At 43.9% G+C, this 57671-nt stretch carries 49 protein-coding genes and 4 tRNA genes (2 of these 53 cut by a window edge); 34 read left to right on the top strand and 19 right to left on the bottom strand.

The genetic code is table 11. The annotated features are described in order from the left end of the window. The 3 genes in view from JZY04_RS15660 to JZY04_RS15670 are tightly spaced (at most 35 nt apart) and all read left to right on the top strand, a layout consistent with a single transcriptional unit that may run on beyond the window. A protein-coding gene (locus JZY04_RS15660; protein WP_181996452.1) for a BACON domain-containing protein crosses the window boundary here: on the top strand, positions 1–1201 show its 3' end. Its footprint begins 1451 nt before the window's first position; only the last 1201 of its 2652 coding nucleotides appear in the window; its start codon lies beyond the left edge, outside the window; its stop codon occupies positions 1199–1201. Between the two features lie 35 nt (positions 1202–1236). Continuing rightward, positions 1237–2895, top strand: coding sequence for a FimB/Mfa2 family fimbrial subunit (locus JZY04_RS15665; RefSeq protein ID WP_122143005.1), 1659 nt, complete (start codon positions 1237–1239; stop codon positions 2893–2895). Positions 2896–2909: 14 nt separating this feature from the next. Next, positions 2910–3293 carry a hypothetical protein gene (locus tag JZY04_RS15670; protein ID WP_005782415.1) on the top strand — a complete coding sequence of 128 codons (384 nt, stop codon included), beginning with the start codon at positions 2910–2912 and terminating at the stop codon, positions 3291–3293. Positions 3294–3487: 194 nt separating this feature from the next. On the opposite strand, the gene JZY04_RS15675 is transcribed toward JZY04_RS15670, so the two are convergent. Next, positions 3488–5707 carry a beta-N-acetylglucosaminidase gene (locus JZY04_RS15675; protein ID WP_122142980.1) on the bottom strand — a complete coding sequence of 740 codons (2220 nt, stop codon included), beginning with the start codon at positions 5705–5707 and terminating at the stop codon, positions 3488–3490. Between the two features lie 121 nt (positions 5708–5828). Here JZY04_RS15675 and yaaA point away from each other — a divergent pair, with 121 nt between their 5' ends. The 11 genes from yaaA to JZY04_RS15730 all read left to right on the top strand — a co-directional run bounded on the left by yaaA (position 5829) and on the right by JZY04_RS15730 (position 14956). Beyond that, entirely contained in the window at positions 5829–6602 is a 774-nt protein-coding gene (gene yaaA, locus JZY04_RS15680; RefSeq protein WP_005782419.1) for a peroxide stress protein YaaA, read from the top strand. 5 nt (positions 6603–6607) lie between these two features. After that, a complete protein-coding gene (locus JZY04_RS15685) occupies positions 6608–7168 on the top strand; it encodes a sugar O-acetyltransferase (protein ID WP_122142981.1) in 561 nt (186 codons plus the stop codon). A gap of 167 nt (positions 7169–7335) precedes the next feature. Then, positions 7336–7410: transfer RNA gene (locus tag JZY04_RS15690), tRNA-Val, on the top strand. Positions 7411–7439: 29 nt separating this feature from the next. Next, positions 7440–7514 (top strand) — tRNA-Val (locus JZY04_RS15695). Positions 7515–7543: 29 nt separating this feature from the next. Continuing rightward, positions 7544–7618, top strand: a tRNA-Val gene (locus JZY04_RS15700). A 50-nt stretch (positions 7619–7668) separates the two neighbouring features. Further along, positions 7669–7743 (top strand) — tRNA-Val (locus JZY04_RS15705). Between the two features lie 215 nt (positions 7744–7958). Then, positions 7959–9845: a beta-galactosidase family protein gene (locus tag JZY04_RS15710; RefSeq protein WP_005811179.1), complete on the top strand. Its 1887-nt coding sequence runs from the start codon at positions 7959–7961 to the stop codon at positions 9843–9845. Between the two features lie 227 nt (positions 9846–10072). Continuing rightward, positions 10073–11419, top strand: a complete 1347-nt coding sequence (gene purB / locus JZY04_RS15715; protein ID WP_122143006.1) for an adenylosuccinate lyase — start codon at positions 10073–10075, stop codon at positions 11417–11419. 81 nt (positions 11420–11500) lie between these two features. Continuing rightward, complete coding sequence (locus JZY04_RS15720) at positions 11501–12799, top strand: pseudouridine synthase (RefSeq protein WP_220577435.1); 1299 nt, start codon at positions 11501–11503, stop codon at positions 12797–12799. Between the two features lie 107 nt (positions 12800–12906). Further along, positions 12907–14310 carry an asparagine--tRNA ligase gene (asnS, locus tag JZY04_RS15725; protein ID WP_122142983.1) on the top strand — a complete coding sequence of 468 codons (1404 nt, stop codon included), beginning with the start codon at positions 12907–12909 and terminating at the stop codon, positions 14308–14310. A 157-nt stretch (positions 14311–14467) separates the two neighbouring features. After that, the gene (locus JZY04_RS15730) at positions 14468–14956 is read left to right on the top strand and encodes a DUF4488 domain-containing protein (protein ID WP_022011590.1); all 489 of its coding nucleotides are present in this window, start codon (positions 14468–14470) and stop codon (positions 14954–14956) included. Between the two features lie 82 nt (positions 14957–15038). Here JZY04_RS15730 and JZY04_RS15735 read toward each other — a convergent pair whose 3' ends face one another. Then, positions 15039–15275: a hypothetical protein gene (locus tag JZY04_RS15735; protein WP_005811169.1), complete on the bottom strand. Its 237-nt coding sequence runs from the start codon at positions 15273–15275 to the stop codon at positions 15039–15041. 18 nt (positions 15276–15293) lie between these two features. Here JZY04_RS15735 and rplM point away from each other — a divergent pair, with 18 nt between their 5' ends. From rplM to tsf, 4 genes are all read left to right on the top strand, one after another. Next, positions 15294–15755, top strand: coding sequence for a 50S ribosomal protein L13 (rplM, locus tag JZY04_RS15740; RefSeq protein WP_005782434.1), 462 nt, complete (start codon positions 15294–15296; stop codon positions 15753–15755). A 6-nt stretch (positions 15756–15761) separates the two neighbouring features. Beyond that, positions 15762–16148 carry a 30S ribosomal protein S9 gene (gene rpsI, locus JZY04_RS15745; RefSeq protein ID WP_005782436.1) on the top strand — a complete coding sequence of 129 codons (387 nt, stop codon included), beginning with the start codon at positions 15762–15764 and terminating at the stop codon, positions 16146–16148. Positions 16149–16265: 117 nt separating this feature from the next. Beyond that, positions 16266–17102 (top strand): 30S ribosomal protein S2, encoded by an 837-nt coding sequence (gene rpsB, locus JZY04_RS15750; protein ID WP_005782438.1) that lies wholly within the window; start codon positions 16266–16268, stop codon positions 17100–17102. Positions 17103–17224: 122 nt separating this feature from the next. Next, complete coding sequence (gene tsf, locus JZY04_RS15755; RefSeq protein WP_122142984.1) at positions 17225–18217, top strand: translation elongation factor Ts; 993 nt, start codon at positions 17225–17227, stop codon at positions 18215–18217. Positions 18218–18353: 136 nt separating this feature from the next. Here the strand turns inward: tsf and JZY04_RS15760 are convergent, their stop codons facing one another. After that, positions 18354–18704, bottom strand: coding sequence for a translation initiation factor (locus JZY04_RS15760; protein WP_005782442.1), 351 nt, complete (start codon positions 18702–18704; stop codon positions 18354–18356). 176 nt (positions 18705–18880) lie between these two features. Here JZY04_RS15760 and JZY04_RS15765 point away from each other — a divergent pair, with 176 nt between their 5' ends. From JZY04_RS15765 to ispF, 3 genes are read left to right on the top strand one after another with little or no spacing between them, the layout of a single operon-like run. After that, positions 18881–19543 carry a redox-sensing transcriptional repressor Rex gene (locus tag JZY04_RS15765; protein ID WP_005782443.1) on the top strand — a complete coding sequence of 221 codons (663 nt, stop codon included), beginning with the start codon at positions 18881–18883 and terminating at the stop codon, positions 19541–19543. A 3-nt stretch (positions 19544–19546) separates the two neighbouring features. Then, positions 19547–20161, top strand: a complete 615-nt coding sequence (locus JZY04_RS15770) for a fumarylacetoacetate hydrolase family protein (protein ID WP_005821969.1) — start codon at positions 19547–19549, stop codon at positions 20159–20161. Positions 20162–20200: 39 nt separating this feature from the next. Continuing rightward, positions 20201–20680, top strand: coding sequence for a 2-C-methyl-D-erythritol 2,4-cyclodiphosphate synthase (ispF, locus tag JZY04_RS15775; RefSeq protein WP_122142985.1), 480 nt, complete (start codon positions 20201–20203; stop codon positions 20678–20680). A 137-nt stretch (positions 20681–20817) separates the two neighbouring features. Here the strand turns inward: ispF and JZY04_RS15780 are convergent, their stop codons facing one another. Next, positions 20818–21408, bottom strand: coding sequence for a hypothetical protein (locus JZY04_RS15780; protein ID WP_122142986.1), 591 nt, complete (start codon positions 21406–21408; stop codon positions 20818–20820). Positions 21409–21627: 219 nt separating this feature from the next. Here JZY04_RS15780 and JZY04_RS15785 point away from each other — a divergent pair, with 219 nt between their 5' ends. Continuing rightward, positions 21628–22473, top strand: a complete 846-nt coding sequence (locus JZY04_RS15785; RefSeq protein WP_122142987.1) for a hypothetical protein — start codon at positions 21628–21630, stop codon at positions 22471–22473. Positions 22474–22545: 72 nt separating this feature from the next. On the opposite strand, the gene JZY04_RS15790 is transcribed toward JZY04_RS15785, so the two are convergent. Continuing rightward, positions 22546–23406, bottom strand: a complete 861-nt coding sequence (locus JZY04_RS15790; RefSeq protein WP_122142988.1) for a hypothetical protein — start codon at positions 23404–23406, stop codon at positions 22546–22548. Positions 23407–24437: 1031 nt separating this feature from the next. Between JZY04_RS15790 and mnmA the strand changes: the two genes are divergently transcribed. From mnmA to JZY04_RS15830, 8 genes are read left to right on the top strand one after another with little or no spacing between them, the layout of a single operon-like run. After that, on the top strand, positions 24438–25526 hold the full coding sequence (gene mnmA / locus JZY04_RS15795) for a tRNA 2-thiouridine(34) synthase MnmA (protein ID WP_122143007.1): 1089 nt from the start codon (positions 24438–24440) through the stop codon (positions 25524–25526). 23 nt (positions 25527–25549) lie between these two features. Further along, complete coding sequence (locus tag JZY04_RS15800; RefSeq protein WP_005811149.1) at positions 25550–26905, top strand: S8 family serine peptidase; 1356 nt, start codon at positions 25550–25552, stop codon at positions 26903–26905. A 3-nt stretch (positions 26906–26908) separates the two neighbouring features. Next, positions 26909–28153, top strand: coding sequence for an exodeoxyribonuclease VII large subunit (gene xseA / locus JZY04_RS15805; protein ID WP_122142991.1), 1245 nt, complete (start codon positions 26909–26911; stop codon positions 28151–28153). An 8-nt stretch (positions 28154–28161) separates the two neighbouring features. Continuing rightward, the gene (xseB, locus tag JZY04_RS15810) at positions 28162–28374 is read left to right on the top strand and encodes an exodeoxyribonuclease VII small subunit (protein ID WP_122143008.1); all 213 of its coding nucleotides are present in this window, start codon (positions 28162–28164) and stop codon (positions 28372–28374) included. A 45-nt stretch (positions 28375–28419) separates the two neighbouring features. Further along, entirely contained in the window at positions 28420–29439 is a 1020-nt protein-coding gene (locus tag JZY04_RS15815) for a branched-chain amino acid aminotransferase (RefSeq protein ID WP_005782453.1), read from the top strand. An 11-nt stretch (positions 29440–29450) separates the two neighbouring features. Further along, positions 29451–30257, top strand: coding sequence for an MBL fold metallo-hydrolase (locus JZY04_RS15820; protein ID WP_005782455.1), 807 nt, complete (start codon positions 29451–29453; stop codon positions 30255–30257). A gap of 9 nt (positions 30258–30266) precedes the next feature. Then, positions 30267–31025 carry a tRNA (guanosine(46)-N7)-methyltransferase TrmB gene (gene trmB, locus JZY04_RS15825; protein ID WP_005782457.1) on the top strand — a complete coding sequence of 253 codons (759 nt, stop codon included), beginning with the start codon at positions 30267–30269 and terminating at the stop codon, positions 31023–31025. Between the two features lie 8 nt (positions 31026–31033). Beyond that, on the top strand, positions 31034–32140 hold the full coding sequence (locus JZY04_RS15830) for an Mrp/NBP35 family ATP-binding protein (RefSeq protein ID WP_032531438.1): 1107 nt from the start codon (positions 31034–31036) through the stop codon (positions 32138–32140). Positions 32141–32288: 148 nt separating this feature from the next. Here JZY04_RS15830 and JZY04_RS15835 read toward each other — a convergent pair whose 3' ends face one another. The 12 genes from JZY04_RS15835 to JZY04_RS15890 form a co-directional block, all read right to left on the bottom strand. Then, entirely contained in the window at positions 32289–34196 is a 1908-nt protein-coding gene (locus tag JZY04_RS15835; protein ID WP_122142992.1) for a TlpA disulfide reductase family protein, read from the bottom strand. A gap of 39 nt (positions 34197–34235) precedes the next feature. Continuing rightward, positions 34236–35957: a M56 family metallopeptidase gene (locus JZY04_RS15840; protein WP_122142993.1), complete on the bottom strand. Its 1722-nt coding sequence runs from the start codon at positions 35955–35957 to the stop codon at positions 34236–34238. Positions 35958–35977: 20 nt separating this feature from the next. Further along, positions 35978–36343 carry a BlaI/MecI/CopY family transcriptional regulator gene (locus JZY04_RS15845; RefSeq protein WP_122142994.1) on the bottom strand — a complete coding sequence of 122 codons (366 nt, stop codon included), beginning with the start codon at positions 36341–36343 and terminating at the stop codon, positions 35978–35980. 147 nt (positions 36344–36490) lie between these two features. Further along, positions 36491–37240, bottom strand: coding sequence for an SGNH/GDSL hydrolase family protein (locus tag JZY04_RS15850; protein ID WP_005821960.1), 750 nt, complete (start codon positions 37238–37240; stop codon positions 36491–36493). A gap of 17 nt (positions 37241–37257) precedes the next feature. Then, positions 37258–37938 (bottom strand): SGNH/GDSL hydrolase family protein, encoded by a 681-nt coding sequence (locus JZY04_RS15855; protein ID WP_005821959.1) that lies wholly within the window; start codon positions 37936–37938, stop codon positions 37258–37260. Positions 37939–38087: 149 nt separating this feature from the next. Continuing rightward, the gene (locus JZY04_RS15860) at positions 38088–40037 is read right to left on the bottom strand and encodes a glycoside hydrolase family 97 protein (protein ID WP_122142995.1); all 1950 of its coding nucleotides are present in this window, start codon (positions 40035–40037) and stop codon (positions 38088–38090) included. A gap of 172 nt (positions 40038–40209) precedes the next feature. Beyond that, on the bottom strand, positions 40210–41460 hold the full coding sequence (locus JZY04_RS15865) for an ABC transporter permease (protein WP_122142996.1): 1251 nt from the start codon (positions 41458–41460) through the stop codon (positions 40210–40212). Continuing rightward, positions 41460–42641, bottom strand: coding sequence for an ABC transporter permease (locus JZY04_RS15870; RefSeq protein WP_122142997.1), 1182 nt, complete (start codon positions 42639–42641; stop codon positions 41460–41462). The genes JZY04_RS15865 and JZY04_RS15870 overlap by 1 nt, the downstream gene beginning before the upstream one ends. Continuing rightward, the gene (locus JZY04_RS15875) at positions 42638–43630 is read right to left on the bottom strand and encodes an HlyD family secretion protein (protein ID WP_122142998.1); all 993 of its coding nucleotides are present in this window, start codon (positions 43628–43630) and stop codon (positions 42638–42640) included. Before JZY04_RS15875 ends, JZY04_RS15870 begins: the two co-directional genes overlap by 4 nt. Positions 43631–43691: 61 nt before the next feature. Then, positions 43692–45146: a TolC family protein gene (locus JZY04_RS15880; protein ID WP_005782478.1), complete on the bottom strand. Its 1455-nt coding sequence runs from the start codon at positions 45144–45146 to the stop codon at positions 43692–43694. Between the two features lie 871 nt (positions 45147–46017). Further along, complete coding sequence (locus tag JZY04_RS15885) at positions 46018–46404, bottom strand: hypothetical protein (RefSeq protein WP_250707129.1); 387 nt, start codon at positions 46402–46404, stop codon at positions 46018–46020. A 573-nt stretch (positions 46405–46977) separates the two neighbouring features. Continuing rightward, positions 46978–47850, bottom strand: coding sequence for a hypothetical protein (locus JZY04_RS15890; RefSeq protein WP_005782494.1), 873 nt, complete (start codon positions 47848–47850; stop codon positions 46978–46980). A gap of 186 nt (positions 47851–48036) precedes the next feature. Here JZY04_RS15890 and mdh point away from each other — a divergent pair, with 186 nt between their 5' ends. The 4 genes from mdh to JZY04_RS15910 all read left to right on the top strand — a co-directional run bounded on the left by mdh (position 48037) and on the right by JZY04_RS15910 (position 55165). Beyond that, positions 48037–48978 carry a malate dehydrogenase gene (mdh, locus tag JZY04_RS15895; protein ID WP_005782497.1) on the top strand — a complete coding sequence of 314 codons (942 nt, stop codon included), beginning with the start codon at positions 48037–48039 and terminating at the stop codon, positions 48976–48978. A gap of 103 nt (positions 48979–49081) precedes the next feature. Then, positions 49082–52363 carry a S41 family peptidase gene (locus tag JZY04_RS15900; protein WP_122142999.1) on the top strand — a complete coding sequence of 1094 codons (3282 nt, stop codon included), beginning with the start codon at positions 49082–49084 and terminating at the stop codon, positions 52361–52363. 234 nt (positions 52364–52597) lie between these two features. Further along, on the top strand, positions 52598–52972 hold the full coding sequence (locus tag JZY04_RS15905; RefSeq protein ID WP_005782501.1) for a BlaI/MecI/CopY family transcriptional regulator: 375 nt from the start codon (positions 52598–52600) through the stop codon (positions 52970–52972). A gap of 3 nt (positions 52973–52975) precedes the next feature. Beyond that, positions 52976–55165, top strand: coding sequence for a M56 family metallopeptidase (locus JZY04_RS15910; protein ID WP_122143000.1), 2190 nt, complete (start codon positions 52976–52978; stop codon positions 55163–55165). 95 nt (positions 55166–55260) lie between these two features. Here JZY04_RS15910 and JZY04_RS15915 read toward each other — a convergent pair whose 3' ends face one another. Both JZY04_RS15915 and JZY04_RS15920 read right to left on the bottom strand, forming a co-directional pair. Next, entirely contained in the window at positions 55261–57297 is a 2037-nt protein-coding gene (locus JZY04_RS15915; protein WP_122143001.1) for a BNR-repeat neuraminidase N-terminal domain-containing protein, read from the bottom strand. 7 nt (positions 57298–57304) lie between these two features. Then, on the bottom strand, positions 57305–57671 hold the 3' portion of the coding sequence (locus JZY04_RS15920) for a hypothetical protein (protein ID WP_005811122.1). The gene runs 8 nt beyond the window's last position; the window shows 367 of its 375 coding nt (coding positions 9–375); its start codon lies off the right edge, out of view; the stop codon is at positions 57305–57307.

The raw sequence follows: 57671 nt of genomic DNA on the forward strand, positions 1-57671 counted from the left end.
AAATTGGAAATTACTGGCTCAAAGTTCCAAGGCGACTGCTGCTACTACCCAAGGGGCAACAGGGAGTACAGCTGTAACTTTTACAAGAACCTCTACCAGTGATGATTCATTGTATGATGAATATTATGGAGAAGGACAGGCGGTTTTTAAAAATATGACGACTCTTGATACGGATACTGTCCATTTAAGTAATTTATTTATAGGTATTATCGATGATTTGATTGAGGTTGCACAGCCTACTGTGCATCCGGATACTACATGTACTGTAAACAATGTGAAAGTATATGGTGGAGATACTCGTGATTTGACTATCATTAATAAGCCAGATTGGATACACCCCGCACCAGAGACGGATTACAATCCTGCAACCGGTATTTTTACTTTTGTCTGCGATCGTGAACCAAATGAAGAAGAACGTTATGGAGAAATAACTCTTGGACATATTGATGATCCTGATTATACAGTTAAAGTATCAGTGCTTCAAGCTATAATTGTTCGTATCCCAGAGTTTAATTATTTTGTTGTACAGTTTGTTTGGGATTCGAATGACGTAGATGTAAAAGTTGGGTTCACAGGAAATCCTACATCTGTTGTGGTAAATGGCATTACTTACAATACAAGTTCGGTAGATGCATTCCAGAATCAGTGGGTTGGCTGGAGTCAAGGTAGTGTGGTTAACTATGATAGTAAGGAGCTATTGAAATGGGGTGGTGATGCTAGAGCAGGACAAGGAGAAACCGCATTCTTTAATGCTCCGGTAATTAATTCTGCACCTTATCCCGGTCAACATGGCATTGATCCGAATGCTCCGGGATTGTTGCCACGTACAGTAACCTTGCAAGTGAATGCCGGATGGTTTAATGGCGGCGGTATCCCGATGACTTGTAATATCTATGCTTATTTGGGTGGTACGATGAATCATGTCGGTACGAATTTTGTCAATCAAGGTGGAACACTGGTTTACACTTCTACAAATAAGTTTAGTGTGCAGGCTTCCGGTTCTAAGCAATATGACCATATTTGTGATATTGTATATGACCGTAAGAAACACACTGCAAAAATAAATTGGAAAGGAACTGTGTGGACAGGTACTCGTTCGGTACGGGTTCCAATGAGAAGTGTAGAAGAGACTCAGAAACCTTATTGGGCTCCTACAGTAGTTGATACTTACTCTAATAATTATCGAGGAGAAAGGAGGTAGCTTTAATGTGTATAATGAAAATTAAGAGCTATAGTATGAAAATACAATATATAATAGGTATACTGGTTGCCCTTCTGTTTGTCTCGTGTAGTCATGAGGAAGAGGAACAGAAACCCGCTTATGGGAAGATAGATGTTGCTGTTTCGGTAACCTTGCCGCAGCCGGAGTCAGTGAATACGCTTACTCGTGCCGGTGGCCCGTATACGGATACCGATATTAAGAACGTAGACTTGCTGATATTCGACAAAGACGCAAAGTTTATGGAGCGTGTCAAAGTAGAGAATGACAGGTTGGTTGTTACCGGAACGGGGATTAATTTCACAGTCCGTTTGGATGCCACTTCGGAACGGCGTATCATTCATCTGGTTGCAAACGGGCGGAGTGCTGATGGCACTTCGGATCGCTTGAACTTTGGTGATATAACTCCGGGTATGGCAGAAAATGCGGCTATCTCTTCTTTGCAGACAGCCTCGCTCGAACATGTGAATGAAGGAGAGAGCACATTGCTAAACCATGTGATGCCTTTGGTCATGTGGGGACGTTTTGCTCTCAACGGAATCAATATCGTGACGAAAGTAGAGGGTGTGAAACTGTTGCGTTCCACTGCCTGTATACAAGTGAAGAAGGGTAGTGGGGGTGTAAATACCGGACTGGATGATTTTGTCATCGAAGGAATTACCGTACATCAGGGAGCCTGTCATGGCTTCCTGGCTCCGACCGATTGCACAGGAGAAGTTAACACTCCCGTTACCGCAAATCCGGTTACCGGTGGAACCTATCTGGATTATCGTAAGGGGTGGGTCAATAGTGCTGAACCTTCTTTATACATATACGAGCGTAACTGTTCGGCTTCCGACTATATGGGAGTAGTGATTGCAGCCCGGTATAAGGGAAAAAAGGGCTATTATAAGGTAGTAATGACCGGTAACAACGGAGCTCCTCTGAACATTGTACGTAACCACCGTTATATTGTTACGGTGGTGGGCGTCAATGGTCCGGGATATGAAAATCCGGATATTGCTGTGGCTTCTGCACCTTCGAATGCTCTGAAAGTGGAGTTGACGGATGAAGACACGGATCTGCCCTGTATTGTGGCCGACGGTGAATACCGTATGGCATCGTCTAATAATGTATTCAGCCTATATGGAAAAACAGGTGTGACTACATCGGCGACGGGCGTAGATATTTGTACCGTATATTCCAGCCGTGGTGTTCAGCCGGTTCTGACCCTACCTGCCGATTGTAATTGGCTGACCAATCTGTCTGCACAAGCTTTAGGAAGTAATAAGTATAAAATAACAGGGGATTTTACCTCACCGGCCAATAGTGCCGTATCTACAACCTTGACTATGACGTGTGATAATCTGTCTCAGCCGGTTCGTGTCAGTTGGAATCCCATTATATCGGACCAGAAAGATACCGATTCGTTTGTTTTCGATTTGGTTGGTTCAACCGACCGTAACTGGACGGTCCGGGTATTGAATCCGACGTCTGCCGGCTGGCTCTTTCTGCACCCATCCGCCGCATCTCCCGGAGCATTTCCGGGAGACGGTATGGTGTCGGAACTTAGTAGCAAATATAGTTCGCATGCTTATTTGCACGTAGCTTTCGGAGCGAACAGGAGAGGGACTGTACTGATGACTTCCGCCTCCGGCGGGGAAACTGTAGCCCGTAAGATAGTAGTTATTCAATAGAACGTTGCGGTAGTATGACCCTGGAAGAGATATTGCAAATAGAAGCACAGAATGTTGATTGTATTTTCCTGTATCAGGAAGAAGGAGCATGGTATGCCTATGAACATTCTGCCTTTTATTGTTATTCTCTTCTGGGCATACTTGATATAGACTGGTTGCCCTGTCCGGACGGAACTACTTCCGGACGAAAAACAATCAGGGTGCGTGTTTCCGAACCGGATAAGTTTTTATGTACACCTCTATTGCGTCTGATGCGGAAGCGTAAAACTGAATATGTTGTTTTATGCAAAATTTCGTGTGGAGGTTTTTATTACTGGCGGGAACAGCAGCAAATGAAATTTCGTGTATTACAGGAAAGAGAAAGCTCTTGTACGAAGGTAAATGAACATGCTGAATGATTAATCTTATCCTCTGTAGCCTTGAAAAGGCAGCTTTTTCACGAGCATACTCTTTGTATGCTATCTTTAGTGATATTCATCGGTATAGCCTGTGAAGGCTGTTGATGAATTATTGTTTGTTTTGTTTGTGTGCGCCCCTTCCGTATTTTAGCGAAAATACCGGAAGGGGCTTTTTACACAGATTGAATAAGTTTTTATTTGTCCAGAGTAATGATAAAACGGCGAAGATAAACTTCTTGTTCCGTATTGCCGGTATTGCTGAAACGGACAGCTTTCACCGGAGCTTGTTTCAGGTTAAGCGTGATCCGGTTCTTTTCCTGTTTGAAGTCAGCTTTTTGCCATTCTTTGCCATCGGCTGAAACTTCAAGTCGTCCCCAGGTGGCTACATCCGGTTTGCCGAAATCTATATCCAGGCTCTGTCCCGGATAGGCTTGATCCAGTTCGATGGTCAACGTACGTCCCGCTCCCCATTTGATTACTTCGTTGGCAGGCGATACCAATATACGGTTTGTTTTGATCTGTAACGGCTGATTGCGTAGTTGCTCTACGTCACTCGTCAGTTTGTGAGGCATATAGTCCGTTGCGGCATCCAGCTGTGTACCGTTTTGCTTGTTATAGCGTTCGGTCACCGTAGTGAACGTTTGGTCGATCAGTGGTTTGATCACTTTAGTTGCTGTTTTTACACCCGGCTGGTAAGGGTTTTGGTTATAAGTCTGGTCCACTTGGAACATCTGTTGTTGCAGTGCTTTCACATGGCGGTACTTCCGGATAAAAAGTGAGTTGTCGCCTTCTTTGTAAGCTTTGACCATAGACAATACTTCTTGTCCGGTTTCACCCAATAATTTGAATTGACGGAGCCAAGGCATCATTTCTGCAATCAAAGGTTGGTTTTCGGTGTTGGTCATCAGAATATCACCGGACTCTGTCATCTTGCCGAAGGTTGCTTTCAAGGAGTTGAAGTCTGCTTCGGTATACGAGCCGTTTTTCAGATAGCTGTCGAGAAAAAGCTTAGCTACAGGCTGTAATTCAACCGATTCGTCCCGGCGGTATTTATGTCCGTTCGGACCTAGGTCAGAGTTGTGTGCGGCGAAGAATTCCAGTTCCTCCGCAGCACTCGGCAAAATGGTGCGTATGGCATCTTTCCATGTCTGTTCGCTGTCATATTTTTCCGGATTCCATGCATAACTGGCTACACTGTAAATTGCTATTTTAGATGCTTCGGCATGTTCCATCGGGTTGGTGACGAAGCCTGACATCTGATCGGCAATCTGGGTGTCGTTGCCGTAAACCGGTCCGAGCAGCAAATGGTCGCGTACGTAATCGGATACCGGAAAATTCCACCAGATATACGCCGGGCGCTTGATGCGCTTGTTGATCCAGGCAATACCATCTTTGGTTATGTCGGAAATCACACGGTCGCCCGTCCACATAATCTGGATAGAAGGGTTCAGTTTCTCACCCAAAGTAGTCAGGTAATTACCTTTCGGGTTCGACCAGCTTTTGTTATATTCGGTAGGGCACATGACCAGCGGGGTAACGTCCGGTTTGGCCTTTACGAATTTCTCGTCAATGTAGTTCAGTAGTTCAGCCTGTTTGTTCGGGTTGGTTCCTTCCCCCGAAATATCATCGAAGAATACTGCGAACGAACGTACTCCCAGATCATACATCTTCTCGAATTTAGCCAGCAGCAGATCACGGTCTTCCTGATTCCATTTGATATCTTGTCCCGGGTGAATGGCCCATACAAAGTCCACTTCGTTTTCATTGGCCACTTTTACTAACTCCTGTAACTGAAGCGCCTCTTTTTCCGGATAAGGCAAACGCCAGTTGGGGGAACTGTGATACGGGTCGTCTTTAGGACCATAGATATAGGTATTCATCTTATTTTCTCCGTAGAATTTCAACTGACGGAGACGGGCTTCGTGGCTCCATGGAGTTCCATAGAATCCTTCGACTACACCGCGGAAGCGGATGGAAGGATAGTCCTTGATTTCAACTACAGGCAATTGGTTATTGTTCAGCAGTTGTGATAGGGTTTGCAAAGCATAGAAGGTTCCCCGTTCGTCTTGTCCGGCCAATACGATTTCTTTGTCGTTGACAGCTAAATAATATCCTTCTTTCTGATTGGGAATTTGCCGGGCGAATTTACGGATAGCTTTATCCCCTTTTTCACCGATATAGATGCGAATTCCGTCCTTATCTGTCTTTTTTCCGGCAAGTAAAGCTTTCAGTGCACTGACGGCATGCGGGTTTGCTTCTGTTTCTCCGACAATCAGATAGGTATCCGGCAGACTCAGAGCCTGCGTTTCCGAAAGAATCTGTTGTGGTTGTGGTTGAATACTTGTGTTCTGGGCCGAAGCACTGACGCCCAAAAGGAGCCAGGCTCCCAGTAAGTAGAGTCGTTTAATCTTCATTTTAGGTAAAATGTTAGTTTTTCAGGTTTTAGTGACAGTACAAAAGTAAGAAAAAAAGTGTATACTCCCGTTTTTCTATTAATTTTGTTCCTTTGAAACATTGAAATAAGGAAAGAAGTCTATGCTGATACTTTTATCTTGCGCCAAAACCATGAGTGACGTTTCGAAAGTGAAAACGCCTCTCACTACATTTCCCCGCTTCCGGAAGGAGGCAGCGGAGGTCGCTTTGCAAATGTCTCAATTCTCTGTCGGAGAGTTGGAGCGCCTGTTGCGGGTAAATCCTAAGATTGCTGTTGAGAATTATAAGCGCTATCAGGACTTTCATTCCGAAGCGACTCGGGAGCTGCCTGCGCTGTTGGCTTATACCGGGATTGTTTTTAAAAGACTTTCTCCCAAAGATTTTTCGGATGAAGATTTCCGATATGCTCAGGACCATTTGAGGTTGACTTCGTTTTGCTATGGGCTGCTGCGTCCTCTCGACGTGATTCGACCTTACAGGCTCGAAGGAGATGTCCGATTGCCCGAACCCGGTACCCGAACCATGTTTGAGTATTGGAAGCCGGTTCTTACCGACTTGTTTATAGAAGATATTAAAAAAGCCGGTGGGATACTTTGTAATCTGGCGAGTGACGAGATGCGGGGACTTTTTGATTGGAAACGGGTGGAGAGAGAGGTCCGTGTGGTGACTCCTGAGTTTCACGTCTGGAAAAACGGGAAACTGGCTACAGTAGTGGTCTACACTAAAATGTCGAGGGGAGAGATGACCCGTTACATCCTGAAAAACCGGATAGAATCCGTTGACCAGTTGAAAACATTTGCCTGGGAGGGATTTGAGTTCAACGAACAGCTTTCGGATGAAAAGAAATATGTATTTACGAACGGAAAAACAGAATAGTCCAAATGACTGAAATAGAAAAAATGCGTAGTGGCGAACTGGCTGATATGTCAGCACCCGAGTTGCAGGTACGGTTTGAGCATGCCAAAAAGTTATTGGCACGGATGCGGGGACTGAGTACGTATGACGATACTTACAGGGAGTTACTTGAGGAACTGGTGCCCGACCTTCCGCCTACCTCTGTTATTTGCCCGCCTTTTCATTGTGACCATGGTGACGGCATCCGTCTGGGCGAACATGTATTTGTTAATGCCAATTGTACCTTCCTTGACGGAGCATTCATCACTATCGGAAGTCATACACTGATAGGTCCGTGTGTGCAAATCTATACTCCACATCATCCGATGGACTATCTGGAACGCCGTAATCCCAAGGAATATGCTTATCCGGTTACTATTGGTGAAGATTGCTGGATTGGGGGCGGAGCAGTCATTTGCCCTGGGGTGACGATAGGTGACCGTTGTGTGATTGGAGCCGGTAGCGTGGTTACAAAAGATATACCGGATGATTGTGTGGCGGTAGGCAATCCCGCACGTGTTATTCGGCGGCAGGTATCGGACGGATAACCTAAGTTACTGAGAAAACAAACGAAGTAAAACAGAATGGATTCTATTGTTTGAAAAACAGAGACTTACTGATGATGTTGGAAACTTTTTGAAAAAAAAGATCGTAAATAATTTGTAGATTTCGAGAAAAGCGATACCTTTGCATCGCTTTTAAAAGGAAAGTGTACGGGCGTTTAGCTCAGCTGGTTCAGAGCATCTGCCTTACAAGCAGAGGGTCGGCGGTTCGAATCCGTCAACGCCCACAGCCGAACACTTTCAAAGAAGAATATATGGGCGTTTAGCTCAGCTGGTTCAGAGCATCTGCCTTACAAGCAGAGGGTCGGCGGTTCGAATCCGTCAACGCCCACAGCCGAACACTTTCAAAGAAGAATATATGGGCGTTTAGCTCAGCTGGTTCAGAGCATCTGCCTTACAAGCAGAGGGTCGGCGGTTCGAATCCGTCAACGCCCACATTGAAAAGAGATTCAATTTTGCTATATATTCTTTGAGAAAGATACATCGGGCGTTTAGCTCAGCTGGTTCAGAGCATCTGCCTTACAAGCAGAGGGTCGGCGGTTCGAATCCGTCAACGCCCACAATATAAAGTCCTTGCAGAATATTTCTGTGAGGACTTTCTTTTTTATNATATAAAGTCCTTGCAGAATATTTCTGTGAGGACTTTCTTTTTTATGGCTGATCTGGTTGCGGTGTATTAATTCAAGTTATTTTTTATAAGAAAACGACGGGAAAGTTGGTGAAAAAGTGATTTATTTCTTTACTTTGCTTCATCAACAAACCTATTAATGCTACCATGCGAACAAAATCTATTTATTTACTTTTGCTATTGGCTATCATGCCATTATGTGCATTCTCGCAGTCAAAGTCTGCGTTTGAAATCAAAGACGGACATTTCTATCGTAATGGAAAAGTGACACCTGTTCTTTCTGGTGAAATGCACTATGCCCGTATCCCTCATCAATATTGGCGTCATCGTTTACAGATGATGAAAGGTATGGGGTTGAATACGGTTGCGACTTATGTTTTCTGGAATCTTCATGAACCGGAGCCGGGGAAGTGGGATTTTACCGGTGACAAGAATTTGGCCGAGTTTATAAAAACAGCCGGTGAAGAGGGAATGATGGTTATTTTACGCCCCGGCCCTTATGTTTGTGCCGAGTGGGAATTTGGCGGCTATCCCTGGTGGTTGCAGAATGTGAAAGGAATGGAAATCAGGAGAGATAATCCGGAGTTTCTGAAATATACAAAGGCATATATTGACCGGCTTTATAAGGAAGTGGGCGATTTGCAGTGCACAAAAGGTGGCCCGATCGTGATGGTGCAGTGTGAGAACGAGTTTGGTTCGTACGTTGCCCAACGAAAAGATATACCTTTGGAAGAGCATCGTGCTTATAATGCCAAAATTAAACAGCAATTGGCTGACGCAGGATTTAATGTACCCTTGTTTACCTCTGATGGCAGCTGGCTTTTCGAAGGCGGAGCTACACCGGGTGCTTTACCTACAGCGAATGGCGAAAGTGATATTGAGAACCTGAAAAAGGTGGTTAATCAATATCATGATGGTAAGGGACCGTATATGGTTGCTGAGTTCTATCCGGGTTGGTTGTCGCATTGGGCGGAACCGTTTCCACAGGTGGGTGCTTCCGGAATTGCACGTCAGACCGAGAAATATCTGCAGAATGACGTATCTTTCAACTTCTATATGGTGCATGGAGGGACTAATTTCGGCTTTACAAGTGGTGCCAATTATGATAAGAAACGTGATATTCAGCCGGATCTGACCAGTTATGATTATGATGCTCCTATCAGCGAAGCTGGTTGGGTGACTCCGAAGTATGATTCAATCCGTAACGTGATCAGAAAATATGTTAAATACACGGTCCCCGAGGCTCCGGCTCCAAATCCGGTTATTGAGATCCCCTCTATCAAATTGACCAAAGTTGCTGATGTATTGGCATTCGCCGAAAAACAAAAGCCGGTGTCGGCCGATACTCCTTTGACTTTTGAGCAGTTGAATCAAGGGTATGGATATGTGTTATATACCCGTCATTTTAATCAACCTATCAGTGGAACGCTTGAGATACCGGGACTGCGTGACTATGCGGTTGTGTATGTGGATGGAGAGCAGGTAGGTGTGTTGAACCGGAATACCAAGACTTATTCAATGGAGATTGAGGTGCCGTTTAACGCTACTTTGCAGATACTGGTTGAAAATATGGGACGTATTAATTATGGTAGTGAAATTGTGCATAATACCAAGGGTATCATTAGTCCGGTCAAAATAGCGGGTAAGGAAATTACAGGTGAGTGGGATATGTATCAGTTGCCGATGAGCGAAATGCCAGACCTGGCAAAACTGAAAGCTGATGCACATGCGAATGTGCCTGCTGAGGCCGCAAAACTGAAAGGTTGTCCGGTGCTTTATGAAGGGACCTTTACGTTGGATAACGTCGGAGATACATTTATCGATATGGAAAATTGGGGAAAAGGTATCATCTTTGTAAATGGTGTCAACATCGGGCGCTATTGGAAGGTGGGACCGCAGCAAACCCTTTATATCCCGGGAGTATGGTTGAAGAAAGGAACAAATAAGATTGTTATTTTTGAACAATTGAATGAAGTTCCTCAGGCCGAGGTGAAGACGGTGAAGACACCGGTGCTGATGAAACTGAATAATTGATGATGAATGATTGACGGACTGTGATCGACACGGAATAATAAGTGATCAGCGATAAATGAGGAACGGTGAACTGCTTGCGGCAATATTATAATGCGGGCTGTTCACCGTTTGTCATAGATCACTCATCGTTATTTTAGTCTCTTTTATACAAACTTTCTCACTCCTTATGCCTTATAACTCAGGAAAAAGAGTTAATTTTGCAACCTGATAATTATCTAAACGACAATATGAAACTTGATTTACTTACGGCCATATCTCCGATTGACGGCCGATATAGAGGCAAGGCCGAAGCTTTAGCGGCATATTTTTCCGAATATGCGTTGATTAAATACCGCGTGCAGGTAGAAGTAGAGTATTTTATTACTTTGTGTGAACTTCCGTTGCCGCAACTGAAAGGAATTGATAAGAGTGTGTTCGAGTCATTACGCAATATCTATCGTAATTTTACGGAAGCCGATGCACAGCGCATTAAAGAGATTGAAAGTGTGACTAATCACGATGTAAAGGCCGTAGAGTATTTCCTGAAAGAAGAGTTTGATAAGTTAGGCGGGTTGGACAAATACAAGGAATTTATCCATTTCGGACTGACCTCGCAGGATATTAACAACACTTCAATTCCTCTCTCTATCAAAGAGGCGTTGGAGCAGGTTTATTATCCGCTGATTGAGGAACTGATTGCTCAGTTGAAGACATATGCTGCCGAATGGGAAACTATTCCGATGCTTGCCAAAACTCACGGTCAGCCGGCATCTCCGACACGTTTGGGTAAAGAAGTCATGGTTTTTGTTTACCGACTGGAACGCCAGTTGGCAACTCTGAAAGCATGTCCTGTAACAGCTAAGTTCGGTGGTGCAACCGGAAATTATAATGCACATCATGTAGCTTATCCCGAATATGATTGGAAAGCATTCGGAAATCGCTTTGTTGCAGAGAAACTGGGATTGGAACGCGAAGAATATACAACACAGATTTCAAATTATGATAACCTGTCGGCTATCTTCGATGCCATGAAACGTATTAATACGGTAATGATTGATATGAACCGTGACTTCTGGCAATATATCTCAATGGAATATTTCAAGCAGAAAATCAAGGCCGGAGAGGTAGGATCGAGCGCAATGCCGCATAAGGTGAATCCGATTGACTTTGAAAATGCGGAGGGTAACTTGGGTATGGCTAATGCTATTCTGGAACACCTCGCAGTGAAACTTCCCGTATCACGTTTGCAGCGTGACTTGACGGATTCTACCGTATTGCGTAATGTAGGTACTCCGTTCGGACATATTGTGATCGCTATCCAGAGTTCGTTGAAGGGATTGCGCAAACTGTTGCTGAACGAGACCGTAATCTGCCGTGATCTCGATAACTGTTGGAGTGTAGTGGCTGAGGCTATTCAGACTATTCTTCGTCGTGAGGCTTACCCGCATCCGTACGAAGCTCTGAAGGCATTGACTCGTACCAATCAGGCTATCACGGAAGCTTCGATCAAGGAGTTTATCGAAGGACTGGATGTCAGTGAAGAAATAAAAAAAGAATTAAGAGTAATTACTCCCCATTCGTATACGGGAATTTAAGGGTGATTATTGTTATATATAATATAAGTGTTTGAAATCAGGCCGTGAGGCCAAAAGTTTAATTTTTATTCGAATAAGAAAATGAGCACAGAAAACGAAGAATGGCGCGAAGACTCCAAGAGCGAGAATACAGACGCCGGCCGTGATGGTAACAGAAGTTATAACAGAGAAGGTGGATACAATCGTCCTTCATACAATCGTGAAGGTGGCGACCGTCCTTATCGTCCGAGATTTAATAGTAATAGTGAAGATCGTCCGCAGCGTTCTTATGGCGACCGTCCCCAACGTCCTTCATACAACCGTGAAGGTGGCGACCGCCCTTACCGCCCGCGCTTTAATAGCGATAGTGGGGATCGTCCGCAGCGTTCTTATGGCGACCGTCCGCAACGTCCTTCATATAATCGTGAAGGTGGCGACCGTCCCTACCGTCCGCGCTTTAACAGCGAAGGTGGCGATCGTCCGCAGCGTTCTTATGGCGACCGTCCCCAACGTCCTTCATACAACCGTGAAGGCGGTGACCGTCCCTATCGCCCGAGATTCAATAGCGATAACAGATCGCAAGGGTTCTCACGTCCGGTGCGCCGTACGGGAGATTACGATCCGAATGCTAAATACAGTAAGAAGAAACAGATTGAATACAAAGAACAGTTTGTTGATCCGAATGAGCCGATTCGTCTGAATAAATTCCTGGCCAATGCGGGAGTTTGCTCTCGTCGTGAAGCAGATGAATTTATCACAGCAGGTGTGGTTTCTGTTAATGGTGAGGTTGTTACAGAATTGGGTACAAAGATCAAACGTGCCGATGTGGTGAAGTTCCATGACGAAACAGTCAGCATTGAACGCAAAGTGTACGTGTTGTTGAATAAACCGAAAGATTGTGTGACTACTTCGGATGATCCTCAGGCTCGTCTGACTGTTATGGATCTGGTGAAAGGAGCTTGTGCTGAACGTATTTACCCGGTAGGACGTCTGGACCGTAACACAACAGGTGTATTGCTGCTGACCAATGACGGTGATTTGGCATCGAAGTTGACACATCCGAAATACCTGAAGAAGAAGATTTATCATGTATATCTGGACAAGAACCTGACAAAGGCGGATATGGATCAGATTGCAGCCGGTATCCAGTTGGAAGACGGCGAGATTCATGCAGATGCTATCAGCTATTCCGATGAAGTGAAACGCGATCAGGTGGGTATCGAGATCCACTCGGGAAAGAACCGTATTGTACGCCGTATATTTGAATCATTAGGCTACAAGGTGGTGAAACTCGACCGTGTATTCTTTGCCGGACTGACTAAGAAAGGATTGCGTCGCGGTGAGTGGCGTTACCTTACGGAACAGGAAGTAAACTTCCTCCGGATGGGATCTTTTGAATAATAAAGGAATTTAAAAGATGGTAGTCGGAAGCCGGTAGTCTGGTGTTCGTTGTTCTCCAGCTACTGGCTTCTGACTACTATATATAATAATGTATATAAAATAGTTTTATGGAAAAGATTAGTAGAACAAAAATTGTCGACCTGATAAAGCGTGAAGATTTTGGCGCTATGGTCAATGTGAAAGGATGGGTTCGCACCCGCAGAGGTAGCAAACAAGTTAACTTTATCGCACTGAATGACGGTTCTACAATAAATAATGTGCAGGTCGTAGTCGATCTGGCAAACTTTAATGAAGAGATGCTGAAGCAAATCACTACCGGCGCTTGTGTGAGCGTGAACGGTGTGTTGACGGAGTCGGTAGGTTCCGGTCAGAAGGCTGAAGTGCAAGCTCGTGAGATTGAAGTGCTGGGTGCTTGTGACAATACATATCCGCTACAGAAGAAAGGTCACTCAATGGAGTTCTTGCGTGAGATTGCCCATTTGCGTCCACGTACCAATACTTTTGGAGCAGTATTCCGTATTCGTCATAATATGGCTATTGCCATCCATAAATTCTTTCATGAAAAGGGATTCTTCTATTTTCATACCCCCATCATTACGGGATCTGACTGTGAAGGTGCAGGACAGATGTTCCAAGTGACTACCATGAACTTGTATGACCTGAAAAAAGATGAAAACGGCTCTATCATATACGATGACGACTTCTTTGGCAAACAGGCCAGTTTGACTGTTTCTGGTCAGCTTGAAGGCGAATTGGCTGCCACTGCTCTCGGAGCTATCTATACGTTCGGTCCTACTTTCCGTGCAGAAAATTCTAACACTCCGCGCCATTTGGCCGAGTTCTGGATGATCGAACCGGAAGTGGCTTTCAACGAAATTCAGGAGAATATGGATTTAGCTGAAGAGTTCATTAAATATTGTGTGAAGTGGGCTTTGGATAACTGTGCCGACGATGTGAAGTTCCTGAACGACATGTTCGACAAGGGGCTGATAGAACGTCTGGAAGGTGTACTGAAAGAAGACTTTGTGCGTTTGCCATATACGGAAGGTATCAAGATCCTGGAAGAAGCTGTTGCCAAAGGACATAAGTTTGAGTTCCCGGTTTATTGGGGAGTTGACCTGGCTTCTGAACATGAACGTTATCTGGTGGAAGACCACTTTAAACGTCCGGTGATCTTGACCGACTATCCAAAGGAAATAAAGGCATTCTATATGAAACAGAATGAAGACGGCAAAACTGTACGCGCCATGGATGTGCTTTTCCCGAAGATCGGGGAGATTATCGGTGGTTCGGAGCGTGAGTCGGATTACAATAAGTTGATGACACGTATCGAAGAGATGCATATTCCGATGAAGGATATGTGGTGGTATCTGGATACCCGTAAGTTCGGTACTTGTCCGCATTCCGGATTCGGACTGGGATTTGAGCGCTTATTGCTCTTTGTAACCGGGATGTCTAATATCCGTGATGTAATTCCATTCCCGCGTACTCCGCGTAATGCCGATTTTTGATGAATCATACCTGAATATTCATACAAATGATAAGAAACTCGCATATTCTTTTGATTATGCGAGTTTTTTTATGTCTTAAGATTGCTTATTTTATAAAAGAAATCTTTATATTTGTGACAGACAGACGAATTAAAGTGTTAACTAAAATCGTATAGATATGAAAAAACTTTATTTTTTTACCATGCTGGCGGCAATGCTGTTTGCGGTAACGAATGTGATGGCACAAAAGGGTAACTTTAAGCCTGCTAATCTGAAAGGAATCTGGCAATTGTGCCATTATGTTTCAGAGAGTCCGGATGCTCCGGGAGTGCTTAAACCGAGTAACACTTTCAAAGTGCTGAGTGATGATGGAAGAATTGTGAACTTTACGATTCGTCCGGGATCGGACGCTATTATAACCGGCTATGGCAGCTATGAACAGTTGTCGGATCATACTTATGCTGAAAGTATTGAAAAGAATATTCATTTGCCGATGCTCGATAATCAGGATAACGTTCTTACTTTTGAACTTATCGATGATAAAATCTTGCATCTTAAATACTTTATAGAGAAGGACCTGAATGGCAATGAATTGAACTGCTGGTATAATGAAACCTGGAAACGCATTGAGATGCCTGATAAATTCCCGGATGATATTGTAAGATAATTCAGATTATAACAACGGATTTACGGACTGCAGGTAGCAAGCTGCCGATTATGCCTTGTGGCGTTGATTGAGTGGTGAATTGTTACTTGCAGTCTCTTTTTTTGTCTGCCGGCTGCTGTTCATAGTCGATAGCTTGGTGCTCGTTATCAATCGGATAAATCCAAAAAAAGGCAGAAATAGTTTGCCAATTCAAAGAAAAGCCGTACTTTTGCAAGCCGATTATTATCTCAAAAGGATAAGAGATTAATTCATAGCAAGTTAATCTTCCTTTGTCCGGGGAAGGTTGATAAGTGGTGAAGAAAATTTTTAGTAGTAACATTTAAAAAACAAATTAAGAGTGGATACTTTAAGTTACAAGACCATTTCTGCAAACAAGGCAACTGTAACCAAAGAATGGGTTATCGTTGATGCTACAGACCAAACATTAGGTCGTCTGGGAGCAAAAGTTGCGAAACTGTTGAGAGGAAAGTATAAACCAAACTTTACTCCTCATGTAGACTGCGGTGATAACGTTATTATCATCAATGCAGACAAAGTAAAATTAAGTGGTAATAAATGGAATGACAGAGTTTATTTGTCTTACACTGGCTATCCCGGTGGTCAGAGAGAAATGACTCCTGCTCGTTTGATTGCCAAACCTAACGGTGAAGACAGATTACTGAGAAAAGTAGTGAAGGGCATGCTTCCTAAAAACAGATTGGGAGCTAAGTTGCTGAGCAATATGTATGTATACGCTGGTAGCGAACACAAGCACGACGCTCAGAACCCGAAAGCAATTGATATAAACTCACTTAAATAAGATATAATGGAAGTAGTAAATGCATTAGGCAGACGTAAACGTGCGATTGCACGCGTATTCGTAAGCGAAGGTACAGGAAAGATTACTATTAACAAGAGAGACCTTGCAGAGTACTTTCCATCAACTATTCTTCAGTATGTTGTTAAACAACCATTGAACAAACTTGGTGTTGCTGAGAAGTATGACATTAAGGTTAATCTGTGTGGTGGTGGTTTCACTGGTCAGTCTCAGGCTTTGCGTTTAGCTATTGCCCGTGCACTGGTTAAGATCAACGCTGAAGATAAGTCAGCTCTTCGTTCGGAAGGCTTCATGACACGTGATCCGCGTTCTGTTGAACGTAAGAAACCGGGTCAGCCGAAAGCTCGTAGAAGATTCCAGTTCAGCAAGCGTTAATGGGCTGTCTGACGGAATATGTTTAGTATCTAAACTACCGGGACTCTTAAACAGGCTACCCGGCGGTTGGTTTAGAAAAAACAAAAAAGAAAGTAAACGATTTAAAGAAAAAACAAGATGTCAAGAACAAATTTTGATACATTACTGGAAGCCGGTTGCCACTTCGGACACCTTAAAAGAAAGTGGAACCCTGCAATGGCTCCTTATATTTTCATGGAACGCAATGGTATCCATATCATTGACCTCCACAAAACTGTTGCAAAAGTTGACGAAGCTGCAGAAGCTTTGAAACAGATTGCAAAATCAGGCAAGAAAGTCCTTTTTGTTGCTACTAAAAAACAAGCTAAACAGGTGGTTGCTGAAAAAGCTGCATCTGTAAACATGCCTTATGTTATCGAACGTTGGCCGGGTGGTATGTTGACTAACTTCCCTACTATCCGTAAGGCAGTGAAGAAGATGACTACAATTGACAAGCTGACAGCTGATGGTACTTACTCAAACTTGTCTAAGAGAGAAGTTCTTCAGATTTCTCGTCAGCGTGCTAAGTTGGACAAGACTTTGGGTTCTATCGCTGACCTGACTCGTCTGCCGTCTGCGCTGTTCGTTATCGATGTAATGAAAGAAAATATCGCTGTTCGCGAAGCTAACCGTTTGGGTATTCCTGTATTTGGTATCGTTGATACTAACTCAGATCCTACAAATATCGACTTCGTTATTCCGGCAAATGATGACGCTACTAAATCAGTAGAAGTTATCCTCGATGCTTGCTGCGCTGCAATGATCGAAGGTCTGGAAGAAAGAAAAGCTGAGAAGATCGATATGGAAGCTGCCGGTGAAGCTCCTGCTAACAAAGGCAAGAAGAAATCAGCTAAGGCAAGACTCGATAAATCTGACGAAGAAGCAATTAATGCAGCTAAAGCTGCTGCTTTCCTGAAGGAAGACGAAGAGGCTTAATATAATAATGTGCCAATTTGCTAATGTGCCGGTGCACCTGTAAGGGTGTTGGCATTTTGATTGGCAGATTGGCACATTTTGTTTATTCAAACGATTATTCATTTTAAAATATAAAAGATATTATGGCTGTAACAATGGCTGATATAACCAAGCTCCGTAAAATGACCGGTGCTGGTATGATGGACTGCAAGAACGCGTTGACTGAAGCTGAGGGCGATTTCGACAAAGCAATGAAGATTATTCGCGAAAAAGGACAGGCAGTTGCTGCAAAACGTTCTGACCGTGAAGCTTCTGAAGGTTGTGTTCTGGTAAAAGTTGAAAATGGCTTTGGTGCTATCATCGCTTTGAAGTGCGAAACCGACTTCGTTGCTCAGAATGCTGATTTCGTGAAACTTACTCAGGATATTCTGGACGCTGCTGTAGCTAACAAGTGCAAAACTCTGGAAGAAGTTTTGGCTCTTCCGATGGGTGACGCTACTGTTGCTCAGGCTGTAACAGACAGAAGCGGTATTACCGGTGAAAAGATGGAATTGGATGGCTACATGGTTTTGGAAGGTGCTACAATTTCTGCTTACAACCATATGAACAGAAACGGCCTTTGCACTATGGTTGCTTTCAATAAGAATGTTGACGAACAGCTGGCTAAGCAAGTGGCTATGCAGGTTGCCGCTATGAATCCGATTGCAGTTGACGAGGATGGTGTTTCTGAAGAAGTGAAGCAGAAGGAAATCGAAGTTGCCATTGAGAAGACAAAAGTTGAACAGGTACAGAAGGCTGTAGAAGCTGCTCTGAAGAAAGCCAATATCAATCCGGCTCATGTGGACAGCGAAGACCACATGGAAAGCAATATGGCTAAAGGCTGGATTACAGCCGAAGATGTTGCGAAGGCAAAAGAAATTATTGCTGCTGTTTCTGCTGAAAAGGCTGCAAATATGCCTGAACAAATGATTCAGAACATTGCTAAAGGACGTTTGGGCAAGTTCTTAAAGGAAGTTTGCTTGCTGAACCAGGAAGATATCATGGATGCCAAGAAGACAGTAAGAGAAGTGTTGAAAGAAGCTGATCCTGAATTGAAGGTCGTTGACTTCAAACGTTTCACTTTGAGAGCTGAATAATCTCAAGGAATCAAGTATATAGAAACGGCCGCACAGAAACTCTGTAGCGGCCGTTTTTTTGTGGCTGTCCATAATGTTGCGGTTCTCTGTTTATACAGAATCCGGGACAGTGCTTTTGTGCATAAAGTGAATGGATTTATCCTCCTACTGCTTTTGTTTTCGTATACCCTTCTTTCTTCAGCAGTTCTACTATTTTTTGTTTGAAGTCTCCCTGTATGATCATCTCTCCGTCTTTTGCCGATCCGCCTACTCCGCATTTCGTCTTGAGGAGTTTTCCCAAATCTTTCAGGTCGTTCTCGGTGCCGACAAAGCCGGTAATCAGGGTCACGACTTTACCGCCCCGGTTCTTCCGGTCCAACTGTACCCGTAAGTTCTGTTGTGGCGGTTCCAGGGTTACTTGCTCTTCGTCATCATCCATTTCGTAATTATAATCCGGGTTAGTGGAGTAAACCACGTTCAGCCGGTCTTTCCAATCGCTGTTCTTCATTTTTCCAGTCTATTAATTAAGCTCAAAAATAATATATTGTTCCGAACCTTGCAAACTCTTAAGTGTCCCCGGGCGTTTTTGTATGTAGAAATTATGTTAAGCTTCTATGACATCCTTATGGCATTTCGGAAAAAATAGTGTAATTTTGTCAATCGCTAATGTAAAAGCAGAATGAAGTGACTATGAATAATCAGATACAGCATAAAGACAGTACAAAGGTTCCGGAGCCTACTTTACGTAGGTTGCCTTGGTATCTTTCGAATGTAAAGTTGCTGAAGCAGAAAGGCGAACGCTATGTCTCTTCCACTCAGATATCTAAAGAAATAAACATCGATGCTTCACAGATTGCGAAAGATTTGTCGTATGTTAATATTTCCGGCCGTACTCGTGTGGGTTATGAGGTAGATGCGCTGATTGCTGTTCTGGAAGATTTTCTTGGCTTTACGAATATGCACAAGGCTTTCCTTTTCGGTGTGGGTAGTCTGGGAGGAGCGTTGCTACGTGACTCCGGTCTTAGCCATTTCGGTCTGGAGATTGTGGCAGCTTTTGATGTGAACCCGACATTGGTAGGTACTACGCTAAATGGCATTCCGATTTTCCATTCCGATGATTTTCAGGAGAAGATGAAAGAGTATGGTGTACACATCGGTGTGCTGACTGTGCCCATCGAGATTGCCCAATGCATTACGGATACGATGGTAGCCGGTGGTATTAAAGCCGTCTGGAATTTTACTCCCTTCCGTATTCGCGTCCCGGAAGATATTGTGGTGCAGAATACGTCACTTTATGCCCACCTTGCTGTCATGTTTAACCGTTTGAACTTTAATGAAACAGAATAGATCATGAAGATTATAGCTGTTGGAATGAATTATGCCCGGCACAACGAAGAGCTGGGACATACGTTGGAGAATAAAGAGCCGGTAATTTTCATGAAACCCGATTCGGCTATCCTCAAAGACGGGAAGCCTTTCTTTATTCCCGATTTCTCAAATGAAGTGCATTATGAAACCGAGCTGGTGGTACGTATCAACCGCTTGGGGAAGAATATTGCTCCGCGCTTCGCTCATCGTTATTACGATGCACTAACGGTCGGTATCGACTTCACTGCGAGGGATTTGCAGCGTCAGTTCCGTGCAGCCGGCAATCCTTGGGAGTTGTGCAAAGGCTTTGATAGTTCCGCTGCGATTGGTACATTTGTACCGGTAGAACGCTTTGCCGATGTGCAGAATCTCCGTTTTCATCTGGATATAGACGGAAACACCGTACAGCAAGGGTATACGGCTGATATGCTGTTTAAGATAGATGATATTATTGCTTATGTCAGTCGTTTTGTGACTCTGAAAATCGGCGATTTGCTCTTTACCGGGACTCCTGTGGGAGTGGGTCCGGTCAGTATCGGCCAGCACTTGGAGGGGTATCTTGAAGCAGAGAAGTTACTCGATTTCTATATCCGGTAAATCCGGGAATTCCTTTATTCATCTATAAAAATAACTCTTATGAAAATAAAAGTAGGTTTTGGTTTCGACGTCCACCAACTGGTAGAAGGGCGTGAACTTTGGTTGGGGGGCATTCTTTTGGAACATGAAAAAGGGTTGTTAGGACACTCGGATGCCGATGTACTGGTACATGCTATTTGCGATGCCTTGCTGGGTGCTGCCAATATGCGCGATATCGGCTATCACTTCCCCGACAATGCCGGTGAGTATAAGAATATAGACAGCAAGATTTTATTGAAGAAAACAGTGGAACTGATCGCCACCAAGGGGTACCAAATAGGTAATATCGACGCAACGATCTGTGCGGAGCGTCCTAAACTAAAAGCCCATATCCCTTCTATGCAGCAGGTGCTTGCCGAAGTGATGGGCATTGATGCGGATGATATCTCGATTAAAGCCACTACTACCGAGAAGCTCGGTTTTACCGGGCGGGAAGAAGGCATCTCCGCTTATGCAACCGTACTGATCAATCGCATGTGATTATGTTTTATGGCAAAAGGCGGATTTGCATGATGTAGTTTACTGTATTTGGGGATACCGGTCAGATACTTTTGTTGATTTTATAAGAAATAGGGGGACTGTACTGTTAGCCGATTAGGTTATACTTAGAAATATTTCTAAAAAATATAGCCAATTTTGGCATTTAGGGTGTTCCTGTATGCGACATCTGCTACCCACCAACCTGTATAATTGAGGCCTACACTGAAAGATTTACTAACCCGATAATCATATCCTACTGAAATGGAGGTGGCGTATCGGAGTAAATAATTATTTTTAGTTCCCATTTCCACTGTTGGTCTATAACTGTGAATAACCGGAACAGACTGTTTGAGTTTGGCTAATCCAAATGTGGCTTGCGTGTATATCTTATGTCTCTGTGTCTTTAGTAAATCGATTCCCATTCCGGCTCCACCTTTATATTCGCGAGTTCTCCAGTGCATTGAGAAGTCCACTTCGCCTACTTCTGCCATGGCTGTTCGAGGTGTGAATTCATTATAAATACCTGCATGAAAATTGGCCAGAGCATAGAGTCTGTTATGGAAATAATACTTGAACTCGCAACCTAAACCATATCCAGCAGTTTGGTTGTGTGGATTTTCTTTTTTGAAGTGTTCATATCCTCCTATTATTGAAAATTGCATTTTGTCCTGTCCGTGAACGATGGCTGTTCCGAAGATCAACAGAGTAGTTAATAATAGCTTTTTCATAATTAATAAGTTTGGTATTCTTGTTTATGTATATGATACTTTTGTTTGATTACAAATATACGTAAATATTATAATAACACTATAAAAATGTGATATTTTTTATCGGGAGAAAGATGAGGGCATCTATTGATTATCAGATGTTAAAGAATTAATCAATGTAGTGTATATTAGGGAAATTGTTTTGCTTAGTATTATTTCTATCTTTGCAAAAAAAAGTTTATGAAAGCATTAAAAAAAATCGCCAGTGTTGTAATTGCTGGTTTAGTTGTGGTATCTTGTGCTAATGATGTGGATGGTTTTATTAGTATTCCTGATGATGCGACAGGTGTTCAACAAATTTCTACTCGTGGTAGTTCTGATAATTTGAAGATTGTATATCATGGTAAGGTCTATGAAACTTTATATACGATTATTAATGACTCAACTTATTTATATCAGAATTCTGAAGTGAAAGACCTGATAGATAATTTGAATGAAACCCGGCCTAATCTTAGGACATTTATTCATGGGGATGGAGTCATTGAATATTTTGATGATGAAAATGATTTTAATTTAAATAAAGAGAGGATAATGTCTGAATATGAAAAAGAATTATTGTCGACATCGCTTTCTGAAAGATGGTTTCCTACTGATAATATACCACAACTTGCTCCTATAGATCCAGAGAATGATGAAGTGGAAATTTATTTGTATGAAGATCCATATTATTTGGGAGGTTTGTTTAGTTTGCAGCGTAGTAGAAGTGACAGTGACTACGACGAACTTAGTAAAGTTTGGAATTTTGGCGGTCAGATATCATCTATGATAGTGCATACTATTGGTTTTGGTGGCATTTTTACATTTTATGAAAGGATGGGTTGCCAGGGTAAAGGTATAACATTAGTCCTTACTACCGGTCAATATATTAATTTATGTTCAGAGTTATCTGCTGATGCAACGAGAGGGATCAGTTATGGTTCAATTGCCATGTCAGATTTGAGGAATCTCAATTGGTCTGGAATTGCAGGTAATTGGAATAATAGGATATGTTGTATAAAAGTGGATCGTTATACTGGAATGATGTAAGGTTCCAATATGCAATTAGTAAATTTGAGAAGATCTTTTTCTAATCTCGATGCTTACCTTTTGGGGATAAACTTAGGTTTTGATAAGAAACTTCACATGGCTCAAACGTGTATACTTTGAGCCATAACTTTCGTAAGTGCGCGCTACCCTTGCCGAGGCGATGTGGACTATTTCACCCGGGCGGAACTCATGTTCCAGGGCCGGGAGCTGACAAGATACAGGACTGGGTGTCTTTGAGGAAATCTTCATGATCACCAGATTTCCCGATGGGTCGGTCAGTGTCACTATCTGCCGTACAAAGAACTGAACGACGCTTCCCAAGACTCTTGTTTTATATGGATCATCTTCAAGCCGTACCTTCACTACTTTGAGATTCAGACTCTCTAACTTTTCCCCTTCGTTACCCAGAAAGCGGCTGGTTTCGCGCTTTTGGCGTGCTTTTCGTTGCATGATGTCCAGATGCACCGAGTGGTATACTTGTGCGATTGCAACAAAACGCTCCTGTTTCGGGATTCTGGGAGTGTATTTGTAGGCTATCCAACTCAGGTAAGCCGGATCGATTTTCAGGATTTCGTGTAAATAATGTCCGTGATATCTGCCGAACGATATAATGTCGTCTCCATTGTTTTGCATTCTTTTTTCATTGTATTCCACGATCAGCAGACAGCGTCTGGAGAAGAAAAACAGCGTACTTGCCATCCGTAATGATTCGTTGATGTCGGCGGAAAGCTCGTGGATAAACAGAAGTCTGCTCTTTTCAAGTGAGGGAGAGTAAACCCAAACCGAATAGGTGGGATGTCCCGGTCTCGGCAGAACCACAAAGTAGGCTCCTGCCTCTTTGTAGGACATGCGACCTCGGTTGTATTCATTCAGTTTGGCATACAACAGAGCTTGTTCAGCTTCGGGTATTCCCGGTAGTTTTGGGTTTGCCATATCTGAGTTTCTTATTACTCAAATATACAGATTCTTTTTGAAGAAAGCAAATGGTTTTAGCTGTTTTTTTTATTCTTCGTATTTCTTGTATCTCTTTTATTATTGCGGAAAGAGTGAAGATAATGTAATAACATTTTAGAGCTTCCCGGCAATGACAGATGGAAATGACGGAGAAGAGAACCATTGTCTGCGCTGATTAAATGAAATTGTGATTTTGATACATCTTAGCCTGTTTTGTGTGCAAAAAGTAATGATAATATAGTTTTTGCTAACAGCCCTTTCCTTCCGGAACTGCAAACTGGGGGGGGACGGGGCGGAAGAACGGTGCTTTTGATGACGGAAAGCCGGGGTTTTGAAAGATTAGAGCCGGGGTTTGGGGGTAAAAGACGGTTGGTTTTCCGAAAAAGAAGGAAGCATTTCTTCCAAAAGACGGTTACATTTTCCGAAAATGCTTATATGTTTTCCAAATATCTCTATATGTTTTTCCTAATAACTCCTATTGTGCCGGAATCTGGCCTCCGAAGTGTTTGAATCTTCTCTGGTTGTCAGTGGAAAAGAGAGCTTGCTGAAGTAATAAAAAGAACCTGTATCTCTTGTTACACTGTCCCTATGTTCTGGTTTTGTTTCTTTTTCTGTCTCACGGCTTATCTCTTTCCTGATTCCCTGCTAAAAGGATAATCTCCTAACCGGAAATAAGCCGTTTTTCTCCATGAACCTTGCCGGAGCTTCGAAAAACTGAAACGTGGAGAGGTTCTGTTATCAATTTGACAAACAGACAAAAGGGGACTGTGTCAAAACTCACCACAGAGTACACAGAGTAACACAAAGACGATTTTAGGTTGTTGATTATCAATAAAAAGACTCTGTGATACTCTGTGTTACTCCGTGGTGAAAGAAGTTTCGACACACCCTCATGGTATCGCATCGATCATACATCCTTTAGTTTTAAAGTTTGTATACTAACTTGTCCAATTGATTGTATTCTGCCGGGAATCTCGTACATTTGCATTCTTCGTAAAAAGAGAATGAATATGAAAGAATCCAATAAACGTGTTCTTGTCGGCATGAGCGGGGGAATAGACAGTACCGCCACTTGCCTGATGCTGCAAGAGCAGGGATACGAGATAGTAGGTGTCACCATGCGTGTCTGGGGCGATGAACCGCAGGATGCCAGAGAGTTGGCAGTACGTATGGGGATAGAACATTATGTGGCCGACGAACGTGTTCCTTTTAAAGATACTATTGTCAAAAACTTTATAGGCGAGTACCGGCAGGGACGTACGCCGAACCCTTGCGTGATGTGCAATCCGTTATTTAAGTTCCGCATGTTGATAGAATGGGCTGACAAACTGGGCTGCGATTGGATAGCCACCGGACATTATTCCCGGTTGGAAGAACGGAACGGGTACATCTATATTGTTGCCGGTGATGATGAAAAGAAAGACCAGTCCTATTTCCTCTGGCGATTGGGGCAGGACGTCCTGCGACGCTGTATCTTTCCTTTGGGCAACTACACCAAGCAGACTGTGCGCGACTATCTGCGTGAGAAAGGTTACGAAGCCAAGTCGAAAGAGGGGGAAAGCATGGAAGTCTGCTTCATTAAAGGTGATTATCGGGACTTTCTTCGTGAACAGTGCCCGGAACTTGATGCGGAGATCGGCCCGGGATGGTTTGTCAGTTCCGAAGGCGTGAAGCTGGGGCAACATAGGGGTTTTCCTTATTATACCATCGGCCAGCGTAAAGGACTCGAGATCGCACTGGGCAAACCGGCTTATGTCTTGAAAATTAATCCGCAGAAGAACACTGTCATGCTGGGGGATGCCGAACAGTTGAAAGCCGGATATATGGTGGCGGAACAAGATAATATTGTGGATGAGGACGAACTGTTTTCGTGCCCGGAACTCGCAGTACGTATCCGTTACCGTAGCCGTCCGATTCCTTGCCGGGTGAAAAGGCTTGAAGACGGACGCCTTTTGGTTCGTTTTCTCGCAGAAGCCTCGGCGATTGCTCCGGGACAGTCGGCCGTGTTCTATGACGGACGGCGAGTGATAGGTGGAGCATTTATCGCTTCGCAACGCGGCATCGGATTGGTGATAGAACAAAACAAAAACTGGGAATAAATACGGAAAAATAAAAATACGAAATGAAAAAATTAGCACTTATTGCCTTAGCCTTCGTAGCCTTGGAGGCATCGGCACAACAGGATACGTTGAAGTATCGCATCAGCCTGAAAGATAAGGCTGCCACAACCTACTCACTGAAGCATCCCGAGAAGTTTCTGTCAGAAAAGGCGATTGCCCGCCGCCAACGTCAACAGCTGCCCATCGATTCGACTGATTTGCCGGTATGCCGTCAGTATGTGGATGCCATCCGCGACAAGGGAGTGAAAATCGTAGTCACCGGAAAATGGGATAATTTCGTCACCGTATCTTGCAACGACAGTACTGTGATAAGCGAAATAGCTGCGCTGCCTTTTGTGCGCGCCACGGAGAAGGTGTGGGTTGCCCCGTCGAAACCTGCTGCGGAAGATAAACGCGACTCTCTGGTGAACAGTCCGGCCAGGAGCGAAGCCTATTATGGTCCCGCTTTCCGGCAAATAGAGACCAGCAATGGCGAGAAACTGCATGAAGCCGGATTCAAGGGGCAAGGCATGACCATCGCCGTGATCGATGCCGGATACCATAACGTAGACAAGATTGATGCGATGAAGAATATCCGTATCCTGGGTACAAAGGACTTTGTCGAACCGGGAAGCGATATCTATGCCAAAGGCTCGCATGGGATGGCCGTTTTGTCTTGCATGGCAATGAACGAACCTTACGTGATGGTGGGTACGGCTCCCGAAGCTTCCTACTGGCTGCTTCGCAGTGAAGATGAAGCGTCCGAACACCTGGTAGAGCAAGACTATTGGGCGGCGGCCGTAGAGTTTGCCGATAGTGTGGGAGTGGATGTGGTGAATACTTCGCTGGGATATTTCACGTTCGATGATTCTACCAAGAACTATAAATATCGTGACCTGGACGGGCACCATGCACTGATGTCCCGCCAGGCGTCGAAAATGGCAGATAAAGGAATCGTACTGGTATGCAGTGCTGGTAACTCGGGCGCCTCCTCTTGGAAGAAGATCACGGCACCGGGTGATGCGGAGAATGTGCTGACGGTAGGTGCTATCGACCGTAGAGGTGTGTTGGCTTCGTTTTCTTCTATCGGCAACACAGCCGATAATCGCGTGAAACCCGATGTGGTTGCCGTGGGACTGAACTCGGATGTGATGGGGACAAACGGTAATTTGCGTAAAGCGAGCGGCACTTCGTTTGCTTCACCGATCCTGTGCGGCATGGTGGCTTGCCTGTGGCAAGCTTGTCCGCAACTGACTGCTAAGGAAATCATCGAACTGGTGCGTCAATCCGGCGACCGGGTGGATTTCCCCGATAACATCTATGGATACGGAGTGCCCGATCTGTGGAAGGCCTATCAATCTGCTTCTAAGAAAAAATAAAGTATGCAAGACACCCTTTCTCTTCACGAACTGAATGCTTTGGTCCGGCGGAGCCTGGAACAGTGCCTGCCCGATGAATACTGGGTACAGGCGGAGTTGAGCGATGTCCGTACAAACAGTACGGGACATTGCTATCTGGAGTTTGTCCAGAAAGATCCCCGCAGCAATAATCTGATAGCCAAAGCGAGGGGAACGATTTGGGCCAATATCTACCGGCTGCTGAAGCCCTATTTCGAAGAAGCCACCGGGCAGTCGTTTATTTCCGGCATTAAGGTGCTGGTTAAAGTGACCGTTGCTTTCCATGAATTGTACGGTTACAGTCTGACTGTGCAGGACATCGATCCTACCTATACATTGGGGGATATGGCACGCCGGCGCCGGGAAATACTCAGGCAACTTGCAGAAGAAGGAGTGTTGACGCTGAACAAAGAACTGGAAATGCCTTTGCTGCCGCAACGCATTGCGGTCATCTCTTCGGCTACGGCTGCGGGGTATGGTGACTTCTGCCATCAATTGCAGCACAACTCCCGTGGATTTTACTTCAATACGGAACTTTTCCCCGCTCTGATGCAGGGCAATCAGGTGGAAGAGTCCGTATTGGCCGCTCTCGATGCAGTAAATGCCCGGATGGAAGAGTTCGACGTAGTTGTCATTATTCGTGGTGGAGGGGCAACTTCCGACCTTTCCGGATTCGACACCTACCTGCTGGCCGCTGCCTGTGCCCAGTTTCCGCTGCCTGTTATAACGGGAATCGGGCACGAACGAGACGATACCGTGCTCGATTCCGTAGCACATACCCGGGTGAAAACTCCGACAGCTGCGGCCGAATTGTTAATCAACCGGATGGAAGAGGCCGCGGATCGGCTTGAAGAGTTGGCCGGAGAATTGCATGCCCGCATCTATCACCGTCTGGAGCAAGAGCGAAAGAGACTTTCACTGTTACAGTCGCGCATTCCTTCACAAGTGATGCGCAAGCTTTCGGAATCGCGGATAAAGTTGCAAATGGCAAAGAGCAACCTCTCTCATGCTGCTGAGACCTTATTGGCCCGTCAGCATCATCGGTTGGAACTTTTACAAAACCGCATTGCGGATGCTTCACCACAAAAACTACTGAAACGGGGATACAGCATAACGCTGAAAGAGGGGAAGGCGGTGAAGAATGCTGCCTGTCTGCGACCGGGAGACGAGTTGATTACCCGTCTTTACGAAGGTGAAGTGAAATCGAAAGTAGAAAGTATTCCTTTATAATGATAAATATGCCAGTAAAGAAAAAAGAAACCTATTCACAGGCCATGGAACGTCTGGAAAAGATCGTTCGCCAGATTGACAGTAACGAACTGGAGATTGACGAACTGAGTGAAAAAATAAAAGAAGCCAATGAAATAATAGCTTTCTGCGCCGGAAAGCTGACAAAGGCGGATCGGGAAATTGAAAAATTACTGCAAGAAAGGAGGCTATCTGAAGAATAAAGGTTATTTTTGTTGCTCAATCGAAAATAACTAATAACTAACGATATGAAAGAAATAGACTGGGCCAATCTGTCATTCGGCTATATGAAGACAGATTACAATGTGAGAATCAATTTCCGTAACGGCAAATGGGGCGAACTTGAGATAAGCAGTAGCGAAGTGCTGAATCTGCATATGGCTGCCACTTGTCTTCACTATGGCCAGGAGGCCTTCGAGGGCTTGAAAGCTTTCCGTGGTAAAGACGGTAAGGTACGTATTTTCCGTCTGGAAGAGAATGCCGCACGTCTGCAATCCACCTGTCAGGGCATCATGATGGCAGAATTGCCGACCGAACGTTTTAAGGAAGCTATTCTGAAAGTAGTGAAATTGAACGAACGCTTCATCCCGCCTTATGAGAGTGGGGCGTCCTTGTACATTCGCCCGTTGCTTATCGGAACCAGTGCCCAGGTAGGGGTTCATCCGGCAGATGAATACATGTTTGTCGTGTTTGTCACACCGGTAGGCCCTTATTTCAAAGGTGGTTTTTCTACCAATCCTTATGTCATTATCCGCGAGTACGACCGTGCCGCTCCCCACGGAACCGGTATCTACAAAGTTGGTGGTAACTATGCAGCCAGCCTGCGTGCCAACAAGAAAGCGCACGATCTGGGCTACTCCTGTGAGTTCTACCTGGATGCCAAAGAAAAGAAATACATTGATGAATGCGGAGCAGCCAACTTCTTTGGTATTAAAGACAATACATACATCACACCGAAGTCTACTTCTATCCTTCCTTCCATCACCAATAAGAGCCTGATGCAGTTGGCAGAAGATATGGGCATGAAAGTAGAGCGGCGTCCTGTACCGGAAGAAGAACTGAGCACTTTCGAAGAAGCAGGAGCTTGCGGTACTGCTGCTGTCATCAGTCCGATCGAACGTATCGATGACCTTGAGAATGGTAAATCATACGTAATTTCGAAAGACGGAAAGCCGGGTCCTGTTTGTGAGAAACTCTACAACAAGCTGCGTGGTATCCAGTACGGTGACGAGCCCGACACTCACGGATGGGTGACCATTGTAGAATAAACGTTCGATAAATGAACTACAAAATAACAACCCTCGCAGAAAACAGTGTTTACGGTAAGGGATTACAGGGAGAGCATGGGCTTTCCCTGCTTGTTGAAGCGGGGGAACACAAGGTGCTGTTTGATACCGGTGCTTCGGATTTGTTTATCCGGAATGCCCGTTTGATGGGAGTCGATCTGACCGATGTGGAATTTGTAATATTGTCCCACGGACATCGTGACCATACAGGTGGATTGCATACTTTCCTGAAAATGAACAGCAGGGCAAAGGTGGTATGTAAACAAGAAGTGTTCCGCAGGAAGTTCAAGAATGAACGTGAAAACGGAATGTTGCATCCCGAAGCATTGGATAAGTCCCGCTTTTGGCTGATCGACGAAACTACGGAGATTGTACCGGGTGTATTTGCGTTTCCGGATGTCAGGATAGTAGACAGGAACGACACGCACTTTGAGCATTTCTTCGTGGAGATAGGAGGCGAGATGCGTCCCGATACCTTTGAAGATGAACTGGCATTGATATTGAAGAGTGAAAAATCCCTTTCAGTGCTGAGCGCCTGTTCGCACCGGGGGATTACAAATATTATTCGTGCCGTGCAGACTGCATTTCCGGGATTGGGACTGAAACTGGTGATGGGAGGCTTTCATATCCATAATGCAGGCATAGAAAAGTTCAATGTGATTTCCGCTTTTCTGGGCATGAAGCTTCCCAAACGTCTGGGAGTCTGCCATTGTACGGGCATTGACAAATATGCGTTGTTCCGCCAGCAATTTAACGACCGGGTGTTTTATAACTATACCGGCTGGGTAGAAACGATTTAACTTTTTTGAATGGGAAAAAATAAATTAGAGAAGTTTGCCGATATGGCAAGTTATCCGCATGTTTTTGAGTATCCTTACTCGGCAGTGGACAATGTGCCTTTTGACATGAAGGGAAAATGGCACAAAGAGTTTTTTAAGAACGATAACCCGATTGTACTTGAGTTGGGTTGCGGGCGCGGCGAATATACCGTCGGACTGGGACGGATGTTCCCTGATAAGAATTTTATTGCGGTAGACATTAAGGGAGCCCGCATGTGGACGGGAGCCACCGAATCTCTTCAGGCAGGTATGAAGAACGTTGCTTTTCTGCGTACCAACATCGAGATCATCGACCGTTTTTTTGCGGAAGGCGAAGTGAGTGAGATCTGGCTGACTTTCTCTGATCCGCAAATGAAGAAAGCGACCAAACGCCTGACTTCTACCTATTTTATGGAACGTTATCGTAAGTTTTTGGTGTCCAACGGAATTATCCATCTGAAGACAGACAGTAACTTTATGTTCACTTATACCAAATATATGATTGAGGAGAACAAACTGCCGGTGGAGTTTATCACCGAAGATCTTTATCACTCCGATCTCGTTGATGACATTCTGGGCATCAAGACCTATTATGAACAACAATGGCTCGATCGTGGTTTAAGCATTAAATACATCAAATTCCTGTTACCGCAGGAAGGAGAATTGAGAGAACCGGATATTGAAATTGAACTCGATTCGTACCGGAGCTATAACCGTAGCAAGCGGAGCGGATTGCAGACATCTAAATAATACAAACTATGACAATCTATCCTAAATTGATACTCGATGCACTGGCTACAGTGCGTTATCCCGGAACCGGAAAGAATCTTGTGGAGGCCGGTATGGTGGAGGATAACATTCGTATAGAGGGAATGAAGGTTTCATTCTCCCTGATTTTTGAAAAACCGACCGATCCGTTTATGAAGTCGGTGATAAAGGCTGCTGAAACAGCTATTCTTACCCATGTGAGCAAAGACGTGGAGATAGCAGGAAATATCAGTGTGAAAACAGTACAGGCTGCACGTCCCGAAGTCGGTAAATTGTTACCCCGGGTAAAGAATATCATAGGTATCTCTTCCGGTAAAGGAGGGGTGGGTAAATCTACCGTGTCGGCCAATCTGGCTGTAGCGTTGGCTAAGTTGGGTTATAAAGTCGGTTTACTGGATGCCGACGTTTTCGGTCCTTCCATGCCGAAAATGTTTCAGGTAGAAGATGCCCGTCCGTACGCTGAAAAAATAGACGGACGCGATATGATTATTCCTGTTGAAAAGTATGGCGTAAAATTACTTTCTATCGGTTTCTTTGTCGATCCTGACCAAGCTACTTTATGGCGTGGGGGGATGGCGAGCAATGCGCTGAAGCAGTTGATCGGAGATGCTGCCTGGGGAGATCTGGACTATTTCCTGATCGATCTGCCACCGGGAACAAGTGACATTCACCTGACCGTAGTTCAGACATTGGCCTTGACCGGTGCCGTTGTGGTTAGTACTCCGCAGGCTGTGGCTTTGGCCGATGCACGTAAAGGGATCAACATGTTCACTAATGATAAGGTGAATGTTCCTATTCTTGGTCTGGTGGAAAATATGGCTTGGTTCACTCCGGCAGAACTTCCGGAGAACAAGTATTATCTTTTCGGGAAAGAAGGTGCCAAGAAGCTGGCTGAAGAGATGGATGTTCCGTTGTTGGGACAGATTCCGATTGTACAGAGTATCTGCGAGGGCGGCGATAACGGTACTCCTGTTGCTTTGGATGAGAATACGGTTACCGGCCGTGCATTTCTTTCGTTGGCTGCCAGTGTAGTACGACAGGTGGACAAACGGAATGTGGAAATGGCTCCCACAAAGATTGTAGAGTTACATAAGTAACGATAAAGGGGGTGTCAAAACACTTACCGCAGAGGGTACAGAGTAGCACAGAACGATTTTTAAATTGTTGATTCTCAGTTTGAATAATCAGTGTTACTCTGTGCCCTTTGTCGTGGAAAAGTTTTTGGCACGCCCCGTCGTTTATCGGTTATTGTTCATCATATACTTTCATCAGCTCCTCTTTCATTTTAGCTGTTCCCGGGAATCCTGTTTTCTGGTATTTCACATTTCCTTCCCGATCGATGATAAGGTAAGTCGGTATACCTCCTACTTTAAATTTATCACTTAGATAATTCCATTGGGCATCGGTCATACGGAAATGCTCACCGTGGATATCCGGAATCATGTTTTCCCACGTTTTCAACGGAGATGTTTCGCCGGTGAGATAAAGATAGACGATGTCTTTACCTTTTAATTCTTCTTTCATCGGCAGCATTGCTTTATTGGCCATGCGACACGGGCCACACCAGGTTGCCCAGAAATCGGCCAGGATTACTTTACCCCGGAATTTAGAGATAATGGATGTAAACAGGTTTTCATCACTGACTTCCCCTACTTCATGAATTGTATATCCGGTTTTCTTTTTATTGGCTTCAATGGTTTTCAGAAGTTGTTCATTGCCCTCCCGCAGTTCATTTTGGCAAGCGGGTGGAAGAGTGGCAAGCAGGACTTCCTGTTCGGCGGTCAGGGGTGTAAAGTCTTTGATAGATGAATAGAGTTCGTTTGCTTTATTAATATCGAAATAAACTCCTTTATCGGTTCCCCATGCTTTAACCAGTTCATCTCTCCAATGACGCAGGTAATACGGAACCAGTTCGGTCAACCGGGGATTGTAAAGTAATGCCATGGTGTTGAGGGAGCCAAGTGGTCTGAAAGCATCCGCGTAATAGTTTTCAGGCAGTTTTATTTGAGTCGTTTTAAAGTATTCCCTGACTTCTTCGTTTTTCATTTTATGCTCCATGGCATAAGCCTGCTTGATGGCCATTTCCGTTAAAGAGATAGCCTGGGCAGTACTGGCGTCTACCTGATTGATTAATACCGTTTTGAGTGCTTGACTGATTGAGGCTTTCTGTATGGATTCAAGAATAGTAGCCCGTTTGCCATAAATAAAGTCTTTATAGGCTTGGGCATCCATTCCTGCTATGTCACGGAATAGTTGACGGTAATTATCCATAACGGAAGGATTTAGGTTACATTTAAAAGATTCCTGTGACAGCCCGGCTAATGCGCCGCCAAAGTAAACAGCTTCGCTATAAGGTTTGTCGTCCTTATGGAACTTGGATTGTTGCCGGCATAGTTCGCGGGTATTGATAATGATACTGCTCTCTTCGCCCGGTACCACGTAGGAAGAAATCATTTTACCGAAAATACGGAGGGCGACCGAAGTAGTGGCAGGTACTTTTATTTGAGTGGTAAATGTGCCGTCATTGTTTATTTTTACTTCCGCTCCTTCGTAGGCACCCTTTACCGGGTCAAATACAATCGGTGCTATTTTGGAGATGAGCCCCGGGCGATAATCCAGAATCTTTCCTTTGAAAGTGGCTTCCTTGTATTCGAATTTCGGTTCGGGCAATGTATTATTTATATCTACTTTCTGCACAATGGCTTCTTGGGGTAACAAAAGTTCGGGGAGAGCTTTTCCTTTAAGTTGAATGCCCCATATCTTGAATGCCCCTTGAACATTGTCCCCTTCGGAGAAATCGATAGAAGTGGCTGAGGCCGGTATTGGCGGAAAAACTAAACGGAATTCTGCTTCACCGGATTCGGGCATCCAGAATTCCGTGTCGGGTTTAATACCGATCCCCGAACGTAAAACGTAGGTTTCCCCGTTATTGTCTTTCAGGAAACTTTGTCCGGAAATCCGGATCCATCGTTTGGGTTGATAGAATGCTTTGATATAAAGTACTGTAGCCGTGTCGCTGAGGACGACTTTATCTATTTGAATCGAGGTACTGCTCCAAGCTATGAATGGCGGCTGTTCTATGACTTTTTCTTTGGCCTTTGCAAGGTTACAGATGCACAACAAGAGAATGGCAATAAATGTGATTTTTCTCATACTATTTTTATTAAAGTGATTTTCAGGTTGGGAGTACGGTTAGGTCAGACGGAACCGGATGGGGAGTGTGAACCGGGTCGCTACGTTCTTGCCTTTTTGTTTCCCGGGTATCCATTTGGGCATACCGCTTACTATGCGGAGTGCCTCGGCATTCAGTTCCGGCGATACTCCCCGCACTATTTTGGGGTCTCTTATATGCCCGTCTTTATCAACAATCATCTGTATGACAACCTGCCCTTGTATGCCCGCTTCCTGTGCAGCTGTAGGATATTTTATATTTTTGTACATATATGCTAAACAAGCTTTCATTCCACCGGGGAATTCCGTAGCCTGTTCAACTACATCAAAAATTTTATTTTCAAGATTCTTATCGGAAGTACTTGCCGGATCGGGCGCCTCATCTATCAGGTGAAACCGTACCGGGACGGTCATTCTGGTGGCTACAGCTATTCCTCTTTGTCTTCCGGGACGCCACTTAGGCATTTCTTTTATTACACGTAATGCTTCGGCGTCCAGTATTGGATGTACACTTTTCGCTACTGTACAGTCGGTAATCGTTCCGTCTGCCCGGATTATGAATTGGGTAACGACTTGTCCATGTATTCCGTTTTCCTGAGCAATAGCGGGGTAGTGGAGGTGATTGCTGATGAACCTTTTCATTTCTGTCACTCCTCCCGGAAACTCCGGCATTTGCTCAACTACTTCAAAGACAGTTTGTTCTTCTGGCTTTTGGGAGGTTGTTTGTCCGGCTGTATTGTCCGTTTGAGGTTGCGAAGCATCTGCCGTATAGGATGGGGTATTTTCTTCAGCCGGAACTTTCGGTTCAATCTGCTCTTCTACTGTTTGCATCATTTCTTTTGCGATGTTTTTAGTAGTACGTGCCACGGCTTCAATGTTGCTTACTATCATTAGGGCAAGAGCCAGCGGGAGAAATAACAGATATTTGGTCCGTCCTATCTCTTTGGTTCTTTTTTTATTCATCATTGTGATGCGATTCTTCAGTGGCAACATATTGAAACTGTTGGAGAGAGTGATTGTACTTTTCTGATGGGCCAATCCCAATAAGTGATACTGATAAGATTTTGAATCATGTCCGGCTTCCAGTACACGGTTGTCGGCCATGTACTCCAGGTTGTTCCGTACTTCCCGTTTCATCAACCATGCAAACGGGTTGAACCAACAGGCGATACACATCAGTTCGCTGATGATAACATCTATGGAGTGCTTTTGCCGGGCATGCGTTCCTTCGTGAGTAAGGATCTCGCTTAACTCATTGTGCGGATGTGCTTGCGGATGAATGAAGATCCAATGGAAAAAAGAGAACGGACCACTTTCTTTGTCAAGCAAATAGACAGGAATTCCTTCTATCTGATCTTTCTGACAATGAAAACGCAACTGCAAAATACTGGCAAACTGGGCAACGAAGCGTATTAAAAGTAATACGACTCCTGCCCAATAGATGATATTTACTGTAGATAAAATAATGTTTTGCCAATCCGTAGTCGCAACTTCAGGAGTTATTTCAATTTCGGGCAATACAATGGTTGCGTATAAATCGGCCATTGCTACCATAGGTTCGTGCGATCTGATCCACTCCTGAATATTCAGCACCGGGTAGAGTGGAGAAATGACAAAGAAGCAAAGCAATACAGTCCGTCGCCACTGAAAAAAGGTGTCTTTGTAGAAAAACAACCGATAGAAGGCGTAGAATAAAGCAATTGCTATATTTATCTTCAGGAAGTATGCCAGTTCGGGGGTCATGTTTTTCAGGGTATTAGCGATTAGTTTTCTTTTCCTTTCTCGATCATGTCGATGATTTCTTTCAGGTCGTTGGTCGATATCTTCTGGTCTTTTGCGAAGAAAGAAACCATTTCTTTGTAAGAGTTTTCAAAGTAGTTCCTTACGACTCCACTCATGAAACTTCGTTTATATTCGCTTTCTTTAATAGCCGGAGTGTACAGGTACGTATTTCCTACGCGCTGTGCCTTTACATATTTTTTCCGTTCGAGATTCTTCACGATGGAGGCCACCGTAGTGTAAGGAGGTACGGGTTGCGCAAATTTGGCAACGATGTCTTTCACGTAGCAACTTTCCAGTTCCCAGATGTAAATCATCACTTCTTCTTCTTGCATTGTCAACTTTTCCATGGAGTATATTTAATTACGTTTATATCACAAAGCTACGAAACGGTCGTAACTAAACAAAGCGAAGTGTGTTAAATGATGTAAATGAATAGGTTGCATATAGTGAGAAGGCTGGGGGAGAGGAGGAAGCCTGTGTGGGTTTTGACACATTTACATTATTTTCAGGATGGCTTCCGCCCAATATTTGCCGAGGATTTTGGCACCTTCTTTATTTGGATGCAGATAGAAAGTCCCTGCGTTTCCATTCTCCGGAGTAAAATAGCTCTGATAATTGTTCCGGAAGAAGTCGGAAGCAGCTGTATCTCCCAGAAATACCTGATTGGGCTTGGTCTGTGTGTAATGGTCGATCAGTTTATGAAGCATGGGAGTGTAACTTTCCAACCGTTTTAGTCCGGCAGCAAGATAGACTGCACCGTTATAAGTGTTCGGACTATACCAGATAGGCTGGTGAATCACGATTTTACATTTCGGATACAGGGAAATCAACTCGTCAACGATTGTTTTCATATTGGTATAATAGGACACCGGTTCTACCGGAGCCCCGAAGGGCCCGGTGCAGGCACTGTCGTTGGTGCCCAGCATGATAGAAAAAAGCAGTGTCCCTTTATGTTGACTCAATTCCTGTGCGGCAGACTTGACATTCGGGAATTGTTTTCCGGCTACCGGCAGGAAATCAAGGGTAGTCATACCGCTCACTCCGCAATTACGATAGGTGACGGATTGTTTTACTACTTGTCCGATGTATTGGCTGGCTTGTACCGGAGGTGCTTCTGTCCCGGGATTTTTCAGTGTAGCACCTTGGGTGATACTGTTGCCTATGTATACTATGTTAATGTCTTGCGCATATAGTTTACTTATGCAGATACTCAATAAAAGGCAGAAGGAGACAAATGACTTCATGATTTTAATTTCAATGGTTAGCGTATCGTTTTGTTTATGGCTTGCTGGATTAGCTTTTCCATCACGCCGTACCCTTCAGAAGTAGGGTGTACTCCATCTTTGGTATAGGCGGGATTCAGAGCTTTGTCATTACCGCTTACCATCGATGAATAATAGTCTACAAACGGAATCTTGTTTGCTTTGGCGTATGCTTTCAGGCGTGCATTGAGTGAGGCTATCTTTTGTGGTGCATCTTTGATGGACGGATTCCAGCCAAAGCCAGCAGCCGGCAAAGTGGTAGTCAATATCACTTTTATATGGTTGGCTTTTGCCAGTTCCACCATCGAAACGATATTGCCAAAAGTCCGGTCTTCATGGTACGTTCCTGTATTCTCGGCAATGTCGTTGGTGGCGGCATTGATCACTACTAATGCGGGGGATAAATTGATCACATCTTCTCTGAAACGTACCAGGAACTGGTAAGAAGTCTGCCCACCGATACCCCGGCCGATATAACCGTTGTTTTTGAAGAAATCAGGATGTGTGTTAACCCATCCTTCCGTGATGGAATTGCCCATGAAGACTACTCTCTTTTCATTTTTCTCCGGCTTGGGGAGTTCGGCATTTTGCTGTGCATAGCGTTGCAGGCTGGCCCAGTCTTTTTCTTGGGCATTGATTCCTATAAATGATGCTCCGAGGCAGAAGACAGCCATCAGCATCCAGCGGTGTATTATTTGTTTTTTCATTTTTGTAATATGCTATATCACCACAGAGTGACACAGAGTCCCACAGAGAAACTTTTTTCATAAATATTCCATTAGCAAGAGATGAAGACTCTGTGTGTTCTGTGGTGAACTTGATTTATATTCTATTTCATTTTAATTGTTCCGGCCCATCCCCCGTTGCGTACCATTTTCAATGTCATGCGGGTTTGATTGTTCACGGTAGACTCCTTTTTCTTGTAATCCATTGCTTGACGGTCAGCGTTAATGCCATCTTCAAATGAGGTTAATGTGAATGATTGTCCTGCCGGAAGGAATCCAAGGTCGATCTCGATGTTTTGTGGTTGATTGCCGGTGATACTTCCGATGAACCACTGTTCTCCTTTTCGTTTGGCTACGACGACTGCTTCACCTACTTTAGCATAAAGGACCTTGGTTTCATCCCAGGTGACGGGAACACTTGCGATAAATTCGGTACAGGGAAGTTCCCTATAATAGTAAACCGGGTTGTCGGCTAACATTTGCAGACCACTTTCGAAGATGATGAAAAGAGCCATTTGGAAAGCACGTGTTCCTGAGCCCATGGCGTTGGCGCGGGTAGAACGGTTGTCTTCTGGCTGAGCGGAAATCATTGATCCCGGAGTGAAGTCCATCGGACCCACAGCATTACGCATAAAGGGTAAATAGATACTGTTTTCGGGTTTGCAGTTGCCACCTTGTTCCATGCCCAATACACCTTCGTAAGAGAGTACGTTCGGATATTTCCGTTCCAGTCCCGCAGGCTTGAAGGCACCATGGAAATCCACAAATAGTTTATGTTTAGCTGCTTCTTGGGCTACACGTTCGTAGTAGTTTACCATCCACTGATCGCTGCGGTCCATAAAGTCTATCTTTACTCCCGCGATGCCCCAGTCGGCAAAAGTCTTAAAGAGATCGAAGTGATTCTCGACAGTAAGCCATGGTAGCCAGAGTACGATTTTCACGTTTCGTTCTTTTCCGTACTGAATTAACTCAGGGAGGTTGATAGTAGAATTGGGAGTAAACGGATCACGTGTGTTTTTGGCCCAGCCTTCATCCATGATGATGTAGGGGATGCCGAATCTGGAAGCAAAGTCAATGTAGTATTTATACGAATCCATGTTGTAGCCGGAACGGAAATCTACCCCATAGAGACGTGCATCGTGCCACCACTCCCAGCTCACCTGCCCCGGTTTGATCCAACTGTAGTCTTCAAGGACACAAGGAGTGGAAAGGTTATATACCATTTCGTTTTCAATAATCTCTTTGTCTTCTTTTGAGATTACCATCATTCGCCAGGGGAATGAACGCTTTCCGGTTGTTTTGGCAATATAATCAGCTTCTTTAGTGATCTTGAGGCTACGGTCACCATCTTCGCCAAATGCCAAAGGTGCTTTGGGGAAAAGAGATTGCATCCCATTCTTGCCGGTGCCTTTGAGGAACATACAAGGATAATCGAATAGGTCAGCTTCGGATATCAGGATTTTATATGCTTTGTCCGTTTCTATCAGTACGGGCAGGTAACTCATACGATCGGTGGCAGCATAGTTTTCCGTATCTATATGAGTATATGGATATTCGTAAGAGGTTTTAAAACCATCCGGTTGTGATAAGTGGGCTTTGTAGTTGGCAGGAAAATTAATTGCGAAATCTTCTCCCATTACAATGTTATCCTCTTTTTTGTCTGTAACAAAACGGTAAGCCATACCGTTATCGAATACCCGGAACTCAACGGCATAGTTTCCGCTGAAGTTCATCCTCAGCGTGTTACAGTGGTTCTTTACGATAGCATTTTTAAAAGGTATCTCACGTTTCACACTTTCGTCAATGGTTCCACGTTTCGTGCTCCGCAGCCTGGGATTGTTCCCCAGTGTTTCATTTTGCAGTTGGAGGTTGAGATAACAATCCTTTAATAGTTGGTTGTTATCATAAGACACTGAATAGTAGATTCGGTCCTTGATATCTACCGATACTTTAATGGCTCCGTTGGGAGACATTATGTCAATCACTTTAGCGTACACGCTATTTCCGCTTATTACTGCCAATGCGAGCAAAAGGGACATCATTTTTCTTTTCATAACATGTGTTTTATTATTGTATGTGTTGTGTTTACATCTTCCACTTGAAAATATAAACGCCTCGAATGTACTAATTATCTTTGTTTCAGACAATAGCTGTCCGATATATTTTCGGGTTGAATTGCAATAGCAGGTATTTCCGGATAAATCCGGAATAAATATGTGTATGTGATTATGAAAGAATAGGTTTTCCTTTGCCTTTCATTTCTTTGTATTTATCAATGACATGCTTACGGCTCTTGATGATCTGCCAGCGATATACCCAGCAGGTAGTCAGGAAGTAGAATCCCGTTTGTATCCATAACGCTTTATATTCAAATGGGATCTCACTCAGTGTCGCCCCCATGTTATTGATCCGCACAAATCCGTTAATGCCGAAAGTAGACGGGAATATATAAGAGAAATATTTCCAGAACGGCGGTATGGCTGCTCCCGGCCAGGAGATTCCCGAAATAAACAGTAACGGAACAGACGTGAAGACGAATATCAGCATGCACGTTTCCCGGTTACGGATGGCAATGGACACAGTCATGGCAAAGAAGATGCAAGCCATCAGATAGGGAAGGATAAATAACGCTAATGTACCCGGTTGTCCGATTTGGTTGAGGCTGAACATGCGGGGAACCGCACAAAGTACGTAAACAGATACGAGCGAATAGACCATGAAATAGCTTAGTCCTTTACCCATTACAATACGCAGCGTGCCGTTGTAATGCCGGTTAATGGGCACCAGATCTTTGAAGCGGTTGTTTTCGCGGGCGGTGCCGGCAGAAAGTCCGATACCCAACAGTAAAGTCTGCTGAATAATCAGGATTAGTACTGCCGGTATCAGGAAAGCGGCAAAACCGTTAGTCGGATTGAACATTGCCACGTCTTCATATTCGATGGGGTAGGCTGTGATCTCATCCTGGCGGTCGGTGGTATTGCCCGAACGGGTTATTTTGATATTTTCGTTCATGTCTAAAGATACGGCTGTGTTAGCCAGAAGCATACTTTTGTAATATAGCAGTCCGCTCATATCACAATAAATACTTACCTGAGTCTGTTTACCTTGTGCTATGTTATCACTAAATTCTTTGGGAATATAAATGATGCCATAAGCCAGACGGTCTTTCAGCATTTGTTTGGCTTCTTCCATATCGGCACAATACGCTACGATTTCTATATCGGGAGTGGCGTCCACTTTGCGCAGATATTCGCGGCTGAGTGAAGAGCGTGAATCGTCTACTACCACTGCGGGCACTTCGCGCACCACTTCGTTGGTATAGATGAAGCTATAAATCAACGGATATACCAATGGCACGAGTACGAAGAAAATCAATACTCCCTGGTCACGGAAGGTGGTTCCAAACTCCCGTTTCCAGATATAAAACAGGTCGTTGACTCCTTGTGCTATTTTATCTTTTAATTTTATATCTTTCATTAGGGCATGTATTTATAGTATATCAAAGCTTCCTTCAACCGGTGAACCACGAAGAAAGGAAGTAACATAAAAATCAATAACGCCATATAATTGGACCAGGAATAAGCCATACTGTATCCGTTGAGTGCCTGGTCTACGTAAATGAGAAAGTAATGCCGTAGTGGGAACAGGTTGCTCAATGCCTGCAATACCGGATTCATAGCCATTACCGGGAAAGAGAATCCCGATATGGAGAAAGAGATGACTCCCCATAATGATGCAAAACTCAATCCGAGGCGGAGTGTAGGCAAAGTGCCTATCATCACGATGCCACAACATTGTGAAGCCAGTACAAGACACAAAGTGGCCAGCAGCATAGGGAGGATGCCACTGTTGCATGGGAAATGCAGGAATCCGTACAGGTATACATTATAAAATATACCCATGATGAAGAACACTACCGTTTGTGGAAGAAGTTTACCTGCCAATGCGATATAAATGGAGTTATTGCTCAGACGCAACCACTCACGTGCGGTACGGTCTTTGATTTCCACGCCGATGGAGAATACCGTTACCATGAATATCATCAGCATAAGTACTCCCGGTACAAGGGTGTTGCACAAGTAGACCGAGTAGTTCAACCATGGATTCTGTATCGGGTGTGTATCGATGACTATCGGTTGGAGGTATCCCATGGCTTGGTCCTCTGTTGCACCTTTAGCGTACAGTACCGAACGGCTGACTGCCCCTGATGCAAGCTCGGACATCATCTTCATGTCTTTGAAAAGCAGTGAGCCGGCAATCAGGTACGAGTTGTTGGTATAGAAAGATATTTTGGGTTGTCGTTGGCTTTGAGCGTCGGCCGACAACCCTTTGGGAATATAGAAGAACCCATAAATTTTGCCTTCCTGCATTGCAGTGCGGGCTTCATTCACACTTCCATAACGGGCCACGATAGCCGTTTGCCCGAAGGCATCCAAATTGCGGAGGATATTTCTCGAACTGGTTGAGTTGTCCAGATCGACAGCACCGACAGGCATGTCGGTGGGCAGCCCCGAGTCCATCAGCGTAGTGAAGAAGATATAGCAGAATAACGGGGCTATCACCATGCAGAAGAGATAGAGCGGACGGGACACAAGACGGCGACATTCGCGCTTCATGACCAGCCAGAGGGCTATATATTTCTTTTTTCTTTCTTTCATTTTTTAAGGATGACTGACATTCCCGGACGCAGATTGCCTACTTTTTCAGCCGGAGTAGCTTTTACTTCGAAAGTTTTCAGATCGAACTGTCCTGTAGTTTTAGTTGCTTTCCAGGCAGCGTAAGTACCCAGATCCTTCATGTAGTATACTTTCAGGCGAATCGTTTTGTTGTCCAGTGCGGGCACGATAGCGTCAAATTCAGATCCCATTGTCAGGTTCTTCAATAAATCCTCGCGCACATTGAATGTCACCCACATGTCATCCATCACTGCAATGTTCATAATCGGTGCACCTGTGCCTACCAACTCGCCCACTTTGGGAAATATCTCAGAAACCTCTCCGGCTGTCTGAGCAATCAAATAAGTCTCTTTGATGTACGATTCCACTTCGGCAACAGCTCCTTTGGCACGGTCTACCAAAGCGGCGGCAGCCATTTTGTCCTCACGTTCGGCACCGTTCTTAGCCATGGTATATTGGGCCTTTGCTGCTTTTTCTGTGGCGATGGCTGCATTACGTTGCGCAGTGACTTCGTCCAGCTTTTGTGCAGGCATGACTCCCTGGTCGAACAGATTTTTAACACGCTTGTATGATTTCTCTGCTATATCAACACCGGCTATCGCCTTTTGCCACATTTCATAAGCTGCCTGGATCTGTTCCTGACGTGCCCCTTTGATTGCTTTTTCGTTTTGTGCCTGAGCAGCGGCTTCAGCTGCACGTGCCTGTTCCATTTTTGCCATTACGTCCGGAGCTTCCAGTATGGCGAGAGTGTCTCCCGCTTGTACTGTTTGTCCCTCTTTCACACGGAATTCCAGAATGCGTCCGGGAACTTTGCTCGAAACGCGGTATTCGGTCACCTCGGCCTGTCCCTGAATAATTTCCGGACCTTTGCGGAGCATGAAGAAACCGACAACTGCAACCAGTACAATAACTCCCAGCAGAGTGAGGAATGCAAGCAGCATATTGCTGTTCTGTGATTTTTGTGATGTCATCTTATTTACGATTTTACGATTTACGATTGAGATTGGCTTTCTCTAAATTTACTTATTCATTTTATTTCAGTGTTCCCAATGACTTCTGCAGGTAGATCTCTGTTAACTTCACATCAATCTGTGCATCGATCTTTTCCGATTGGGCCGACAACCAGGCAGTATGGGCTTCAAGTACGTTGCTTGGAGCAATTACTCCTTCTTCGAATCCAAGGGTGGCGTAGCGCAGGTTTTCGTCAGCTTTCTCAAGGTTCTTTTTCGCCATGGTCAGTTTCTTTGCTGCCTCGTTCACTTTGAAGGCCGATTGGTTGACCTGCAACTCTATTTTTTCTTTGGCATCTTCCAGTTGATACTGAGCGATGCGTGCTTCTGCTTTGGCTGCCTTTACTTTATAGAGGCCCTCTCCCCAGTGCCAGATGGGTAATTGAAGCATGATGCCTACATTCCACATTCCTTTGAATTTATTTTCAAAGCTGTTGAATACGGAAGGGTTAGTAACCATATAGTTTCCCATCAGTGCTAAAGACGGAAGATGCTCGGAGCGGGTTACGTTTATTTTTTGTTGATAAATTTTGGTTGCCAGTTCCAGGCTCCGTATTTCAGGCCGGTTGGCATAGGCTGTTTCAACCTCAAAGTCGGTAGTAACAGGCATTAACGGAATGTCGTCGATGTCTTCGTCGGCCAATACGACGGGGGTACTCAGATCGATGCCGCACAGTTGGCACAGTAGCATCCGCGAAAGGCTGAGTCCGTCTTCAACCTTTGTCAGTGTCATTTCGGCTTCGTTTACCTTCACCCGAACCGAGAGTCCGTCCGCTTTAGTGGCTACCCCTTCGGCAATCATCTTTTCTACATCACTGTCCAGTTTCTGCAATAGCTTCAGGTAGCTTTCCGCGAGTTTTTTCTTGTTGACCAACGAGATAACCTGCCAATAGGCCTGATCCGTGCTGAGAATCACCTCTTGCATACCCGAATTGTGCTGTTGGCGAGCCAACTCTTCAGCGTATTTAGTGATTTTGTTGTATGCCCGGATTTTGCCGCCCATGTATAATGGCTGTGTCAGGGTGATGGCTCCTGCATATACATTGCGGGTATCGGTACGGAATGCGTCTACAATAGAACTTCCGGCTTCGTTCAAGGCCGGTACGATAGCCCCTCCCAGTTGCGACAAAACCGGGGCCAGTTCAGGATGGAGCTGTCCGATGACTTGTGCAGCCTGCTGCAGTGGTCCGCTTATGCTGTTTCCTAAGCCCGATAGGGCAGCTTTCTGATCACTGTTGAGCAGCGAGAATTCTTTTTGGTTACGCATATAGGCCCCTGTAGCAGAGAAGTTGGGTAAGTAGTTCGTAAAAGCTGCTTTGTTTTGATAGTGTGCAGCATTTATTTTCTCTCCGCTTATCAACAACTCTTTGTTGTTAGCAATGGCCAATGCACGGCAACTATCTAAGGATAGGATTCCCTGTGATTTCAGAGAGAAAGTAGTTGTCAGGAGAAAAAACAGAAACAGGATTTTTTTCATCGCATCTTATACATTATAAAGGTAATACTTCATTTTAAAGAACAATGCTTGCGGGCTGTTTGTTTATCCGGTTTTGTTCTTGTTATCCTTGTTAGGACAAGAAACAATAATTGCATAAACAACGATGCAAATATAAAGGGTTAATCTTAAAAAGCAAAACGATTTAATTTTTTTTGTTATTTAGGCCTGATGTTTGAATACCGGGCGATGTATTCTCGCTTTTTCAATTAACATTGTTAATCGCATTCTGGGGCTTCTTCTTTTCCAAATGCAAATAACAAGCCTTTTGCATTTAAATGACTTGTTATTTGAATCTAAAGAGCAGACTTTAACATTGTGTTAAAGCAAGTCTTTTCCCAGCAAGAGTTTAGTGTTTTGAATGTCTTGCCTTTCATCTGTTTAAGTATCATCGTGCCTTTTTCTATCCAACTAAGACTTTGCAGGCTGAAAGCCTGTATACTTGCTTATTTATCAACTATGGATTGATCCTGTCTTCCCGAATCATTTTTTTCGTAATATTGCGTACCCGATTGCATACTTTGGTTGTAGTATAATAAACAACTATTGCGAATTGGTATTTAGCTTACTGGTTCAAAAGCCTTATTTAAGGTTTCTGTTTTTCAATAACACGAACAGAGAAGCAGAAAGGAAAGTTTCGTGGCAATAGTAGACAATAACCTTTTTATTCTTATATCTGGAGATTTCCAGATTGCGTTTTGAGCATCTTCGCATAACTGGGCCGGGAGCAACCCCAATAGGGGGTATTTACCCGATTTACTGATATGGTTCGGATCAAAAGTGGCAGTAGCACGAATATTTAATTAAAAGGAGCAGAGGAATTATTTATTCTCTGCTCCTTCAATACCTATTCTTAATTGCTCCCTCCTTCTTTATTACTTTTGGAAAAAAGAGCCCTTGCTTTTTCTGAACGATAGTACATTCCATCATCAAAAGTAAGATAATTATCTCCCACTGTTTGTCTGAATGCACCATTGATTATAATTTCATTACCTTCCTTTATATAGTTAAATGTGTTCAAAAGTTTTGATGCTTTGTAGTCTTTATCAAGGCTATACTTTTCAATTGTTTTTGCTCCGAAGAAAAGTCCTACTGCTTTTACACCACCTTCTACCCGTTCTTCAGCTTGAAATTGATGTATCCAGATTGAATTATTTAAAGAATAATCTGCTTCCTTATGACAAGACGACAAAGCCAACAAAATAATTGTGCAGATAAAGAAAGTTATTTGTTTTTTCATCTTTTAAATCGTTTAAATGTAAAGAAACTATTCATGCTTCTAAGATTGTAGAGAAAAAAGAAATAAAAATAAATCGATTTTTACTTTTTCATGTTTGTTTTTTTGTTTGTAATATTTTTTTATCATAATTACTCTTCTGTTTTTTAAAATTAGAATCTATCAAAAATTAATAGTTCATGTTACATATAATACAATCCATATTAAAACCCTACTCAACTCGAAACACGAAAAAGAAGTTAATATATTATCATTCTTTCAATATATATGAAGCAGGCTTAACATTGATTTATTATAGAGACAGTTTTTTTACGTAAATTCCCTATTGAGCCAAAGCAATATCATTTAAACAAATGACTTCGTTCCCTGTCAAATGACAAATGTGCCTTGGGTAAATTCTTTTTCATTAACCCAGTGCCGGAAAGTGCATAAATGGATGTATCTAATTTATAAGACTTCGGGAGTAACTTCATCAATAAGATAGAATTGAAGTAATAAAAAAGAGGATGTGCCAGAAGCCGGTTACTTAGTAACCATTCTGGCGCATCCTCTTTTAAAGTATATGGTTTTAAAGTTTTAGTCCAATGTGAACTTCTGCGATCCAATCATCGTTCCGTCAGCAAAGATGTCTACCCGATAGTCGCCGGCATACAGAAACTCTTCCACATCCCAGAATACGTTAATAGTTTGTTCTTCCCCATTGTATTCGATGTACTTTTTGATAGAGTAGCCTAACGTACGGTTTTCATAAGGGAAAGTGTTTGACGGGCTTTTGGTCAATACATCGTTATCCGGTTTCGTTATCCGGATGTAGAGTGTCCGTTCTCCGGTTTCGGCAGTGATATTTTTGACAATCGTAAAACCGATGGCCAGTTTTACGATATCCTTTACTTTTTTAGCTTTTTTGCCACGTTTGTTGCGAGGTTCAATCCAGATATTGGTTGCATCCAACTGAGCAGCTAATGTAACTTTTTGATTAAGGTTCTTCTTTTCTTCAGACAAATTATTGATCTGGCGTGAAGCCGCATTGTATTTCTGCGTTACTTCTGCTATCACTTGTTTTTGCTGGGCGGTCAGTTTATTCAGCGAGTCAATCTGATTGATGTAACCGATCATTACTTTTCTCAGTGTTGCCAATTCTTTTTTCAGGCGTCTTATCTCTGTGGCGTTACTGCTCTTTACCGTACGGAGTTCTTCAAGCAGGCGTTGCGTCTTGACCTGCTCCTGAGCCAGCAAGTCTGCCAAAGAGTCGTTCGATACAGTCAGTTTCAGTTCGTCATATTGCTGTGCAAAGCGAGTGTACTCATTTTCAAGATCTTCTTTGTCCAATTGGAATTCCTGAACCAGTTCACGGTTAGTCTGTTTTTCGGAGAATAACAGATAAGTAAGACCGATGAGCGCGAGCACCAAAACAGATACGGCAATGATCAGCAGATTCTTTTTATTCATATTCTATAAGGTTGAATGATAAAACGCTGCAAAAGTAATCATTTCAATACAGAGTAACACAGTCTATTCACTTTTCTTTAACTAAAATTATTATGGAAAAATTTCTTTAATTTCGATTATCGTTGTACTTTTGCCGTCACGAAAACGATACGAACTAATTATCAACTTTATTAAAATATAAGTATTATGTCAAAAGTAACCGTAGTAGGCGCAGGTAACGTAGGTGCTACATGTGCAAATGTACTGGCCTTCAATGAAGTGGCAGACGAAGTAGTAATGCTGGACGTAAAAGAAGGCGTTTCAGAAGGTAAAGCAATGGATATGATGCAGACTGCTCAGTTGTTGGGTTTCGACACAACAATCGTTGGTTGCACAAATGATTATGCTCAGACTGCTAACTCTGACGTGGTTGTGATCACTTCTGGTATTCCTCGTAAACCGGGCATGACTCGTGAAGAACTGATCGGGGTAAATGCCGGTATCGTGAAATCAGTAGCAGAAAATCTTTTGAAATACTCTCCGAATGCTATTATCGTAGTTATCTCTAACCCGATGGATACAATGACTTATCTGGCATTGAAATCACTCGGATTGCCGAAAAACCGTGTTATCGGTATGGGCGGTGCTTTGGATAGCTCACGTTTTAAATATTTCTTGTCTCAGGCTTTGGGTTGCAATGCAAACGAAGTAGAAGGTATGGTGATCGGTGGTCATGGTGACACTACTATGATTCCGTTGGCTCGTCTGGCCACTTACAAAGGACAGCCGGTCAGCACACTGCTGAGCGAAGAAAAGCTGAACGAAGTAGTTGCTTCTACTATGGTAGGTGGTGCTACTCTGACTAAGTTGCTGGGCACTTCTGCATGGTATGCACCGGGTGCGGCAGGAGCTTATGTCGTAGAATCTATCATCCACAACCAGAAGAAGATGATTCCTTGCTCAGTAATGCTTGAAGGTGAATACGGTGAATCTGATCTTTGTATCGGTGTTCCTGTAATCTTGGGTAAGAACGGTATCGAGAAAATCGTTGAACTGGAATTGACTGCTGACGAAAAAGCAAAATTTGCGGCAAGCGCAAAGGCTGTTCATGGAACTAACGCAGCTCTGAAAGAAGTTGGTGCTCTCTAATTTGAATGCCGGATTCTTAATCTGAAAATAGAATATGCGGACCTCACAACTCTTTTCAAAAGGGCTGTGAGGTTTGCTTTTTAATATACTTAAATAATACATTATGAGAAAACTCTTCATGAGTGCTGCGGCTCTTTTGTTTGCCGGAGCACTTTGGGCACAAGAGGGTCCGTTGTGGATGCGTCATTGTGCTATCTCTCCCGATGGAACTACCATTGCTTTCACCTATAAAGGTGATATTTTCACAGTACCGGTGTCCGGTGGCAAAGCTACACAGATCACTACCAATCCGGCTTTTGATACAACCCCGATTTGGAGTCCCGATAGTAAACAGATTGCATTTGCGTCCGACCGTATGGGAAGTCTGGATGTATTCATTGTGTCGAAAGAAGGAGGCGAGCCTCGCCGCCTGACCACTTTCTCGGGCAGCGAAACTCCGGTAGCTTTCAGTGATGCGGGACAGCTCTTATTTACTGCCGACATCATGCCTTCTGCCGAAGATGCCGGTTTTCCTTCGAACGGACAATTCCAGCAGATATATCAGATTCCGGTTGCGGGAGGACGTCCTGTGATGTTTTCATCTATGCCAATGGAATGCATCTCCATTAATAAGGAAGGGGCTATTCTTTATCAAGATAAAAAAGGATATGAGGATTACTGGCGTAAGCACCAGAAGTCACCGATTGCCCGTGATATATGGATGCTTCAGCCTGGACAGACTCCACGCTATGAAAAACAGACCACTTTCATCGGTGAAGATCGTGAACCGGTATGGGCACCGGACGGAAAGTCGTTCTACTATTTGAGTGAAGAGAATGGTTCGTTCAATATCTACCAGCGTATTCCGGGATCGAATGCATCCAAGCAGGTGACGCATCACACGCAGCATCCGGTACGTTTCCTCAGTATGGCTTCCAATGGTAATCTTTGTTATGGTTTTGATGGTGAGATTTATACGTTGACTCCCGGTGGTAAGTCGCAGAAAGTATCTGTGAAAATTCTGTCAGACAGAAATGATAAAGATTTGATTCGCCAGATAAAGACCAGTGGGGCTACTGAAATGGCTGTATCTCCTGATGGTAAAGAGGTTGCTTTCATTTTGAGAGGAGATGTGTATGTGACTTCGGTAGAATATAAAACGACAAAACAGATAACGAACACTCCTTGTCAGGAACGTGGAATCGATTTTGCACCCGACGGGCGTAGCTTGGTGTATGCTTCGGAACGTGGCGGACTCTGGCAGCTCTATACTTCAAGTATCGTGCGGAAAGATGAGAAACAGTTCACGTATGCTACAGAGTTAAAAGAAGAACGTCTGACCAATTCGGATATAGCTTCGTTCAATCCGAAGTATAGCCCGGACGGAAAAGAAGTTGCTTTCCTTGAAAACCGTACGGCAATTCGCGTCATCAATCTCAAAACTAAGAAGGTACGTACGGTAATGGATGCCCAATATCAGTATTCGTACAGTGATGGTGACCAGTGGTTTGAGTGGAGTCCGGATAGTAAATGGATTCTTTCCGAATTTATTGGTATCGGTGGCTGGAACAATAAAGATATTGTGCTGCTGAACGCCGATGGTAAGGGAGAAATGCATAATCTGACCGAAAGCGGTTACTCAGACGGAAATGCGAAATGGGTTCTGGGTGGCAAAGCAATGGTCTGGTTCAGTGACCGTGCCGGATACCGTAGTCATGGCAGCTGGGGTGCTCAATATGACGCTTACATCATGTTTTTTGATGTAGATGCTTACGATCGTTTCCGCATGAATAAGGAAGACCTTGCTTTGCTTGAAGAAGCTGAGAAAGCGGAAAAGGCTGAGAAAGAAAAAGCTGAGAAGAAAAAGAAAGAAGATAAAAAAGGTGATAAGAAAAAAGACGCCAAAGATAAGAAAGATGGAGAGGCAGAAAAGAAGGAGGAAGTGAAGCCACTGAAATTCGATCTTGATAATCGATTCGATCGTATTGTGCGTCTGACTGTCAACTCTTCTTTCATGGGTGATGCTGTTTTGACTCCGAAAGGTGATAAGCTCTATTATCTGGCAGCGTTTGAAAGCGGTTATGATTTGTGGGAACACGATTTGAAAGAGAATTCAACAAAGATTCTGTTGAAAGGTGTCGGAGGCGGTTCGCTGTTGCCCGATAAGAAAGGTGAGAATATCTTTATGTGTACCGGTGGAGGTATGAAGAAAATTGAAATAGCCGGTAGTAAGACAACGCCTATTGCATTTGAATCTTTCTTCGACTATCAGCCGGGTGGTGAACGTGCTTACATTTTTGATCATGTTTGGCAGCAGGTAGACGATAAGTTCTATGTGAAGGATTTGCAGGGAGTAGACTGGCCTTTGTATAAGAAGACTTATGAAAAGTTCCTGCCACATATCAACAATAATTATGACTTTGCCGAACTGCTGAGCGAGATGCTCGGAGAGTTGAATGCTTCACATACCGGAGCTCGGTACTCTGGTGTAGGAGGGGCGTTACCTACAGCTTCATTGGGGGTATTTTATGACGATACTTATACCGGTGACGGGTTGAAAATAAAGGAAATCATAGAGCAGAGTCCTTTCACTTTGAAGAAAACAGATGTAAAGCCGGGTTGTATCATTGAAAAAGTAGATGGTACTCCAATCAAAAAAGGAGAAGATTATTTCCCGTTATTTGAAGGAAAAGTAGGGCGTAAAGTGCTGCTTTCTGTTTACGATCCTGCTACAAAGAAGCATTTTGAAGAGACAGTGAAGGCGATCAGTTACGGTGCGCAGCGCGAATTGCTATATAAACGATGGGTAGAGCGCAACCGCAAGAAAGTAGAAGAGTTATCAGGCGGTCGTTTGGGATATGTACATATCAAGGGCATGGATAGTCAGAGTTTCCGTAAGATGTACTCCGAACTGTTGGGGCGCTACCGTAACAAAGAAGCCGTAGTTGTAGACGTTCGTCACAATGGTGGTGGTTGGTTGCACGACGATGTGGTGACTCTCCTTAGTGGCAAAGAATATCAGCGTTTTGTTCCTCGCGGACAATATATAGGTAGCGATCCGTTCAATAAGTGGCTGAAGCCCTCATGTATGCTTGTTTGTGAAGACAATTACAGTAATGCGCATGGTACTCCTTATGTATATAAGACATTAGGTATCGGTAAACTGGTAGGTACTCCTGTAGCCGGAACTATGACAGCTGTATGGTGGGAACGCCAGATTGATCCGAGTCTTGTATTTGGTATTCCGCAGGTAGGCTGCATGGATATGCAGGGTAACTATTTGGAAAATCAGACACTCGAACCGGATGTGCTGATTTATAATGAACCTTCTGCTTCGTTGAAGGGAGAAGATGCACAATTGAAAGCTGCGGTAGATTGCTTGTTGAAGGAGTTGCCGAAGAAATGATGGGGTAATTGCGTTTTATGCTCGATTAAAATGGAAAGGTCACCTTTGTTTAAAGGTGGCCTTTTCTTATTATGTGGATAAAATGATTTATTTATTGTTAAATACTTGCTTTTTAATGTGAAATACTATAAATATAGTTTTATGTCTATATTTATAGTTATATATTTGTGCCATTCCATTCAGGTTGTATCCCAAATACTTGATGAATAGAAGTATAATCTAAAATTACTTGGTATGAGTGAACAGAAAGAATTGACAAAAGCAGAACTCCAGATCATGCAGGTGCTTTGGCGGAAAGAAAATGCTTTTGTGAATGAAATCTTACAGGATTTGGAAGAGCCGCGTCCGGCGTATAATACAGTTTCTACCGTACTGCGTGTATTGCAAAACAAAGGCTTTGTAGCTTATCGTAGTTTCGGAAAGAATTATCAGTATTATCCGTTGGTTTCAAAAGAGAGCTATACGAATCGTTTTATGAACCGGGTCGTAGATAACTTTTTCAGTGGTTCGGTGAAGGCGATGGTTTCGTTCTTTACCAAAAAAGAAAAGATGTCGGTACAGGAGATCGACGAACTGATTGAAATGTTGAAGGAAAACAAAAAGGAATAAGGTATGATCGATATTGATTGTAGCGAATGGGCTATTCTTCGTTTCATAGGAGCTTCATTTGTGTTATGGCTGTGCTATTACTTGTTGTTCGATCGAAAAGCCCCGTTTAACCAGTGCCGGAATTATTTGCTTTTTTCGGTACTGCTGGCCGGAGCTGTATCGGTGGTACGCATCCCGGTTTATCCGGTGAAGGTGGTGCGGCCGATAAAGATGGAACGGGTGGTTGTAAAGCAAGAAACACAAATGGATAAGACTTCATTGGTACAAGTAGAAAATGATGGGATACAACCGGATACGCTCGCAGCAGTGCAGGCGGAGGTTAGTGAAGCAATTGTACCCCGAGTGGAAGAAGAAATAGCGGAAGAACCTTTTTATGCTTCGTGGGATTACTGGCAAATAGTCTGGATCGTATATGGATTGGGAGTATTTGTCCTTTTGATGCATTTATTGGTCGAAATGGCACGTATCTGGCGTTTGAAGCGTTGGGGAAGTTGTACGATGGAGGCTGATGGGATTTGTATCGTGCGTAACAATGAAGTCGTTTCACCATTCTCGTTTTACCGGATGATCTTTATCAATCGGAAGTTAGAAGGAGAAGTGTTGCGTATAGTTCTGCTCCATGAAAAGGCACATATTCGTAATCATCATTATCGGGACACTTTATTTATTGAAGGTTTATCCATCTTATGTTGGTTTAATCCGTTTGTCTGGCTGGTAAAGCGTGAACTGCGGGCTCTCCATGAATTTCAAGTGGACCGTTGTTTGCTTTCCGGTGAGATTGAATTATTTGAATATCAAAGCATCTTATTCGAAGAGTTGATGGGATACAGCCCGAAGGTTGCAAATGGTTTTCATAATTCATTAATTAAAAAACGATTTATCATGATGAAACATCAATATAAAGAACGTTTCGCCGGAGTGCGCAAAATAGCGTTGCTTCCTTTGTGTGCGGGTGTATTGGCTTTATTTTCTTTTACGGAAAAGCCGGTTCTGATTGAACCTGTATTGCCGATGGTATCTGTTTCGATGAAAGCAGAAACTCCCGAAGTCGTATCTAACGAAAAAAAGATGGATAGCGTAGGTGATGAAAAGTGTTTTCTGCTTTTGGACTCCCCAAAGATAGTTCATTACATACAGTCGGGAGAGGCGCATTTAGTTAAATCCGGATCCAGTCAACTACTTACTAAGGTTACAACTCCTGTATCGAAAGTGCTGGATACGCTCTCGGAGGAGAAACCGAATCAGACTTCTCTGCACGGAAAAGAGGCTGATTATACTGTTGGCGTCGATTTACCTGCAGATCAGGTTGTATTGTCGCGTGCACCGTATAAACGAAGTATATATGTACGCTTTATTGAACGGACGAAAGAAGATACACGCGTTACTTTGGCCATACCGATATATTATGACCGGCACTGGTTACAGTTCGAAAAGGGATTGTCCATAGTAGACGAAGATACGAAAGATGTTTATAAGATTCGTTCACTTACCCGCGGAATTGAACTAAATCAGACTTATTGGGTTGTGGGACAAGAAAAGCAAATGCTGGAATTTACACTGGTCTTTCCTCCTCTTGACCGAAAGGTAAAAAAGATTAGTATCCGCGATTGTTTCCCGGAAGAAAGGGGATTGACACCTCCCAATGGCAGTTCATGGAGGTTGGAGAATCTGAAAGTTGACGATTTCCTTCCGACTGCCGCCCGAATAGCTGAGTATGATAGAGAGGGGCGTCCACTGCGTTCCGATAAATTGGAAGAAGTAACTCTTAATGCAAGTCAATTAGCCGTTTCTTCACGCCGGGGTGACGGAAGGTCTCGAATTCAGAAAATTGAAACTTTACCGGAGAAGACGTTGGTTGTCTTGAATATACCTATTCATTTTGACCGTCATTGGTTGGTCATAGGTAAGGGATTGTGTCTTGTTGATTCCAGAACAGGTGATGAATATCCGATTCTGGAAGAGGCGCATGGCATTGAAATGAATAAATTACTGTGGGTAGAGGGCTGTGAAGGACGTTCTGTGTTGTTGACACTCGTTTTCCCGAAGTTGCCAAAGAAAGTAAAAACAATCGATCTTTATAATAAATATCCGGATGCCGGAGTTATTTCACCAAGCAACGGAAGCAGTTGGGATTGGCGGAAAGTAAAGATTAAAGATTATCAGAAGGAACCCTATAAACGCATTATATTGTAGCCTGCTCTACAGTATTGATCTATTTTAGGCACGGATGTGACAGATAAACAGATACTCTTGATTCTGTGGAATCTGCACGATCCGTGCCTATCATTTTATTCAACCTCAAAGACGGTAAGTACCGCTGCATGGTCTGATGCCCACACATAATCTATCTCGGGAGCCGTACGTACTATTTTGGATGATAATACTTTCAGCCCTCCTTTATAATAGATGAAATCGATACGGGACATTTGCATTTGCCCGTAGATGGCGGCAACAGTGCCTCCCTGATATGCAACTTCGTCCGGATTCTTCTCACGGAAACTATCTTTGAAACCATTTTCCAACATATAGCGGGAAGCGGGGAAAGCCACCGGACCGTATCCGTGATGCAATGGTTTGGCTCGTTCTGTCCAGTCAAGATGGCTACACGAGTTGAAGTCACCGGTGATAATGACCGGCATGTCTGTTTCCTGGTTCGGTACAATATCCTTTGTATAGATATTGCGGATATCGGGCAGTGCCAATATGGAATCTTCAGCGACCCAGACAGAAGGATCCAGTCCTTTCTCAGCGTAACCACTTGTATATTCCGGACGGTAGGCATAACGAAGCCAACAGTCTACAAGCATTATCCGCTTACCGTTTGGTAAGGTTATTTTGGCTGGGTTCGATTTGAAGGGTTCCCGCCATGCTATGGGTTCCAACGGAAAGCGGCTGTACATGGCCAGGTTGTCTTTAAGAGAATGGGTTTTGAGATGATACCCTAATGAATCTGCCAGCATTTGTTGGATGCCATATGCTTCTTGCATCATGACCACGTCTGCATGGGTGCTTCGGATCAGGTCGAATACTCGCTGCTGCCCCTCGTTACCCAGATGAATACCTCCATGCCAGATGTTCCATTGAAGCACTTTTACTATATTGGAATGTGTTTGGTTGTTGCAAGTCACTTGTTTACGGACCTCTTCGGTAGCTGTTTCGGGAATATACTGTTTTCCGTTTAGGCGGAAAGAAGGTACGGAGGCATATAATGTATGTCCGGGAGTTGCCTCTTTTCTGACGTCGAATGTAAGAAGGAAATAGTTGATCCCCGGTTGTAACAGGATCTCTTCTCCCTGCTCCGGGCAGAGAGTCATTGACTGTTCGGGGGTATGCCCGTTGCCAAACAGTTCTTTGCGTTGCACGGATCGTGCCTCACTCCCGGTAGAATAAATATGGATTTGCTCAATATCCGCAAGAGTGGTCGTGCCGGTGAAATCGAGTTTCAGCTCTGTCAGTTTCAGTGGTTTCCGGGAACCTTGTACGGCTATTCTCAGTTTTAGTGCCTGGTCGTCTTTGCTTCCTTGATCAACATCCCATTCACTTTGGATGACTACGGCATTGAATAACTGTTGTTTTCCGTCATACTCTTTAAATGCGGTATTATCGTTAGGGACTGCATAAGCCAGCGGAGCTTTTCCATTGTATTTGTTGCGCCCATTGCGGATATGGTAAGCCTGATGTCCTTTGCCTACCCAATTGATGGATGTTTCTTCTTTCAGGTCGTCGAAGTTATAATATCCCCACAAGGATTTAAAAGCGGGATGACTGGCTTCTACGGGGCGATTCATCCATTGACGGATCGTTTGTTCCGGTAAAGCTTTGCGCCAAATGCGTACTTCATCAATCAATCCGCCGAAAGTATAATATACATCGTGAACTCCGATAGCACCGGGAAGGATGGAAATTGCCGTATCGGCTTTGGCCATTTGTTTTCCATCAAGATAAAGTATGGTCTGCTTTCCGTCACAAGTCAGTGCCACATGGTGCCATTGGTCATCCAATGCTTCCGGTGCCGAAAGATTGGCACGGGTAGAGTGAAGTTTGCCTTCTTTTACGACCAAAGGCAGATAGTCCACCCAGTTCAATTCACTGTATTCACCTCCTCCGATGATAACTTCAAGACTGTCCCATTTACAGTCGTTACCTTTAATCCAGGACTCCAAGGTCCACGAAGGTTCCAGAATTCCCATACCTGTCCGTACGTTATTGTCTTTCCCGTCGAGGCAGAGGGCGAGATTAGACTTCCCGCCTTTTGAGGCAGGAAGTTTACCCTGCATCTGCAGGGAGCAGCAGATGCAGAGGATGAATATTATTACATATTTCATTATGAATTTATTTGGTTTTGAAAGTCACGGTCCATGGTTTTGAACGTTTACCACTGGCCGAAATTACAGTAAACTCTTTGCTCAGTCCACTCCAGTCCTGATAGCCTCCGAGTGAAGGGGACAGGGTAGCTCCGGAAGAGAGTGTGCAGGTGGCAAAGACGTTGGACAGGTCAGTGCCGTTTTCTACGGTAATGGAGACGATACCTTCATCCGAAAGAATAACAGGGGTACCGATCTCTTCTTTATCCTGGTTATACACTTTAAAAGTCAATATTTCCGTTTTGTCATAATTCGGTACGTCCGGTATGTCGGGTTGTTCACACGAGACAAAAAGGCAGCCGGCAACAAAGCAGCAAATCAGTATAGAAATTATT

It is taken from the genome of Bacteroides sp. 11BF, from assembly GCF_019633765.1.
Lineage (GTDB): Bacteria > Bacteroidota > Bacteroidia > Bacteroidales > Bacteroidaceae > Bacteroides > Bacteroides hominis.

Excerpts from the sequence above, each read along its gene's own strand:
- JZY04_RS15665 (WP_122143005.1), top strand. The coding sequence starts at position 1,237 with ATGAAAATACAATATATAATAGGTATACTGGTTGCCCTTCTGTTTGTC.
- JZY04_RS15670 (WP_005782415.1), top strand. The coding sequence starts at position 2,910 with ATGACCCTGGAAGAGATATTGCAAATAGAAGCACAGAATGTTGATTGT.
- JZY04_RS15675 (WP_122142980.1), bottom strand. The coding sequence starts at position 5,707 with ATGAAGATTAAACGACTCTACTTACTGGGAGCCTGGCTCCTTTTGGGC.
- yaaA (WP_005782419.1), top strand. The coding sequence starts at position 5,829 with ATGCTGATACTTTTATCTTGCGCCAAAACCATGAGTGACGTTTCGAAA.
- JZY04_RS15685 (WP_122142981.1), top strand. The coding sequence starts at position 6,608 with ATGACTGAAATAGAAAAAATGCGTAGTGGCGAACTGGCTGATATGTCA.
- JZY04_RS15710 (WP_005811179.1), top strand. The coding sequence starts at position 7,959 with ATGCGAACAAAATCTATTTATTTACTTTTGCTATTGGCTATCATGCCA.
- purB (WP_122143006.1), top strand. The coding sequence starts at position 10,073 with ATGAAACTTGATTTACTTACGGCCATATCTCCGATTGACGGCCGATAT.
- JZY04_RS15720 (WP_220577435.1), top strand. The coding sequence starts at position 11,501 with ATGAGCACAGAAAACGAAGAATGGCGCGAAGACTCCAAGAGCGAGAAT.
- asnS (WP_122142983.1), top strand. The coding sequence starts at position 12,907 with ATGGAAAAGATTAGTAGAACAAAAATTGTCGACCTGATAAAGCGTGAA.
- JZY04_RS15730 (WP_022011590.1), top strand. The coding sequence starts at position 14,468 with ATGAAAAAACTTTATTTTTTTACCATGCTGGCGGCAATGCTGTTTGCG.
- JZY04_RS15735 (WP_005811169.1), bottom strand. The coding sequence starts at position 15,275 with ATGTTACTACTAAAAATTTTCTTCACCACTTATCAACCTTCCCCGGAC.
- rpsI (WP_005782436.1), top strand. The coding sequence starts at position 15,762 with ATGGAAGTAGTAAATGCATTAGGCAGACGTAAACGTGCGATTGCACGC.
- rpsB (WP_005782438.1), top strand. The coding sequence starts at position 16,266 with ATGTCAAGAACAAATTTTGATACATTACTGGAAGCCGGTTGCCACTTC.
- tsf (WP_122142984.1), top strand. The coding sequence starts at position 17,225 with ATGGCTGTAACAATGGCTGATATAACCAAGCTCCGTAAAATGACCGGT.
- JZY04_RS15760 (WP_005782442.1), bottom strand. The coding sequence starts at position 18,704 with ATGAAGAACAGCGATTGGAAAGACCGGCTGAACGTGGTTTACTCCACT.
- JZY04_RS15770 (WP_005821969.1), top strand. The coding sequence starts at position 19,547 with ATGAAGATTATAGCTGTTGGAATGAATTATGCCCGGCACAACGAAGAG.
- ispF (WP_122142985.1), top strand. The coding sequence starts at position 20,201 with ATGAAAATAAAAGTAGGTTTTGGTTTCGACGTCCACCAACTGGTAGAA.
- JZY04_RS15780 (WP_122142986.1), bottom strand. The coding sequence starts at position 21,408 with ATGAAAAAGCTATTATTAACTACTCTGTTGATCTTCGGAACAGCCATC.
- JZY04_RS15785 (WP_122142987.1), top strand. The coding sequence starts at position 21,628 with ATGAAAGCATTAAAAAAAATCGCCAGTGTTGTAATTGCTGGTTTAGTT.
- JZY04_RS15790 (WP_122142988.1), bottom strand. The coding sequence starts at position 23,406 with ATGGCAAACCCAAAACTACCGGGAATACCCGAAGCTGAACAAGCTCTG.
- mnmA (WP_122143007.1), top strand. The coding sequence starts at position 24,438 with ATGAAAGAATCCAATAAACGTGTTCTTGTCGGCATGAGCGGGGGAATA.
- JZY04_RS15800 (WP_005811149.1), top strand. The coding sequence starts at position 25,550 with ATGAAAAAATTAGCACTTATTGCCTTAGCCTTCGTAGCCTTGGAGGCA.
- xseA (WP_122142991.1), top strand. The coding sequence starts at position 26,909 with ATGCAAGACACCCTTTCTCTTCACGAACTGAATGCTTTGGTCCGGCGG.
- xseB (WP_122143008.1), top strand. The coding sequence starts at position 28,162 with ATGCCAGTAAAGAAAAAAGAAACCTATTCACAGGCCATGGAACGTCTG.
- JZY04_RS15815 (WP_005782453.1), top strand. The coding sequence starts at position 28,420 with ATGAAAGAAATAGACTGGGCCAATCTGTCATTCGGCTATATGAAGACA.
- JZY04_RS15820 (WP_005782455.1), top strand. The coding sequence starts at position 29,451 with ATGAACTACAAAATAACAACCCTCGCAGAAAACAGTGTTTACGGTAAG.
- trmB (WP_005782457.1), top strand. The coding sequence starts at position 30,267 with ATGGGAAAAAATAAATTAGAGAAGTTTGCCGATATGGCAAGTTATCCG.
- JZY04_RS15830 (WP_032531438.1), top strand. The coding sequence starts at position 31,034 with ATGACAATCTATCCTAAATTGATACTCGATGCACTGGCTACAGTGCGT.
- JZY04_RS15835 (WP_122142992.1), bottom strand. The coding sequence starts at position 34,196 with ATGAGAAAAATCACATTTATTGCCATTCTCTTGTTGTGCATCTGTAAC.
- JZY04_RS15840 (WP_122142993.1), bottom strand. The coding sequence starts at position 35,957 with ATGACCCCCGAACTGGCATACTTCCTGAAGATAAATATAGCAATTGCT.
- JZY04_RS15845 (WP_122142994.1), bottom strand. The coding sequence starts at position 36,343 with ATGGAAAAGTTGACAATGCAAGAAGAAGAAGTGATGATTTACATCTGG.
- JZY04_RS15850 (WP_005821960.1), bottom strand. The coding sequence starts at position 37,240 with ATGAAGTCATTTGTCTCCTTCTGCCTTTTATTGAGTATCTGCATAAGT.
- JZY04_RS15855 (WP_005821959.1), bottom strand. The coding sequence starts at position 37,938 with ATGCTGATGGCTGTCTTCTGCCTCGGAGCATCATTTATAGGAATCAAT.
- JZY04_RS15860 (WP_122142995.1), bottom strand. The coding sequence starts at position 40,037 with ATGAAAAGAAAAATGATGTCCCTTTTGCTCGCATTGGCAGTAATAAGC.
- JZY04_RS15865 (WP_122142996.1), bottom strand. The coding sequence starts at position 41,460 with ATGAAAGATATAAAATTAAAAGATAAAATAGCACAAGGAGTCAACGAC.
- JZY04_RS15870 (WP_122142997.1), bottom strand. The coding sequence starts at position 42,641 with ATGAAAGAAAGAAAAAAGAAATATATAGCCCTCTGGCTGGTCATGAAG.
- JZY04_RS15875 (WP_122142998.1), bottom strand. The coding sequence starts at position 43,630 with ATGACATCACAAAAATCACAGAACAGCAATATGCTGCTTGCATTCCTC.
- JZY04_RS15880 (WP_005782478.1), bottom strand. The coding sequence starts at position 45,146 with ATGAAAAAAATCCTGTTTCTGTTTTTTCTCCTGACAACTACTTTCTCT.
- JZY04_RS15885 (WP_250707129.1), bottom strand. The coding sequence starts at position 46,404 with ATGAAAAAACAAATAACTTTCTTTATCTGCACAATTATTTTGTTGGCT.
- JZY04_RS15890 (WP_005782494.1), bottom strand. The coding sequence starts at position 47,850 with ATGAATAAAAAGAATCTGCTGATCATTGCCGTATCTGTTTTGGTGCTC.
- mdh (WP_005782497.1), top strand. The coding sequence starts at position 48,037 with ATGTCAAAAGTAACCGTAGTAGGCGCAGGTAACGTAGGTGCTACATGT.
- JZY04_RS15900 (WP_122142999.1), top strand. The coding sequence starts at position 49,082 with ATGAGAAAACTCTTCATGAGTGCTGCGGCTCTTTTGTTTGCCGGAGCA.
- JZY04_RS15905 (WP_005782501.1), top strand. The coding sequence starts at position 52,598 with ATGAGTGAACAGAAAGAATTGACAAAAGCAGAACTCCAGATCATGCAG.
- JZY04_RS15910 (WP_122143000.1), top strand. The coding sequence starts at position 52,976 with ATGATCGATATTGATTGTAGCGAATGGGCTATTCTTCGTTTCATAGGA.
- JZY04_RS15915 (WP_122143001.1), bottom strand. The coding sequence starts at position 57,297 with ATGAAATATGTAATAATATTCATCCTCTGCATCTGCTGCTCCCTGCAG.